The sequence below is a fragment of the Pseudogulbenkiania sp. AW2-16 genome, from assembly GCF_056824575.1.
The window spans coordinates 2,097,501-2,153,724 of the sequence record NZ_CP157668.1 but is presented as its reverse complement, the minus strand read 5'-3'; the positions used below and the strand labels follow the sequence as shown (position 1 = coordinate 2,153,724).

Here is a 56,224-nt window from a genome sequence, read left to right as displayed (position 1 = left end):
GGCAGGTAGCGCGGCAACAGGCGCAGCGCCTCGGCGTTGGAAGGGGAAAAAACCTTGTCGGCGGCCTCGGCCCAGGGCAGCCACTGGTAGCGGCTATGTTCGTCCGGGGCCAGCGTCACCGGCCGCGGCGCCGGCAGCAGCAGACCGAACACATGCTCTTCGTTCTCGGTCACGCCGGGCGGGTAGCGATGGCGCCAGTGCGGATAGATTTCGTAACGATTGGTGATGTGCCAGTCGCTCAACGCATAGGCATCGGCGTCGAGCCCGGTCTCTTCGCGCACTTCGCGTCGCGCGGTGTCGATCAACGCCTCCTGCCCTTCCCGGCTGCCCGTCACCGACTGCCAGAAACCGGCGCGGTCGGCGCGTTCGATCAGCAAGACCTGACCGTCGGTGGAATGAATCACCACCAGCACCGATACCGGCTGCTTGTTGCCCATCAGCCCTTGCTCCCGGCGTCCGGCTTGTCGAGTACCGCCATCAGCCCGGCCAATTCGACCGCCGACTTGACGCCCATCTTGTCGAACACGCGCGAGCGGTGCACTTCCACCGTCTTCATGCTGATCGCCAGTTCGTCGGCGATCTGCTTGTTGAGCTTGCCCGCCAGGATCAGCTGCATCACCTCGCGCTCGCGCTCGGTGAGCAGCGCCAGCGACTGGTTGAGCCGGCTCAGCCGCCCGAAGCGGTCGCGCTCCTGCTGGTCGCGCAGCAGCGCCTGGTCGACCATGGCCAGCAGCCGGCCGTCGTCGAACGGCTTCTCCATGAAATCGATGGCGCCGAGCTTGAGCGCCGCCACCGCGTGCGGCACGTCGCCGTGCGCGGTGAGCATGATCACCGGCGGGCAGTAGGGGTGTTCGGCCAACCTTTCGAGCAGCACGATGCCGCTGATGCCGGACAGACGCAAATCGACGATCAGCGCATTGAAAGCAGCCGGGCCGGGACCGGCCAGAAAAGCCTCGGCGCTGTCGAAACCCGTGGTCTGGAAGCCCTGCCCGTCGAATAGCCAGATCAACGAGTCGCGCACCGCCTCGTCATCGTCAATCACCGCAAGCTGCTTATCCGACATGCTCTCCCTCTCGTGGTTAGGCGGCGTCCCCGCTGGCCTGGGCCAGTATGCGCACCTCGCGCTGCGGGAACGGGATGGTGATGCCATGTTGCTTGAAAGCGCGCCAGATGGCCAGATTGATCTCCGACTTGAGCCCCAGGAAGCCATTTTCAGGATCGGCCACCCAGAACCCCAGCTCCATGTTGATGCCGCTGTCGGCGAAGGCGGTGACGAACGAGGCCGGCGCCGGGTCGTGCAGCACGCGCGGATGCACGGCGGCTTCACGCAACAGTCGCAGCACCAGTTCCAGATCGCTGTCGTAGCCGACCTGCACCGTCACGCTGGTCCAGATGCTCTTGTCCGAATAGGACTGGTTGATCACGGTGCTGGCGATCAGCGTGTCGTTCGGCACCAGCGCCTCCGAGCCGTCGGCGGTTTTCAGCACCACGTAACGCGAGGTGATCTTGGTGACGTAGCCGGTGCGGTTGTCGATCATCAGCCGGTCACCGATGCGGATCGAGCGGTCGAGCAGGATGATGAAGCCGGAAACGTAATTGCTGGCGATCTTCTGCAAGCCGAAGCCGAGACCGACGCCGAGCGCACCGCCAAACACCGACAACACGGTGAGATCGATGCCGATGATCGGCAGCGCCACCATCACCCCGGCCACCAACAGCACGGTCCGCGCCAACTTGGTGAACACGATGCGCAGGCTCAGGTCGATATCGGTGAGCTTCATCACGCGCGATTCGATGATGCGGCTCACCCACAGCGAGCCCACCAGGATGATGGCCACCCACAGCAAGCCGGTCAGGATCATGTACAGGTTGACCTCGACCTTGCCGACGTGGAAACGGATCGACTCCAGCCAGTCCACCGCCAGGGTATCGACACCGATGGCCCAGCTGACGAAGCCCAGCCAGAACAGCGTGGCGAGAAAATGCTCGGTGGTGCGCTCGAAGCGCCCCTTGGGCAGCGCCTGGCGCACCATGGCGGTGGCGAGGCGGATCAGCCCGAGCCAGAACAGCATGGCGCTGGCGATGGGCAGGAGCTGCGGCGCTTCGCCCAGAGCCAGGCGCCACAGCCCCGCGCTGACAATCACCAGCACCTGCGCCGCCAGCGGCAGCACCAGGCGGAAACTGGCGTAGGGCAGAAAACGGTCATACCGCTCGGGATGAAGGGCGAACAGGCGGCGGTACACCCTCCTCGCCACGTACAGGCCCGCCATGAATGCGGCCAACGCCAGCACGAGTTCCAGCCAGCCGGCTGGCGTTTCCAGCGTCAGCAGCAGTTTTTCCAGGGTAAGCAGTTTGTCGCCGTTGACCAGCATGCCGAGGAAGCCTTCCTTAATGGGTGACAGAGAGAGCCGGTTGCGGCGCATCGACCGACAGCACGCCGTCGGTCAGGCGCAGCACGCGCCCGGCGCGGCTCGCCAGACGGTCGTCGTGGGTGACGATCACCAGTGCTGGTGCCAAGGCTGGCGTTCAGCTCCAGCATCAGTTCGAACACCGCGTCGGCGTTGCCCCGGTCGAGGTTGCCGGTCGGCTCGTCGGCCAGCACGCAGGCCGGCCGCGTCACCAGCGCGCGGGCGATGGCGGCGCGCTGCCGCTCGCCGCCGGACAACTCGCCCGGCTTGTGTGCCAGACGCCGCGACAGGCCGACACGGCCCAGCATCTCCGCAGCCTGCTGCTCCGCCTCGGCGCGCGGCATGCGCCGGATCAAAAGCGGCATCATGACGTTTTCCAGCGCGCTAAATTCCGGCAGCAGGTGGTGGAACTGATAGACGAAACCGAGCGAACGGTTGCGCAGCTCGCCGCGCTGACGCTCGCTCAGGCGCGACAGTGATTGCCCCAGCACCTCGATCTCGCCCGAACTCGGGGTGTCGAGCCCGCCCAACAGGTGCAGCAAGGTGCTCTTGCCCGAGCCGGAGGCACCGACGATGGCCAGCCGCTCGCCCTTTTCCACCTCGAGCGTCACCTTCGACAGCACCTGGACATTCAGCCCGCCCTCGTCGTAGACCTTGGTCAGATCGTGACAACGCAATACCTTATTCATAGCGCAGGGCCTCCGCCGGCTGGGTACGCGCCGCGCGCCAGCTCGGATACAACGTGGCCACGAGGGCCAGCAGCAGCGAAATCACGGTAATGGTGGAGACATCGCTCCACTGCACGTCGGACGGCAGGTAGTCGATCATGTACACCTCGCTCGACAGGATCTTGGTGCCGATGATGCGTTCGATCAGCGGCACGATGACGTCCAGGTTGAGCGCCACCAGCACCCCACCGGCGACACCGGAGAAGGTCCCCAGCACGCCGGACACGGCGCCCTGGATCATGAAAATCTTCATGATGCTGGAAGGCGCGGCCCCCAGGGTGCGCAGGATGGCGATGTCGGCCTGCTTGTCGGTGACCACCATCACCAGCGAGGAGACCAGATTGAACGCCGCCACGGCGACGATCAGCGTCAGGATGATGGTCATCATGCGCTTCTCGATCTGCACCGCGCGGAAGTAGTTGGCGTTGGTATCGGTCCAGTCGGTGGTGAGCGCGCTGGCCGACAGCTTGTTACGCAGCTCGGCCTTCACCAGCGGCGCCGCCATCGGGTCGTCCAGCTTCAGGCGCACCCCGCTCACCATGCTGCCCATGCGGAACAGCACCTGGGCGTCCTTGAGGTGGATCATCGCCAGCGACGAGTCGTACTCGAACATGTCGACCTTGAACATGCCCACCACGGTGAACTGCTTCAGGCGCGGCAGCATGCCGGCCGGGGTGACGCTGCCCTCCGGGGTGATCACCGTGACCTTGTCCCCGGTCACGACGTTGAGCTGGCGCGCCAGCTCGACCCCCAGCAGGATGCCGAACTCGCCCGGCTTGAGCGAGGCCAGCTTGCCGGTCACCATGTGCTTGCCGACATCGACCACGCGGTCCTCGCTGGCCGGGTCGATGCCGCGGATGAGGGCCCCGCGCACGTTGCCGGCCGCCGACATCAAGCCCTGGGCATTGACGAAGGGCGCGGCGGCAATGACGTGCGGCTCCTTGGCGGCCAGCCCGGCCACCGATGGCCAGTCCGACAACTTGCCTTGGTAGGTGCTGACCTCGACGTGCGACGCGACGCCGAGAATGCGGCCGCGGATTTCCTTCTGGAAACCGTTCATCACCGACAGCACGATGATCAGCGCCGCCACACCGAGGGCGATGCCCAGCACCGACACCAGCGAAATGAAGGAAATGAAACCGTTGCGGCGTTTGGCGCGCAGGTAGCGGAAGCCGATCAGGGCTTCAAAAGGGAGGGCCATCCGGAAGAATCCTCGGGCAGGGAGCAATAGGTAAACGTCGTGGCGCGCATCGAGGCCAGTACGATTGGCGCCACGGGGCAAAGAGGCAAGGCAGCCGCGCGGGCGGTTGACGTCAACGGCGCTCAGCCCTGGTAGGGGTTGTCGAGACTCTGCATCATCGCCACCAGGAAGGCGCGCACCTGACGCTCGTCGCACCCCATCAGGATGGCATCCTCGAAGGCATCCTGCGCCATCTGCGCCAGCTCTTCGAGGTTCTCGTTCATCACCTTGATCTTCTCGACGCAGGCGACCACGTTGCCCTCCGGATCGAGCCAAACCGGTTGTTGCAGTTTCATAGGACGTTCCGTTCGACTTTCAAAAACGCAATGCCCGCCAGGGCGGGCATCGACGGTAGCGCGCGGCATGCCGCATCAATGCGACGAGGCCACTTTTTTCTTGTGGGCGCCCTTGGCGGACTTGCCGGCCACGGACGACTTGCTCCTGGTCTCTTCGGCCTTCTTGCCACGGGACGACCTGCCCGTCTTGGCGGAAGCCTTGCCCTTGTCGAAGACGGCCTGTTCCTGCTTGCAGTGACGGCCCTTGCGACAGACCACCTTGGCGCCCGAATCCTTGGCCTCGGCCGCCGCGGCTTCCTGCTTGCAGCGCCGCCCCTTGCGGCAGACCACCTTGGCACTCGGCGCCTTGGCCTCCGCCACCGCCTTCGAGACGTTCTTCACCGGAGCCGGCTCACTGTCGTCACGCACGAAATTCGAGGCCGAGCCGCGGTTCACGCGCCGGGCGCCGTTGTAGCGCGACGTCCAGTAATCCTGATTCATGTTGGAGACTTCGACCGACTTGCCGGTGCGCGGGGAGTGGATGAACTTGCCGCCCCCCATGTAGATGCCGACATGCGAGTACTGGAAGCCACGGGTATTGAAAAAGACCAGATCACCGGGCGCCAGTTCACTTTTATCGACCGCTTTTCCGGTATGCGCCATTTCCGCCGCCGTGCGCGGCAGATTCACCCGTAATGATTTTTTGAATACATACTGAATGAAACCACTGCAATCCAGGCCTGCCGAAGGATTACTGCCGCCAAAACGGTAAGCTACGCCCAGCAGGCTCATCGCCTGCAACAACAAGTCGCCGACAGCCTCTTCGCCCGGTGCGGCAAACTTGCCGATGGGGTCTTCCTGAGTCTCGGCGGCGGGGTGATTTTCCGTGGGGGCTTTGTCTGGCGCGGCATAAGCCAATACCATAAAGGTAGCCAGCACCCAAGCCAGTAGGTGCAGATGCAATTTCATAGGCCGCACTCTATCGGACGAGGCGTGGAGTGTAAAGCCAACCCAAAATGCGGGATACCCGATGCTGAAAGAAACCCTGATCGCCATGCGCGACCTGCCGCGCCTGAAGGAAATCACCGGAATCCTGTTCCGCCACGGACTCGGCCAGTTCGCCCAGCGCCTGAAGCTGCCACGGGCACTGGCCAAGGCCGGCGCCTGGCTGAATCTTCCCTTGCCGGAAGGCGACGAGGGCCTGCCACCGCCGGTGCGGGTGCGCCTGGCGTTCGAGGAACTCGGCCCGACCTTCATCAAGCTGGGACAGATTCTCTCCACCCGCGTCGACGTCTTCCCGCAGGAGTGGATCACCGAATTCGAGAAGCTGCAAAGCAACGTGCCCCCCTGCACCCCGAGCAGGTGCCACACCTGGTGAAGCAGGCGCTGGGACACCCGATCGAGGAGCTGTTCGCGGAATTCGAGATGGAGCCGATCGGCTCGGCCTCGATCGCTCAGGTGCATCGCGCCACGCTCAAGGACGGCACCGTGGTGGCCGTCAAGCTGCGCCGCCCCGGCATCCTGCCCAAGGTACAGGCCGACCTGCGCATCCTCGAACATATCGCCGGGCTGATCGAGCTGGAGTTTCCCGATGCCCGGCGCTACCAGCCGACCGAAATCGTCAACGAGTTCGCCCGGTCGCTCAACCGCGAGATGAACCTGGCGATCGAGGCGCGCAACATGGAGCGCTTCCGGCGGGATTTCGCCGACGACCCCTTCGTGCACGTGCCCGGGGTGTATTGGGACTACACCAACCCCGCGGTCAACGTTCAGGACTTTATCGACGGCCAGGCTGCCACCCGGGTCGACGCGCTGCAGGCGGCGGGGCTCGACCCCATCACGCTGGCCGACCGCGGCGCCGACGCAGTGCTGCGCATGATCCTGATCAACGGCTTCTTCCACGCCGACCCACACCCCGGCAACGTGATTTTCCAGCCCGACAACTGCATCGCCTTCATCGACTTCGGCATGGTCGGGCGCATCAGCCATGCCCGCCGCGACGAGATCGTCGACCTCCTTGCCGCCCTGTCGGGGCGCGACGAACGCGCCATGATCGACGTGCTGATCGAGTGGACCGGCACGACCCCGGTCGACGAGGACAAGTTCGCCGACGACATCAGCGAGTTCATGTTCCAGTACGAGCACGTGCCGTTGAAGGACCTCAACATCAGCCAGCTGATCGTCGACATCATGGCGCTGATCCGCGACCACGGCATCGTGCTGCCGCCGGACATGGCGATGCTGTTCAAGGCGCTGATCACGCTGGAAGGCCTGGGGCGCCAGCTCAACCCGGACTTCCAGCTGGTCGAGCACCTGACGCCGTTCGTGCGCGAGCTGATCCTCAACCGCTACACGCCGAAAACGCTGCTCAAGCGCGGCAAACAGACCCTGGTCGAAGCCATGGGCATGATCGGCGACCTGCCGCGCGACCTGATCCGGCTGGGCAAGGACATCCGCCACGGCAAGTTCCGCATCAACTTCGACTTGCAGCGGCTCGACAGCTTCGGCCGCCAGCTCGACCGCACCGCCAACCGGCTGACCATGGGCATCGTCACCGGCTGCCTGATCATCGGCTCGTCCATCGTCATGACGGTGAACGCCGGGCCCAAGCTGTTCGGGCTACCTTTCTTCGGCTTTCTGGGCTTCATGGTGGCATTCTTCAACAGCATCTGGCTGATCTGGTCGATCTGGCGCGCCGGCAAGGAATGGTGAAGCCATGAAACATGCACTCTTTGCCGCTTTATGGCTGGCTTCGGCCAACGTCATGGCCCTGGAGGTGATCGACCTGGGCTGGCGCGATGGCCGCGAGGTGGCCGACGCCATCGCCCCCCACCTCCAGCCGGGGGAAAGTGCCAGCGGCCTGGGGCGGCAACTGATCCTGGATGCCTCGCCGGCGCGGCTCGCCACCCTGCGCCGCCTGGCGCGCACCCTGGACGTGCGCCCGAGCAATCTGCTGATCGAGGTCGAACAGAACGGTGGCGCGCGCCAGAGCGACTCCACGCTGTCGCTCGGTGGCGCGGCGCGCATCGGCAACGTCGAGCTTGACCTCGGGCGCCGCCGCCGCGATCTGGCCCTCGGCGCCGACGCCACGCAAAGCCGGAGCAGCAGTCGCAGCCGCCAGACGCTGCGCCTACTCGACGGCGGCAGCGGTTTCATCGAGAGCGGCAGCAGCCGCCCCCTGCCCTGGCTGATGGTCACGCCACGCGGAGGCCTGCTGCGCGGGGCCGAGTATCAGGATGCCGTGACGGGCTTTTACGTACGGCCGAGGCGCAACGGCAGCCGCGTGGTAGTGGAGCTGGCGGCGCGCCAGGAGGCCTTCGGCGTCGGCAGCATCGAGCAGAATCGGCTGAGCACCTCGGTGGAAGGCGCCGTCGGCGAGTGGCTGAACGTCGGCAGCGTAGGTCTCGACGAGCAGGGACGGCAAGTGATGCTGATCGGCGTCAGCCAGCGCCTGCACTCGGTGGAACGCACCGTGCGCATCCGCGTCCTGGCCGACAACTAGCTCCCGCATCGCCCCTCTTCTTGCTGCGCGGCATCCTTCCCGGCAGACGCCCCGGCACGGCGCCTCCAGCAGGCTGTTTCCGGTTTGCAACAGGCCCGGCAAGGTGGCGATCGCGAGTCGTTGACTTAACAAATGATAATAATTATCATTTATTCAATTACTCATCCTCAAGGAGCACCCGATGAACGCCATGCTGGTCGGCGCCGACACCCTGGGCAACATCCCCACCGTGCTGGAGAGTTTCGGCATCTCCATCCATCGCCATCTGAGCGGACGCAACAGCTCGCATCAGCGCAAGCTCGACCGCCTGCCCGCCGGCACCGACATGCTGATCCTGTTCACCGACTTCCTCGGCCACAACGTGATGCGTCACTTCCGCGCCCTGGCCTCGGAACAGAACGTGCGCTTCATCGCCTGCCGCCGCTCGGTGTGCGCGCTCAAGCAATCACTGAGCGGCGTCGGCCTGTGCGAGCAAAGCGCCTGCGCCAACTGTCCCAATGCCGCCAAGCGCGGCAAGGGCAGGCACTGAGAACCTGTTTACGATCTGCTGTGCGTCGACGATACGGCGTTAAAACCGTCTGCGGAACGCTCATTTACCCCGTGTAAACTGCGCTTCCTCAGCCGTTTTTGCCTTGTCTCGCTCTAGCTCGCGAGATCCTAAACAGGTTCTGAGGCTCCCCAGAAATGATCAAGGCCGGACGACGTCCGGCCTTGATCCATGCTGCTGAGCGCCCGGCGGGCTACTCCCCTCGCCCGGCCTTGCGTGCCGCTTGCTGCATCAGCTGCAGCTGGTGCGAGAATTCGCTGCAGTTGCCGCACAGGAACAGATGAATGCGCAGGCGCAGGTACTCGCTCTTACTCAACGGGCGGTCGAGTGCATCGGAAATCAGCCGGCTGGCCTGTTTGCAGTTGATTCTCACGCGGCACCTCCTCCCAGCCAGCGGATTTCCAGGCATTCCCGCAGGCTCATGCGCGCCCGGTACAGCAGCACCGAACAGTTGGTCGCGGTGATGTCGAGGTTCTTACAGATGTCGGCAATCTCCATGCCGATCACCTCGCGCATCACGAACACCATCGTGGTACGTCGCGGCATCACCTGCGAGCAGCGCTCGAACACTTCCCAGAATTGCTTGGCGACCAGTTCCTGCTCCGGTCCGCTCCAAGCGCGGATGGCGTGCTGCCAGTGGCCGCTGGCGTCGAACAGGGCGTCGATGTCGCCGTCGTCGAGCGTGTCCTCGAACGGCTCCAGCGGTGCCTCGCGCGACTGGCGGCGCACGGCGTCGACCAGCTTGAAGCGCAGGATCGAAGTCAGCCAGGTGCGCGGCGACGACTTGCCGGCGAACGACGAACGCGACTCCAGCGCCGCCAGCAGCGTCTCCTGCACCACTTCGTCGGCGGCCTGGCGGTCGCGCAATTGCGCCAAGGCGTAGCGCAGCAGGTAGGGACGTTCCGCCTCGATCAGTTCGGGAGTCATCATCGTGCTGCGGCCCTTCCCAGGTGAATGGTCATGCCTTGCAATAGTCGATGGCGTCCGCCAAGCGGTCCACGGCCACGATCTCCAGTCCGTCGATCGGCTGGCGCGGGCGGTTGGCGGTGGGCACGATGGCGCGGGTGAAGCCGAGCTTGGCCGCTTCCTTGAGGCGCTCCTGGCCGCGCGACACCGGACGCACCTCGCCGGCCAGGCCGACCTCGCCGAACACCACCAGTTTTTCCGGCAGCGGACGGTTGCGCAGCGACGAGACGATAGCCAGGATCACCGCCAGGTCGGCCGCCGGTTCCGAGATCTTCACCCCACCCACGGCGTTGAGAAACACGTCCTGGTCGAAGCACGCCACCGTGGCGTGACGGTGCGCCACGGCCAAGAGCATGGAGAGCCGGTTCTGCTCCAGCCCGACGGTGAGCCGCTTGGGCTGGAAGCCGTGGGCGTCGTCCACCAGCGCCTGCACCTCGACCAGCAACGGTCGCGTGCCCTCCTGCGTCACCAGCACGCAGGACCCGGCGACGTCGTCGCGGTACGACGACAGGAAGATCGCCGACGGGTTGGACACGCCCTTGAGTCCCTTGTCGGTCATCGCGAACACGCCCAGCTCGTTGACCGCGCCAAAGCGGTTCTTGATGGCGCGGATCATGCGGTGGCTGGAGTGCGACTCGCCCTCGAAATACAGCACGGTATCGACCATGTGCTCCAGTACGCGCGGGCCGGCCAGCGAGCCTTCCTTGGTGACGTGGCCGACCAGGAGGATGGTGGTGCCGGTCTGCTTGGCCATGCGCGTCAACTGGGCGGCGCACTCGCGCACCTGCGATACCGAGCCGGGCGCCGAGGTGACCTGCTCGGTGTACAGCGTCTGGATCGAGTCGATCACCGCGACCTCGGGCGCCTCCTGCTTCAGCGTGGCGAGAATGGCCTCGAGGCGGATCTCGGCCAGGAAGCGCACGCGCGCCGGGTCGACCGCCAGGCGCGAGGCGCGCAGCGCGATCTGCTGCGGCGATTCCTCACCAGACACGTACAGCACCTTGCGGCGCGCACCGACCTCCGACAACGCCTGCAACAGCAGCGTGGACTTGCCGATGCCGGGGTCGCCGCCGATCAGGATCACCGCGCCGCGCACCAGGCCGCCGCCCAGCACGCGGTCGAGCTCGCCGATGCCGGACGGCTCGCGCGGCACTTCCACCGCTTCGACCTCGGACAGCACCTGCACCGGGCTGGTGGTATCGGCCCAGGCCTGGAAACGCGGGTTGGCCGAAGCCGGCGCCTGCACCGTTTCCACCAGGGTGTTCCAGCTCTGGCAGTGCGGGCACTGTCCCTGCCACTTGGGCGACTGCCCGCCGCATTCGGTACAACTGTAAACGGTCTTGATTTTGGCCATGCGAATGTCGCCGGCGCTCAGCCGGCGGGAGAGGCGGCGGCGCTGCCGCCCTTTTTGTTGAGTTGCTTGATGATGTCGAGCAGTTGCTTTTCCTCGTCCGACGGGTCTTTTGCCGAGCCAGCCTGGGCCGGAGCCTTGGCCGGCAGTCCCCCGCGGCGGATGGCGGCCAGCACCGCCGCCACCTGCGGATCGTTGCGCATCGCCCGGTCGGCCTCTTCCGGTGTGAGCTGGGCCTGCGGCTTGTCGCCCGCCGAGGCCGCACTGGCCTCCGGCTTGTGCGCCGCCGCGGGCGTGGCCGGTGCGACTGGGTCTGAAGGAGGTGCGATGGTCTCGAGCTTCTGCTTGACCATGTACTCGTGCATTTCCCGCCAGCCAGCGTAGATCTGCGCCTTGTCGGCGTCGGGATTACGCTGGTAGCACTCCTCCAGCGAACGCCCGCTCTGGCGGCAGGCAGCACCGACCGCCTTGTTGGCGTCCTTGGACAGACCGGAGACGTTGCTGACCCAGTTGCAGCCAGCCAAGGTCAGCAGCAGGGGAATGACGAGCAGGGAACGCATGAGGCCCCTTTCTTCAGGAGACGAGTTGCGGGCGCAGGTCCAGTTCGATCACCCGACCGCTCTGCCCCTTGCTGGCCTCGCTCACCCAGAACAGGAAGTGCGGCAGCAGGTCGGCGATCGGGGCACGCTCGGTCTTGGCCTCGCCCGGGTGGGTACGGGTGCGCTGCGGCGCGTTGACCGGGCCGGGAATCAGCAGGTTGACGCGCAGGTTGGGGTAGACGTCCCACTCGTTGGCGGCCACGGCGGTGAGGTAATGCAGGCCCGCCTTCGAGGCGCCGAAGCCGCCCCAGTACGCGCCCGGCTTGGCTCCATGGCTTTCGCCCACGAACAGCACCGCGGCGTCCGGCGACTCGGTCAAAAGCGGCAGGCAGGCACGCGTCAGCGCGAACGGCGCCACAGTGTTGGTGCGGTACTGGTTCATCCACTCGTCCACCGTCTGATTGGACAGCGGCGAGAGCGCGTAGAAATGCGAGGCGCAATGCACGATGCCGTCCAGCCGGCCGCAGGTCTGCTTGATCTGGAAGGCCAGGTTGTTGAACTGCTCGTCGGTGGCCGTCAGCAGGTCGAGCGGAATCGCGACCGGCTCGGGAGCCCCGGCCGCCACGATCTCGTCGTACACTCCCTCCAAGCGCTTCACGCTACGCGCCAGCACCACTACCGTGGCACCGTGGCGGGCGTAATGCAGCGCCACCTCGCGACCGATCCCCTGAGTGGCACCGGTCACCAGGATCACCCGGCCGGCAAGGCTTGCGTTGTTCTGTTCAGTCGTCATCATCGGTTTTTCTGTTTCATCCAATCCTGCTTCAACATCTGCGCGGCGGAAACCCCGCTCTGCACGGCGGCCTCCAGCGTGGCCGGGTACGGCGAATCGACCCAGTCGCCGGCCAGATAGCCGCATTGTACGCTGATGCGCGTCCCCGGGCGCAGCACGCCCGCTACGGCGGCGAAGGTGGCGCGTTTCTCCACCAGCACGCGCGACCACAGCGGCGGCGCCAGATCCGGTTGCAGACGGCGCAGATCGGCAAGCACCCGAGCGACCAGTTCGTCGTGCGGCAAGGCGGTGACGGCGTCATCCGGGGCGCTGATCACCGCCGCCACCAGTCCATGCTCGCCACTCAGCGCCTCGCGGTCGAACAGCCAGTCGGCGGTGCCACCGGCGATCCCGGTCATCAGGCGCGGCAGCCCCACACGTTGGCCGAAGCGCAGGTATACCGTGCATATCGGCTGGTAACGCAAAAGCTGAAGCCGCTGCGGCAACGCCGTATCGTCCAGCAAGGCGGCGGCATGCTGCGGCCCGACCGCCACGATGGCGGCATCGAAGCGCTCGTCATCGATCTCGGCGCCGCCATCGGCGAAGGAGAGCCGGCGCACCCGGCAGCCGCTGCGCAGCTGCACCCCCTGCCCTTCCAGCCACGCCCACGCCGGCTGCGGAAACAACGCCGACAAGTTGTGCCGCGGCAGCAGCAGGTCACTGTCGGCGCGCGTGGCGCCCAGGCTGTCTCGCAGCACGTTGGCCAGTATCTGCATCGAGGCCTCGGCCAGCGGGGTGTTCAGCGCCGACAACACCAGCGGCTGCCAGAAACCCGCCAGCAGCGCCGCCCCCTGCCCTTGCGCGGCCAGCCACTCGGCCACCGGCATGTCCTGGGCCAGACGCCACTGCTGCCGCTTGAGCCTGTCGAGCGCCCGGCTCAGCCGCCACTTGTCACGCCAGCCGATGCCACGGGCCGTCAGCAGCCCCCACGCCACGTGCAACGGCGCCGGCAGCGGCGGGCATTGCAGGCTCAAGCCGCCGTGGCGGTACCAGTTCATCGGCTGGCGCAGCAGCACGGCGTCGGGATCGACGCCGACCCGGGCCATCAGCCGCAGGCACTCGCGGTAGGCGCCGATCAGGATGTGCTGGCCGTTGTCGAGCGCCAGGTCGGCATCGCGCACCCGCCGCGCCCGGCCGCCGGGCTCGCGCCCGGCCTCGAACAGCGTCAGGTCGGCAAAGCCGGCCAGCTCGACCGCGGCCGCCAGCCCGGCCCAGCCGGCGCCAATCACGGCAACACGGGGGCGGCTCACGGCTGGTAGCCGAACACCCAGGTTTTCCACGCCAGCCACAGCTTGCGGATCGGGGTCAGCGACAGGCGCTGGTTGAGCACCTTCTGCGGGCCGTCGAGTTTGATCTCGGCCAGGGTGGCGCGGTAGATCGCCGCCATCAACAGGCCGGGACGCTGCGCCTTGACGTCGCTCTTCGGCAACTGCTCCCAGGCCTGGCGGTAATACTGCTCGGCGCGCTCGATCTGGAAATCCATCAATTGGCGGAACGCTTCGGTTTCGCGGTAGTGCTGGATGTCGGAGGCCGGCACGTTGAAGCGGCGCAGCTCCTCGACCGGCAAGTAGATACGTCCGCGCCGGGCATCCTCGCCGACGTCGCGGATGATGTTGGTGAGCTGGAACGCCACCCCGAGCTCGTGTGCGTACTTCAACGTGTGCTGGTCGGTGTAGCCGAAAATCTGCGCCGACAACTGCCCGACCACCCCGGCGGCACGATGGCAGTACAGCAGCAGATCGGCAAAGCGGTCGTAGCGGGCAAAGTCGAGATCCATCTCCATGCCGTCGATGATCTCTTCCAGCAGCTTCTGCGGCAGGGCGTAGGCCGCCACATGCGGCTGCAGCGCCTGCGTCACCGGATGCTGGGGCTGGCCGGCGTAGAGTCGGACGAGTTCCGCCCTCCACCAGGCCAGTTTGGTCCGCGCCACGTTTTCGTCATGGCATTCGTCGACCACGTCATCCACCTCGCGGCAGAAGGCATAGAGCGCCGTGATGGCGCGCCGCTGCCCCTCCGGCAAGAAACGGAAACTGTAATAGAAGCTGGAACCGCTGGAAGCGGCCTTGTCTTGGCAATATTGGTCGGGCGTCACGCGCCTCTCCTGAAAAAGTGTCTAGTTGGCCCGCAGGGCGCGCCACAGCATATACGCCCAGTCGCGTTTGGTCAGCACCGGTCGTTGCCGGAACACGTCGCCGCCCGAGGCATGCAGCTTCTGCAAGATGCGCTCGCCGCCCATGACGATGAGGCGTAACTCCAATCCGAATCGGCCCTTGAGCTTCTTACCCAGCGGCGCCCCGGCCTGCAACATCTTGCGGGCCCGTTCAATCTGTTTGAGCATCAGCGGCGTCCACAACCCGCCGCTGTCGCCGGCGGCAATCTGCGCCTCGGCCACCCGGAAGCGGCGCAAATCCTCTTGAGGCAGGTAGACCCGGTCCTTGCGCCAGTCGATCGCCACGTCTTGCAGGAAGTTGATCAGCTGCAAGGCGGTGCAGATACCGTCAGCCATCGCCAGGCTGCGCGGGTCGGTTTCCCCGTACAGCACCAGCATCAGCCGCCCTACCGGGTTGGCCGATCGCCGGCAGTAATCCACCAGTTCGGCAAAATTCTCGTAGCGTCCTTTGACCACGTCTTGACTGAATGCCGACAACAAGTCGTAGAACGGCTGCAGCGGCAGGGCATGCGCACGGATGGCCTCGGCCAATGCCTGCATCAGGGGCATCTGCGGCGTGCCACCTGCACCGATCACATCGAGTTCGGCCCGCAGCGCGGCCAGTTCGTCCAGCCGCGCTTGCGGCGGACGCACACCTTCGTCGGCCACATCGTCGGCATAGCGCGCGAAACGATAGACGGCATGCACCGCCCGGCGCATGCGCCGTGGCAGCAGGATCGACCCGACCGGAAAATTTTCGTAGTGATCAACCGACATGGCGGCCTTGCGACGAGTGCGAAACGGCGAATTATACCCGACGGGGCGAGGCAGGATTTTTTTCGTCCCCGCCTCTTTACAGCTCCGCCGCACCTTCTTATAATCCGCCGCACTTGAACGCACGTGTCGGGGCTATAGCTCAGCTGGGAGAGCGCTTGCATGGCATGCAAGAGGTCAGCGGTTCGATCCCGCTTAGCTCCACCAAACTCGCGTTCCGGTCTAGGTCCCCATCGTCTAGAGGCCTAGGACATCGCCCTTTCACGGCGGTAACCGGGGTTCGAATCCCCGTGGGGACGCCAAATCGATCGATCGGCCAGCCTGCCACAGGCAAAACCCGGCCCGACACCCGAATTGCCAAAAGCGCCTGAGTCGGCTCACGATTCCAAGCGCTTTTTGTTTTTGCATCCTGCGTCTCTTTTCTGCCCCCTGCGCAGAGGCTTGCCAGAATCATTAGGCAACACCCCACCCCAAGCGATACTTTCACCTTCCTTTCCCCGCATCGCGGCGATGGTTGTTTCAGACTTGTCCAGCGCGGCAGTGCGACGACGCCAAGCCAAGCGGCTCGGTTCGAGTGCCGCAACCCACCTAATGGTTGCGACCGGAAAGCCGCCATGCAGGCATGGAACCCCGCGCTACGGTCTATGCTGAAGCACAGACGCAGGAGAGAACATCATGCGCTTCAGCGATCGAGAACAAGCCGCGACACGGTTGGCTTTGCGATTGGCCAGCTACCGCGGCCAGCACCCGCTAGTCCTTGCCATCCCCAGGGGAGCAGTCCCGATGGCCGAACTCATCGCGGACCAGCTGGAAGGGGAGCTGGACGTCGTCCTGGTGCGCAAACTGGGGGCGCCCTTCCAGCCGGAACTGGCGATCGGCGCGATCGACGAGTCCGGCTGGGCCTACATTTCCGACGTCGCCCGGCTCGCCGGCGCCTCCACCGAGTACATCGAACAGGAGAAACGAACGCAGCTCGAGCTGCTGCATCAGCGCCGCCAACGCTACAGCGGCTTGGCCGCTTCTGCCGACCCGGCCGGGCGCGTGGTGATCGTCGTCGACGACGGTCTGGCCACCGGCGCCACCATGATCGCCGCCCTGCGGGCGATCCGCACCAAGCAACCGGCGAAGCTGGTCTGCGCCGTACCGGTGGCTCCGCCAGACACCCTGGAGCAGGTTTCCAGCTACGCTGACGACATGGTGTGCCTGGAGACGCCTCTCAACTTCAGCGCGGTCGGACAGTTTTACGAACACTTCCCCCAAGTCAGCGACGAGGAAGTGGTCGAGATTCTGGAAAAGCAGCGCCGCTGAAGCACCCGCGCAGTGTTGCCCAGCCTTGTGTCTCCGTGCACTGGCATCTGGAGAACGCGGGCGGCAAAAATTTTGCATTTTTTGCTTGACCCAAAAAAAGGCTATCGGTATAGTTCGCATCTCTCGCGATGCTTCAAGCAGAACGAGGCAGGTTGTTCAGTGGGGGTATAGCTCAGCTGGGAGAGCGCTTGCATGGCATGCAAGAGGTCAGCGGTTCGATCCCGCTTATCTCCACCACGATTTCCTGTCCCCATCGTCTAGAGGCCTAGGACACTGCCCTTTCACGGCGGCGACCGGGGTTCGAATCCCCGTGGGGACGCCATTTTGGGGGTATAGCTCAGCTGGGAGAGCGCTTGCATGGCATGCAAGAGGTCAGCGGTTCGATCCCGCTTATCTCCACCAAGTCAAAAAACCGACGTCATCGACGTCGGTCTTTTGCTTTTCACCTTCCGCTTCTGCCCGCTCAGGCCGCCAACCGCTCGCTCATCTGCAAGCTGTGTTCGATGTCTCCGATGCCGGCCGCCTGTTCCAGTACGTGCCAGCCCTGCACCAGCGCATGAATGAAGCGCACGCCGGCTACCACGTAGGCCACGTCCTGGCGCTCTTCCTCCTCCAGCCGGTTGCCTTGCTTGCGCGCCATGGCACGGCGTTCCCTGACCGGATCTGAGGCGCCTTCATCCGGTACCGGCGCCGGGGCGGCATCGGCAACCGCCTGCCGGCCACGGCTGTAAAGCCGGTAAGGCAGCGGCCATTCGTCCACCGCCGGCGCCATCCTCCCGGTCAGCTCCATCACCACCTGCCCCAGTTCCACCGTCAGCTGGTAGAGCGCCTGCACCAACGGCAGGCGATCGCGCACGGCGGACAGCAAAGCCTCCTCGCGCAGCAGCTCCACCCGGCGACGCAGAAACTTGAGCTTGCCGCGCGCCAGCGCGCGCGCCTCCTCGTCCTGCCCCTGGCGCGCCCGCTGCGCCAGCTCGTCCAGGTACTGTGCCCACTGCCGGTACTCCGCGACGGTCTGGCTGAACACTTCGGCGGGCAGCGCGGCGATGCCCGGCCCTTCAGGACGCGGCGGCAGGTAGACATCCTGCTCCCGCGCACCGTACGGCACATCGAAATGCACGCTCATTTTCGGGGTGACCCTCATGTCGCGCCCTCCCTTCCACATTATCGGTAGGACAGTCCCCACCCCGGCTTGTTCGCCGTCAGCCTCTCCCCCTTTCCCTTATGAACCATAGCCCACCGTGACGTCCCGGCCAAAAAAACAGGGCCGCGCCAAGATGGCGCGGCCCTGTTTTATTCGGCGGGGTCGCTCAGAGTCCGTGGAACAGATGCCCCAGCTTGGCGGCCTTGGTATCCAGATAACCGTCGTTGTGGGGGTTGCGGCCCACCATCAGCGGCACGCGCTCGACGATCTCGATGCCGGCATCGCGCAGCGTCTGCAGCTTGCGCGGGTTGTTGGTCATCAAGCGCACCCGGCCGATGCCCAGTTCGTCGAGCATGTCGCGGGCGATGCCGAAGTCGCGCATGTCGGCCGGGAAGCCCAGCTGTTCGTTGGCCTCGACGGTGTCTGCGCCACCATCCTGCAGGCGGTAGGCACGGATCTTGTTGATCAGGCCGATGCCGCGACCTTCCTGGCGCAGGTACAAGAGCGCGCCGCGGCCTTCGCGGGCGATGGCCTCGAGCGCCGCTTGCAGCTGGAAACCACAGTCGCAGCGCAGCGAGAACAGGCCGTCGCCGGTCAGACACTCGGAGTGCAGGCGCGCCAGCACCGGCTCACCGTCGGCGATGTCGCCCATGGTCAGTGCGACATGTTCACGGGTACCCGCCACTTCCTCGAAGCCGTGCATGGTGAACTCGCCCCACGGCGTGGGCAGACGACAACTCGCCACGTGGGCGACAGCCGCCAGCCGTGGCGGTGCGCTTGCTTCAATCGACATCATCACTCCACATCAAAAACCGGCCGCTTCGGCCAACGGCCCGCACGGCAGGTAAAACCTGCACGCCGAAACGGGCAGGTGGATCTTCTCCGGGATGATCGGATGCTACTCCGCCCATACGACAAGAGAAAGTAAAAGGTTTTAATCGATCCGATCAATTTTCTTCAACGAGCGGCAGCCCGGCCAGCGGGCTGACCAGCACCAGCGCCAGCGCCGCGAGCCAAACCTGGCGCTCGGCGGTGAAGAAGCCGGCTTCGGCGGACTCGGCGTCGATGATGCCGAGCACCACGCCCTCCTCGTCCAGCACCGGCAGGCAGACCTCGCTTTTCACCTTGGGATCGCACTCGTAATAGCTGCCGCCCATGTCGCGCCAGACCGTGACGTCGTCGATCACCACGCCCCAGCCGGTCAGGCCGACCCGGCTGTTGTTGCTGCCGGCGGCAAAGCCTTCGGTCAGCGGGAATTCGGCCCGGCTGGGGGCGCCACGGTAGGCCAGCTTGACGAGGCGCGCCTGTTCCTTGCTGCCGATCGCGCGGTAGATGCCGAGCCAGTCGGCGCCGACACGGCTGTTGGTCGAATCGACCAGCGCATGCAGGTCGTTGAGCGCCCCGCGTGCTTCGGCGCTTTCACCACCGAACAGCGGCGACAGGTCGTAGGGCTCGGCGGCGAGTTCATCGACCAGCGAGCAGGCACCATCGTCGCTCAGCCGCGGCACCGGGTAGCGGAACAGGTCGGTGCGCGGCGCGGGCTTGTCGACGCTGAGCACGGCGCCCAGCGTCAAGGCGGCGATCTGGAGTTCCACCTTGTCGAGCGGCAGCGATTGTTCCTTGAGATAGGCGGCCAGACGGCGGGCAGGGATCATGGGTATTCCTTGAACGGCGCCGGCATCGTGGCCGGCGCCCAAAACGGCAAAAGCGGTAAACAGGAGCAACGGCCCCGGGCGTGGCCCGGGGCGGCAACGGCTCAGTGGCGGGATTCGCGCACGGCGGCCATCACGTCATACTCGAACAGGGCATTGACGTCCTCTTCATCGAAGACATAGTGCTGGTTGCAGAAGTCGCAGGCGATTTCGACGCTGCCTTGCTCCAGCACCACATCGGCTACTTCCTGGCCCCCCAGCATCTTGAGCATGCCGCCGACGCGCTCGCGGCTGCAGGTGCAGGCAAACGACACCGGCTCGGCGTCGAACACGCGCACGGCTTCCTGATGGTAGAGGCGGAACAGGATGTCGTCGGCGGACAGGGACAGCAGTTCGTCGTGCTGCAGGGTTTCGGCCAAGGTCACCGCGTGCGGCCAGCCTTCGGCATCGCCGTGCCCCTCCGGCAAGCGCTGCAGCAGCAGGCCGGCGGCGGTGGACTCGTTGGCGGCCAGGATCAGGCGGGTGTCGAGCTGCTCGGAGCGACGCATGTAGTTCTCCAGCATCAGGCCGATGCTGTCGCCCTCCAGCGCCACGATGCCCTGCCAGGTCTGCGCCTTGTCGACGCGCGGCTCCAGCGTCATGACGAACTTGCCGCCCTCGCCCAGCAGCTCGGCGAGCGACAGGCGCTCGTCGAGCGCTTCGTCGAACTTGGCGGTGGCGCGCACGGTACGGTCGTTGTTGCACTCGACCACAGCCAGGCGCAGCGGGCCGGCACCGTGAATCTGCAAGATCAGCGTGCCGTCGAACTTGAGGTTGGCGGCCAACAGCACCGCGGCCGCCATCATTTCGCCCAGCATGGCGCGCACCGGCAGCGGGTAGCGGCGCCGCGCCAGGACCTGTTGCCAGGCGCCGTCGAGCCGCACCAGCGCGCCGCGCACCGGGGCGCCGTCGAACAGGAAGCGTTGCAGGGTGTCGTGTTGGGTCATACTGTTCAGTCCTTGGCCACCGCGGTGGCCGTATCAATCGTGTAAAGAGTCATCGGCAGCGAGGAGCTGACGTCGAACTCGCAGCCGGCCTGGATGCCGATGCGGGCGATTTCCTCGGCGCTCAGATCCTGCTCGTAGGCCACGTACATGGCGCCCATGGCAAACTTGCGCCCCGAGCCGATGGCCCAGAAGCGCGAGAATTCGTACACCTCGCGCATCGGGTAGACGCCGAAAATGCCGTGCACGTTGGCCACCACCACCATCATCTGGCTCGACTCGTACGGGTCGTCCTCTTCCTCTTCCGGGCGCAGGTAGAACTGCTCCTTGAGTTTAGGATGCAACTTGCGGAAGGTGTCGAACAGCCCCTGGCGCGAGCTGAAGTCCTTGTTGTGGACCCCCTTGAGCACGCTCTGCAACACCAAGTCGTGCGCCGCCGAACCGGCGATCGCCAGGTAGCTGTCGCCCTGGCGGAAGATTTTGTTGTGATGCGGGTCGTAGCCGGCGAGCAGCTTCTGGTCGTCGCCGAAGGTGGTCTGACTGTCGGCCGCGATGGCGATCTGCGAGCCTTTTTTTACCACCACGATCGTCGTCATGTTCGCGTCTTTTCCGGAAAACAAGGCAGATGGGGATTTTCTCACAAAACGCAAGGCTGCCGCTCTGCCGTGATGGCGCTCGCCAGCCGAAAAACACGCGGGAACGGCGAGGCCAGGGTGGCATCGGCCGCGTCTGGCGCGGCGCGGAGTAACATGAAACAATGAATCCTGTTCGGCCGGACCGCCCCGCGCGGGTCGGGTCACGCGCCGTCCTCAACGCTCAACCGGATCGACCGCCATGTGCCAGCTCTTGGGCATGAACTGCAATACCCCCACCGACATCATCTTTTCCTTCGAAGGCTTCCACCGTCGCGGCGGCCTGACCGACCATCACGCCGACGGCTGGGGCATCGCCTTCTTCGAGGGCAAGGGCTGCCGCCTGTTCCTGGACGACAAGCCCTCGGTCGAATCGCCGGTGGCGGCGCTGGTGCGCCAGTACCCGATCAAGTCGGAAAACGTCATCGCCCACATCCGCAAGGCCACCCAGGGGGTGGTCAACCTGGCCAATACTCATCCCTTCATGCGCGAGATGTGGGGCCAGTACTGGATTTTCGCCCACAACGGCAACCTCGAGAACTTTGCGCCGCCGCCTGGCCGCTATTACAACGCGGTAGGCAGCACCGACTCGGAACACGCCTTCTGCTACATCCTGGAAGCCCTACGCCAGAAATGGTCGCAGCCGCCGGGCGTGGAGGAGTTGTTTGCGGAAGTCAGCAGGTTGGCCGAAGAGCTCCACGCCAAGGGGGTGTTCAACTTCATGCTGAGCAACGGCGAGCTGCTGTTCGCCCATTGCTCGACCAAGCTGCACTACATCGTGCGCCAGGCGCCGTTTCCCACCGCCCACCTGGTGGACGACGACGTGACGGTCGACTTCTCCACCGTCACCACCCCGCGCGACCGCGTGGCGGTCATTGCCACCGTGCCGCTGACCGACAACGAGCACTGGACCGCGCTGGTACCGGGCCAGCTGACGCTGTTCCGCGACGGCGCGCCGTTGCTGACGGCGACCGCCCCGCCGGCTGCCACGCGCTGAGGCGACGGCGGCGCCACGCCGCCAACACCGCAGGGCGGCAAGGCGTTATGCTATCGCTATAGCCCTACCCGAAGCATGGACAAACCGGGTGGCACGTTGGCCGAAGCCCGTGCCCGGATCGCGGAGCCCGCATGAGCCGTTTCGACTTCACCCATCCGCCGTTCGACTGCCTCAGCGCGGCCGAACGGGATACGCTGGAAGCCAGCGCCGACATCGTGTGCTACGGCGACGACGAACAGATCATGGCACCGGGCGTGCCGGTCGACACCCTGTTCGTGGTGATCAAGGGCCTGGTGCGCGAGATGGCCGGGGACGAGGTCATCGCGGTCTACCGCGAGCGCGACGCCTTCGACGCCCGCGCCCTGGTGGCGGGGCACACCGCGCACCGATTCGTGGTACACGAGGAAGCGCTGGTCTACGCCCTGCCGCGCGCCACGCTGCTGGCGCTGACCGAACAGAACGCGCGCTTCGGCGCGTTTTTCTACGCCAGCGTGTCGCAGAAGTTCGGTGCGCTGGCCGAACGCAGCGGCAACCGCGAATGGCAGACGCTGCTCACCGCGCGGGTACGCGACGTCTACGCCAAGAAGCCGCTGTTCCTCGACGGCGAAGACAGCGTGCTGGACGCCGCGCGGCTGATGAAGCAGCACAAGGCCAAGTCGATCCTGGTGCGTCATGGCCGCCGCGTCGGGATTTTCACCACCAGCGACTTTCGCGACCTGATCATCGACGGCACGCCGCCCGATACCTCGCTCGGCACGCTGTGCCGCTTCGACCTGATCTGCAGCGAGCTCGACGACTACCTGTTCAACGCCCTGCTCACCATGACGCAGCAGAACATCCAGCGCGTGGTGGTGACCGAGTCCGGCAACCCGGTCGGCATCCTGGAGCAGGTCGACCTGCTGTCCTATTTCTCCAACCACTCGCACCTGATCGCCCAGCGCCTGGAGCAGGCCGACTCGCTCGACGAGCTGGCCGACATCGCGGCGCAGATCACGCGGCTGGTGGAGATTCTGACCGGGCACGGCGTCAAGGCCGTCCAGTTGGGACGGCTGGTGCAGACGCTGAACGCCCGGCTGTTCGAACGCAGCTGGCAGCTGCTCGCGCCCGCCGAGCTGATTGCCAACAGCTGCCTCCTGGTGATGGGCTCGGAGGGGCGCGGCGAACAGATTCTCAAGACCGACCAGGACAACGCGCTGATCCTGCGCGACGGCTACACCAGCCCGGCGCTGGACAGCACCTGTCAGGCGTTCTCCGCAGCGCTGGCCCGCTTCGGCTACCCGCCCTGCCCGGGACGCATCATGGTCAACAACCCGGATTGGCGCCTGTCCGAGAGCGCCATGCGCGACCGCCTCTACCACTGGGTTTACCTGCCGGATCGCGACGCCCAGCTCAACCTGGCCATTTTCGTCGACGCCGAGGCCGTGGCCGGCGACGCGGCGCTGCTGGAGCGCTGCCAGGATTACCTGCAACAGCTGCTGCGCGACGACGACAGTTTCTACCACCGCTTCGCGCGCGCCATCGAGCAGTTCGACACCCCGCTCGGCTTGTTCGCGCAATTGCTGACCCGGCAGCAGGACGGCCAGGCCATGCTCGACCTGAAAAAGGGCGGTATCTTCCCGGTCGTGCACGGCGTGCGCGCGCTGGCACTGCAGTACGGCCTGAAGGAACACAACACCTTCGAGCGGCTGGCACGGCTCTCGGAAAGCGGCCGCCTCGACAAGGAGCTGGCCGGCGACGTGGCCGAGGCGCTGTCCTTCCTGTTGCAGCTGCGCCTGGGCCAGGGACTCGCAGCGTTGGCCGAAGGCCGGCCGAGCGGCAACCTGATCAGCCCGGCCCGCCTGTCGACGATGGAGCGCGACCTGCTGAAGGACGCGCTGGGCGTGGTCAAGCGCTTCAAGACCATGCTGCGCCACCACTTCCGGCTGGGCAGCCTGTGATGCTGGCGCGTTGGCAGCGCCGGCTCGCGGCCCGGCAGCTCAAGGACCCGGCCTACCGCCGACTGTTCGAGGAAACGTCGGACGACGTGATCAGCCTCGCCTGCAACACGACCAGCCTCGACGTCGCCGAGGCCGAGCTGCTCACGATCGGCGCGGTACGGCTGAGCGGCAATCGCATCGTGACGAGCGAGGCGCTCGACCTGCTGGTGAAACCCGGCCGACCGCTGACGCGGGAGCGCGTCGGCCTGCACGGCCTGCGCCCGCGCGATCTGTCCGGCGGGCTGGACGCGGAGGAGGCGGTGCGCTGCCTGCTCGACTTCATCGGCGGGCGGCCGGTGATGGGGTATTACCTCGAATTCGACATCGCCGTGCTCGACAAATACCTGCGCCCGCTGCTGGGCGTCGGCCTGCCCAACCGCCAGATCGAGATTTCCGGACGTTACTACGACTACAAGCTCAGACAGCAGCCGAACGGCCACATCGACCTGCACCTGGCCGCCCTGATCGACGACCTGGGCGTTCCCGCGCTGCCGCGCCACGACGCGCTCAACAAGGCCATCACCGCGGCCATGCTCTACCTCGCGCTCAAGCGTCGCGGCTTCGGTTGAGTCGGGGGACGCCCGCACCGCATGACCCCCATGCGGCGACGCGCTCGGCCCGGTAAATCGCCCCCCTGGTGTGGCGCCCCCACGGGCACCACACCGGCCCTGCCATTTGGCCAGCTTAAGATTGCCATCAGCTATCACCGTAAAATAGCTAGCCGGCACCATGCCGGCGACTGCGAACATGACCTCCTGTTTGTCTCGCCCTGCCACCCAAGCCCTCCCCCCTAGACCTTGGAATGATTTGGATGGAAAAGACAGACAACTGGCTGGCGCAGCGCTTGAGTGGCGCCACCTTCACCGCCCTGCTGCTGGGCGTCGTGCTGTGGCTCGGCTTCTCGATCGGACTCCGTCCGCTGACCTTGCCGGATGAGGGGCGCTACGTCGGCGTCGCCTGGGAAATGCTGCGTGCCCACAACCTGTCGGTGCCGCTGCTGGACGGACTGCCCTACTTTCACAAACCCCCGCTGTTCTACTGGCTGACCGCCTTCAGCCTGAAGCTGTTCGGGCTGCATGAATGGAGCGCACGGCTCGCGTCGGTCTCCGCCGCGGCCCTGGTGGTCCTCGCCCTGTGGCTCTTCGTGCGCCGCCACCGCGGCTCCAGCGTGGCCACGGCCACCGCGATCGTGCTGACGACCCAGCCTTTCTTCTTTGCCGGTGCCCAGTTCGCCAACCTCGACATGCTGGTGGCCAGCCTGATCGGGCTCACCATCCTTGCCGCCGCCGAAGCCGTGCTGCGCGCCGAACAGGGCCAGCCCTACCGGACCATGCTCGCCGCCGCCTACGCCACGGCGGCGCTGGGCGTGCTCGCCAAGGGCCTGATCGGCATGGTTCTTCCCGGCGCGGTGCTGCTGGGCTGGCTGCTGGCGCGCGGCCGCTTTGCCTCGGTACGCCACCTACTCTGGTTACCCGCGCTGCTGCTGTTCCTCGCCCTCGGCCTACCCTGGTTCTGGTCGATGCAGCAGAAGTTCAGCGGGTTTTTCGACTACTTTATCGTTTACCACCATTTCAAACGCTTTGCCGAAAGCGGCTTCAACAACCCGAAGCCGCTCTGGTTCTACGTGCCGGTGGTGCTGCTGCTGTGCGCGCCGTGGTCGCCGTGGTGCTGGCGCGCCCTCAAGCGGAGCTACTGGAGCGACCCGGTGCAGGGTGACTTGCGCCGCCTGATGGGGGTGTGGTTGCTGGTGATCCTGGTATTTTTCTCGCTGCCCAGCTCCAAGCTGGTCGGCTATATCTTTCCGCTGCTGCCGCCGTTTGCCTTCCTGATCGCCGAGCCGTTTACCGAGTGGATGCAGCAAGGCGATGGCAAGAAGGCCCGCCGTTCCTTCGTCGTCAGCACCGTGATCGCCATGATTGTGTGCGTCGGGGCCGTGGTCGCCGTGTCCCGCCACGAGGGCGGTTCGGCCAAGCCGCTGGCGGGCCGGATAGCCGCCGCCTTCCAACCGGCAGACGAGGTCGTGATGCTGGACAAATTCCAGTTCGACCTGGCGTTCTATCTGCCGATGCACCGTCCCGCCGTGGTCGTCAGCAATTGGACCGATCCGGAGCTTCCCCGGCACGACAACTGGCGCAAGGAACTGTTCGATGCCGGCCGATTCGCTCCGCTGGCCCAGCAGCAGGTGCTGCTGACCCCGGCACAATGGCGCGCCAGCCTGTGCCGGCCACGCCCCCACGCGGTCTGGGTGTGGGGCTCGCCCGCCGCCGCCGCGGCATTCCCGTTCCTGGCGGGCCAGCCGGCGTTCGCGCGCGACGGCGACATCACGGTGTGGTCTTTGCCGGCAGGCTTCGTCCCGCCCGCCCCGACCTGCCAGGGATGATGCCTCCAAGGGCTACGCCGGTAGCAAGGAGAGGTGCGTGTGGCCAGGCATCCACGCACGGCAGCGCCCCACGCTCGGGGGCACCGGCGTAAAAAAAGACCGGGGATCGTCCGATCTCCCGGTCAAGCTCTCGTTTCTGTAATGCTGGTATCGGCGTGCTCAGTAAGCCTGCTCGCCGTGGCGGGTCTCCACATACTTTCCGGCGCACAGCGACAGCATCAGCAAGGCGACCCGTTCGTGCACGATGACCGTGTGCTGGTTGCCGGAAAACTGCATGAAGCGCCGCAGGTCGTCGCGGACTTTGCGCGAGCCGGTCATGTCGATGATGATGTCGACGCGGTTGCCCTGCTCGGCGATCTCGATGAAATTGCGAGTAACCGGCACCCCGTGCTGGCGCGCCAGATCGATGCCGGGCAGCTCCAGATTGAGGTCGGCCACGCCCACCACTTCGACAAAGGGCGCGCTCAGCAACTGCTGCAACAACGGCGTACCGGTTTCACCGGCGCCGATCACTCCTAGCGTGATTTTCTTCACTTGCCCCTCCGTGGTCATGCCCAAATCATGCATGGCCGCTACTGTAGCAACAATCCGCTTCCCTCTTTCTTGAGCCACATCAATCCCTGCCCACTCTGCGCTCGGGACGCCCCGCTTAGGTCAGCGCACGGTGTAGTGGCGGCCTTCCAGGCAAGCCCCCATGGCCCGCCGGTATTGATCACGCAGCGCGAACGCGTCGCGCGCAGCGACACCGCCCTCGGGCAAGGTCGGGTCGTAGCCGGTCTGGCCACGCGCCCAGCGGTGGCATTCGTAGCGGTCGCGCGCCTGCTGCTGTTCGTCCTGGCCGCGATTCGGATAGATGAACAGATCGGTGCTATCGCGTGCGGACGACGAGCCGGACGAGCCCTGCCCGAGCGGCGGGTCCACCACGACGTAGCCATCGCTGCGCTGCACGTAGTACACGTCGTTGGCGAGGTAGTAGGTGACGCCACCGATCAGCAGCGTGGTGTAGAGCAGCGGCAGCACCGGCACCTACACGCCGCGCGGCGGCGACACGACCACGTAGCCGCGCCCGCGCGGGCGGTACCAGAAACCGTCGTAATAGTGATAGCGGACCCCGCCGTCTACGACGGCATGCCCACCGCCCGGCAGCGAACCGACGAAAGCTCCCCGCGCCGGAAATGCCGGACGGGCCACCGTCACCACCGCGCCTTCCCACTGCGGAGGAGCGGCCAGCGCGGGCGGGACGGCCAGCAGCAGGCCAAGCAGAAGGGCGGCCGGGACGGGGGTGAGATGGACGAATTTCATGATGGCGACTCCGCGATCAGTCGGGCGTTGTCCTAGCGCACGGTATAGCCACGCGCTTCCAGGCAGGCCGAGATGGCACGCCGATAGGCATCGGCCTGTTGCTCCAGCATGGCCTGCTGGCGTTGCTCCTGGGCGGTGTAGGCCTGTTCCATGCGCTGCGCCTGTTCCGCCCGTGCGGTGTCGGACATCGCGCCGGCCACGGCGCCGATCGTTGCCCCCACCAGCGCGCCCTCGGCGCCCCGATGCGGCCCGGCCACCGCGGCGCCCACCAAGGCGCCGGTCACCGCCAGCGCCGCGGTATCGTGGCCGGGAGCCCCGGCCGGCACCACCCGTACCGAAGGGGAACCCACCGCCTGCGGCAGGCTCGGATCGAAGCCGCTCTGCCGCACGGCCCACTGGTGGCATTCGTAGCGGTCGCGATCCTGCTGCCCTTCGCTCTGGCCGGCACGCGGATAGAACACCACCTCCCTTGGCGGCGGCGCGACCGCCTCGGGTGCGCTACGGGGCATGCTGTCGGGGCGCGCAGGCGCCACCACGCAGCCGGTCAGGCTCAACGCCAACAGCGTCGCCACGGCGCCGACCCGATGCGGAACAACATTCGACATGGTGAACTCCTTTTCCCCTGCGGCCACGCCGGGACCGACAGGACACGGCACGGCCGCTGCCGCGCCGGGCGCAAACCACGCTCAGCGGCCGCAGTCCTCCGGACGCGGTCCAGCGGCGGCACGCAACTCGTCCTTGCTCAGGAAACCGTCCTTGTTGGTGTCGGCGCGTTCGAACGCCGCCTTGACCTCGTCCAGGCTCAGCTTGCCGTCGCCGTTGCTATCCAGCTTGGCGAAGAAGGGCGCATGCTCGTGATCGCGCCCCGGGCCCTGCCGGAAATGCTCGCGCATCGCCTGGCGCAGTTCGTCGCGGCTGAGCTGGCCATCGTGGTTGAGATCCAGCTTGGCAAAGTCTTCGGCCAACCTCGGCATGCCGGCCCGGGCCTCTTCCAGGCTCAGCTGGCCGTCGCCGTTCTTGTCGGCTTGGGCGAAACACTGCTGGAAATGGCGGCGGCCGTGGTGCCGCTGCGCGAAGCGGTCGTGCATGAAGCGATGCAGCTCGTCCCGGCTCAGCTGGCCGTCGTGATTGGTATCGGCCTTGTCGAAATCGGCCGCCAGACGGGGCCACGCCGCTTGCACCTCGTCTCGGCTGAGTTGGCCGTCGCCGTTCTTGTCGGCTTGCGCGAAGCGCGCCGCCGGCCCGTCCATCGGCCCCTCCTTGGGGGCAGCGCCATTGGCCGCGGCCAATGCCGAAACGCTCACCACGGCCAGGATCAGTGTCAGTACGACTTTCCGTTTCATTGCAATCTCCCTGTGAATATAGATGGCCTCGCCACCATCCGATGAAGAAAGCGTAAGCCGCAAATGTCAGGGAACTAGAGAGAAAGCGTGGAGAAACGGTGAAGCAAGTGTTAGGGCGTGTTCACAATTCCAGCTTGTAGCCGACGCCGTACACCGAGCGGATCAGCTCCTGCTGCGGCGCCGCCTGTTCCAGCTTGCGGCGCAGGTTCTTGATGTGGCTGTCGACGGTGCGGTCGGTCACCACGCGATGATCGGCGTAGAGGTGATCCAGCAACTGGTCGCGCGAGAACACCCGCCCCGGCATGGAGGCCAGCGTGCGCAGCAGGCGGAATTCGGCCGGGGTCAGCTCCAGCCGTCGCCCCTGCCACGAGGCCTGGTAGCCCTCCTCGTCGATCGTCAGCCCGGCATCGGCCGGCAGCGCGCCATGGCGCTGGCTGCGGCGCAGGATGGCCTTGACCCGCGCCACCACTTCGCGCGGGCTGTACGGCTTGCAGATGTAGTCGTCGGCCCCCAGCTCCAGGCCGAGCAGACGGTCGATCTCCTCGACCCGGGCGGTGACCATGACGATCGGCACGTCGCTGAAGGCGCGTAGCTCGCGGCAGATGTCGAGGCCGTCGCGGCCGGGCAGCATCAGGTCGAGCAGGATCAGGTCCGGCAGTCGGCGCCGCACCTCGGGCACCACGGCCAGGCCATCCGCCAGACAGGCGGTCTCGAAACCGGCTGCCGCGAGGTAATCCGCCAGCAGGCGCGACAGTTTGGGTTCGTCCTCGACCACGAGGACGTAGGCTGGCTTGGGAGACGGGTTCATGCTCTCAACGCATCCGTAAGGGGAAAGTCAGGGAAATCCACAGCCCGCCCAACGGCGACGGGCGGGCCTCGATCGTGCCGCCATGCGCCTCGACGATGCTGCGGCACAGAGCCAGGCCGAGGCCGGCGCCGCCGCTGGCGCGGTTGCGCGAGCCCTCCACCCGGTACAGCCGCTCGAACAGCCGTGGCAAGGCCTCGGCCGGCACCGCCGGTTCCGAATCCTGGAAATCGATGCGCAGGCACTCGCCGTCGCGGCTGACGCTCACCCGCAGCCGCCCGCCGGGATCGGTATAGCGCACGACGTTTTCCAGCAGGTTGTTGAACAGCTGCAGCAGGCGCTGCGGGTCGGCCTCGATGGTCCAGCCGCCCCCTGGCGGGAGGCGTGTTTCGAGGCGGATGGAGCGGCCCTGCAGGCGCTCGCCGAAGGCGTTCAGCGCCTGCTGCAGGACGTCCACCGGATCGAACACCTCCATGTGGTAGCTCAGCGCCCCGACATCCGCCAGCGACAGCTCGTACAGGTCGTCCACCAGCTTGCTCAAGGTGGAGACCTCGGCCTGCAGCGACTTGAGCGCCTCCGGCGTCGGCGTGCGCACGCCGTCCTCCATCGCCTCCAGCTCCCCGCGCAGCACCGCCAGCGGGGTACGCAGCTCATGCGAGATGTCCGCCATGAAGTGGCGGCGCATCTGCTCGTTGTTTTCCAGCACCCGCGCTAGGCGGTTGAAGTCGCCCGCCAGTTGGCCGAGCTCGTCGCGCGAACTGGCCACGACCCGCGTGCTGTAGTCGCCGGTCGCCAACTGGTGCAACGCCGCCGCCAGGCGCTTCACCGGCACCAGCATGACGCGCGCCAGCAGCATCGCCACCACGGCGGCCAGCACCACCCCCAGCAGCGCGAACAACCAGCCGGCCTTGAGCTGCCCTTCCTGGAAGCGCAGGTCGGCGGCGTTGGTCAGGCGGCTGACCGGCACGCTCACCAGCCAGCCGATGGTGCGGCCGTCCAGCTGCAGGGCGGTGCGGGTGGCATCGGGAGGCCAGCTGGGTGCCCCGATCACCACGCGCCCGCCGCTATCCAGCAGCGTCAGCGGCGGCAGCGGCAGGCGAAAGCCGGGGTGCGGCAGCGGTTCGTGCCGGCCGCGAGGCCCCTCGGGATGAACCTCGGTGCGCACCAGCCGGCGCCACAGCCGCTCGTTGCCGACCAGAAAGGTCCAGCTGCCTTCTTCACGATAGGCGTCGACCAGGCTGGTCTTCAGCGTTTCCAGGCGCTGGGCGTCGCGCTGGCTGACGTAATCGAGAAACCCCTGCTTGAAGCTCAGGCGGCTGGCGGCACCGATGGCGATCGCGACCACCACGCAACAAAACAGGATGGCAAAAAACAGTTTGGAGGTGATGCCGAGCTTCATGAGTCGTGTGGGCGGGGCGAGACGCCCCAGGGTCGGGATGGAAGCATTGTGGAAACAGCCGGCCGGCGCGGCAAGAGCCGCGCGCCCCGCAGCGGCAAGTTTCACACTTTTTTCACCGTTGACCGGCTCCGGCGAGGAACGCCTCCAGCTGTGCGACCGTCGGCATGCCGGCCCGCGCCCCCGGCTGCGTCACCGCCAGCGCCCCTGCCGCGACGGCGCGCTCCAGCGCCGCCGCCATGCCCAAGGGTAGAAACACCGCCAGCGCGGCGTTGAAGGTATCGCCGGCCCCGGTGCTGTCGATGACCGGCACGGCGCGCCCGGGCTGGTGGTGAAGCACACCCGCCGCATCGATATAATCGGCCCCCTCCCCGCCTCGCGTCAGCACCACCTTGCCTGCCAGCCGCGCCGGCAGGCGCTCGAGCCCGGCGGCCTCCGCACCGAGCAGCTGCGCCAATTCGTGCTGATTGGGCGTAAGGTAGGCAACCTTCGCCAGCAGTTCGGCCGACAGGGCCTGCGCCGGCGCCGGGTTGAGTATCAGCAGCACGCCATGCCACTCGGCAAGGCAGGCAACTTCTTCCACGGCGTCCAGAGGAATTTCCAGTTGCGTCAGCAGCACGTCGGCCGAAGCGATCTCGGCTTCGGCCTGGCGCACATCGTCCGGACTCAGCACATGGTTGGCCCCAGGCACGACGACGATGGCGTTCTCCCCGCCGCTGACGGTGATGGTGGCAACGCCGCTGGCAGCACCGGGCGTCACCGCCACGTGACGCGTGTCCACCCCCTCCTGCTGCAGCCCGGCCACCAGTTCACGGCCGAAACCGTCGTCGCCGACACGCCCGATGAAGCTGACCTCGGCGCCGAGGCGGCGCGCCGCGACCGCCTGGTTGGCCCCCTTGCCGCCATGGCAGGTGAAGAAACGCTCGCCGAGGAGCGTTTCGCCCGGCGCCGGAAAACGAGGACACAGCACGACCAGGTCCATATTGACGCTGCCGATCACCACGATCTTTGGCATGGTTCTCCCCAAGGAGCCCCCGGCCACACCGCCGGGGGCTCACGTTTGACGATAGCGCAGAGGAGAAGGCGCCGGGACACAGCCTGTGCCCGGCTCACCATGAGCGGGCCACGGTACGAAGATCGCCGCCGCCCCCATGAGCGGCGGGGAGAGAGGACTCAGTGCAGGCTTTCACGGGACAGGAAGCGCAGGTAGCCCACCCCTTCCAGCCAGAAACCACCGTCGGCCAGCGGGGTCGCCTCTTCCAATTCAGCCACGGTCAGGATCAGCTCCTGACCGTCCAGCTTCGCCGCCAGCGCGATATCCTCGTCGTCGGCGAACTCTTCTGAGGCGTATTGGTAGTCGGGCTTGATGAACTGGTTGTTCACCTGGATGTACTCTGATTCATTCAGCAAGCGCAGGATGTTCATGACGACCTCCTCGTGATGCGAAGAATGTAGAACCAAGCTCGACAGTTACATTTGAATGAGGCGACTCGCGCCGGGCCGCACTGTCGACGGCCGGGCATCACCTGTCACCGGCATGAGGATGGGCTCTTTGCGCGACGCCGGCAGCCCCGCAGCAGCAGATACGCCCTACAGCCAGCCACGCTCGGCAAACGACTCGGCATGGCTTCCCGTGATCACGAAATGGTCCAGCAAGCGGACATCCACCAGTTGCAGCGCGGCCTTGAGGGTATCGGTCAGCGCCCGGTCTGCCGACGACGGCTCGGCAACGCCGGAAGGGTGGTTGTGCGCCACGATAACGCCGGCCGCGTTGTGCGCCAGCGCCCGCCGCACCACCTCGCGCGGATAGACCCGGGTCTCGCTCAAGGTGCCGCTAAATACTTCTTCGACCGCCAGAACGCGGTTTTGTGCCGTCAGGAAGATCACCACGAACACTTCGACGTCGCGCAGGCCGATGCTCAGCCGCAGAAAGTCGCGCACCGCCTGCGGGCTCGACAGCGCATCGGCCAGCTTCATCTCTTCGGCCAGCGCCCGTCGCACCAGTTCCTTGGTCGCCATCAACTGGGTGTACTTGGCCACGCCGAGGCCGGGCTGGCGCTCGAACTCGGCCAGGTTGGCCGACAAGAGCCGCGACAGCGAACCGAATTCGGTCATCAACCGGCGTGCCATGTCGACGGCCGACAGCCCCTTGATACCGGTGCGCAGAAAAATGGCCAGCAATTCGGCGTCGGAAAGACGCCCCGCCCCCTGTGCCAGCAGCTTTTCCCGGGGCCGCTCCGCGGCAGGCCAGTCGCAGATCGACATGATCGGCTCCTCATTGTGCTATAGCTTGTTTTCGCCATTAAACCCAACTTCATGCCAAAATCATAGCCGGCGCGGCGGCGACAGCGGAGCCGCCACCGAGGCCGGCAATTTCCGGTAAACTTTTACCTTTTCAGCTTGCACAAAGGCTTTCCATGTCTGCCAAACGGATACTGCTGGGCGTCACCGGCGGCATCGCCGCCTACAAGGCGGCCGAGCTGACCCGTCTCCTGGTCAAGGCCGGACACCGCGTCGACGTGGTGATGACCGACGCCGCCACCCGCTTTGTCACGCCGACCACTTTCCAGGCCCTGTCCGGCCATGCGGTCTACACCAGCCAGTGGGACCCACGCCCGGACAACGCCATGGCGCACATCGAGCTGTCGCGCCGCGCCGATGTGTTCCTGATCGCCCCGGCCAGCGCCGATTGCCTGTTCAAGCTGGCGCACGGCGCCTGCAACGACCTGATCTCCACGCTGGCCGCGGCGCGCACCTGCCCGCTGATCGTCGCCCCGGCGATGAACAAGCAGATGTGGGACAACCCGCCCAACCAGCGCAACGTCGCCCAGCTCGTCGCCGACGGCGTGACGGTGTTCGGCCCGGCCGCGGGCGAGCAGGCCTGCGGCGAAGTCGGCCTCGGACGCATGCTGGAACCGGAGGAAATCGCCGAACGCGTGGCAGGCTTCTTCGTTGAGAAACGCCTCGCCGGCAAGCAGGTGCTGCTCACCGCCGGCCCGACCTTCGAGCCAATCGACGCGGTGCGCGGCATCACCAATGTCAGCTCCGGCAAGATGGGCTATGCGCTGGCTCGCGCCTGCCGCGATGCCGGCGCCGAGGTGACGCTGGTCTCCGGCCCGACCGGCCTGCCCTGCCCGGTCGGCGTACGCCGCCTCGATGTGGTCAGCGCCGCCGAGATGCACCAGGCGGTGTTGCAGGAAGTCGGCCACAGCGACGTCTTCATCGCCGTGGCGGCGGTAGCCGACTACCGCGTCAAGAACCGGTCGGAGCACAAGCTGAAGAAGGGCGATGCCGTACCGGTCATCGAACTGGAAGAAAACCCGGATATCCTCGCCACCGTGGCCGGCCTGCCGGCGGCACCGTTCTGCGTCGGCTTCGCCGCGGAAAGCCAGAACCTGCTGGAATTCGCCGAAACCAAGCGCCGGCGCAAGAAGGTGCCGCTGCTGGTCGCCAACCCGGCACAACTGGCCATGGGCGCCGACCACAACGAAGTGGTGCTGCTCGACGACACCGGCGCCCACCCGCTGCCGGATCTGCCCAAAGAGCAGGTGGCCCACGCCATCGTCGCCCATCTGGCGACACTGCTACCCCAGCGCTAAACCGCCCGATCCACTCAGAGGTTGGCCGAAGCCCGGCTTCGGCCAACCTTTCACGATTATTCAAGGACTCCGCATGAAACCCGTCATCGACGTCAAGATTCTCGACCCGCGCCTGCACGACAACCTGCCTAATTACGCCACCGCCGGCTCGGCCGGGCTCGACCTGCGCGCCGCCATCGACAGCCCGATGGAAATCAAGCCGGGCGAGACCCAGCTCATCCCCACCGGCATGGCCATCCACCTTGCCGACCCCGGCCTCGCCGCGATGATCCTGCCGCGCTCCGGCCTGGGTCACAAGCACGGCATCGTGCTGGGCAACCTGGTCGGCCTGATCGACTCCGACTACCAGGGCCAGCTGTTCGTCTCGGTTTGGAACCGCGGGCACAGCAACTTTGCACTCGAACCGCTGGAGCGCATCGCGCAGATGGTGATCGTGCCGGTGGTGCAGGTCGGCTTCAACATCGTCGACGACTTCGACGCCTCGCACCGCGGCGAGAACGGGTTCGGCAGCAGCGGCCGGCATTGAGAGCTTGTCAATAAATCGGCTATGCCCCCCCATGCCGGCCCTGTGATACGCGCCATATAATATGTACGGCTGCGCTTCTCGAACCAGCCAGGAGAGGCTCGCGACGATTTCTGTCACAAGCTCCAGGTCCTGCCTGGACGCAAAAAAGCCCGGTCGAACCGGGCTTTTGTACATCCTACGGCAAGTGCCTCAGGCCTTGGCGGTGCGGATGCGCTCCGAGCGGCCGCGCAGCCATTCCAGCGTCAGCAGCAAGGTGGTGGAGAACAGGATCAACACCGCCGCCGCCGCCGCGATCGCCGGGCTGATGTTCTCCTTGATGCCGCTGAACATCTGGCGCGGCAGCGTCACCTGCTCCGGACCGGCCAGGAACAGCGTCACCACCACCTCGTCGAACGAAGTGGTGAAGGCGAACAGCGCCCCCGACACCACGCCCGGCGCGATCAGCGGCAGCACCACCTTGCGGAAGGTGAGCAGCGGATTCGCCCCCAGGCTGGCACTGGCCTTGATCAGGCTGGTATTGAAACCGCTCAGCGTCGCCGACACCGTGATCACCACAAACGGCACCCCCAGCGCGGCGTGCACCAGGATCAGGCCGAGGTAATTGTTGGTCAGGCCCAGCGGCGAGAAGAACAGGTAGGCACCCACGCCGACAATCACCACCGGCACCACCATCGGCGAAATCAGCACCGTCATCAGCAGCGACTTGCCGGGGAAGTTCGAGCTGGTCAGGCCGACCGCCGCCAGCGTCCCCAGCACCGTCGCCAGCAGCGTGGCGGCCGGTGCCACGATGAAGCTGTTCTTCAGCGAGTGCATCCATTCGCCGTTGCCGAAGAACTCGCCGTACCAGCGCCACGAGAACGACTTGATCGGGTAGACCAGGAAGCTGTCGGCAGAGAACGACAGCGGAATGATCGCCAACAGCGGCGACATCAGGAACACCAGCACCAGCACGCATAGCAGGCGGAACGTCCAGTACCAGAGCTTTTCGACGGGAGAGGCGTAATTAGGCAGCATGATTTACCCCAGGCTCAGACGGTCGGTCCCCACCAGCTTGCTGTACACCGCGTACAGCGCCAGAGTGGCGACCAGCAGCAGGCTACCCAGTGCGGCGGCCATGCCCCAGTTGATGGTGACGTTGGTATAGAAGGCGACGTAATAGCTCACCATCTGGTCTTCCGGGCTGCCCAGCAAGGCCGGCGTGATGTAATAGCCCAGGCACATGATGAACACCAGCAAGGCTCCGGCCGCCACCCCCGGCAGCGTCTGCGGGAAGTAGATCTTCCAGAACGCCGCAAACGGATGGTCGCCCAGCGAAATGGCCGCCTTGACGTACGAGGGCGGAATGCTCTTCATCACGCTGTAGCTGGGCAGGATCACGAACGGCAGCAGGATGTGCACCATCGCGATGTAGACCCCGGTGCGGTTGAACGCCAGCTGCAGCGGGTGGTCGATGATGCCCAGCGCCATCAGACCGCTGTTGATCAACCCCTCGGACTGCAACAGCACGATCCACGCCGCCACCCGTACCAGCACCGAGGTCCAGAACGGTAGCAGCACCAGGATCATCAACAGGTTGCTCTGACGCTTGGGCAGGTTGGCGAGCCAGTACGCCACCGGGTAGCCCAGCAGCATGCAGAACACCGTCACCCACAGGCTCATCCACATGGTGCGGCCGAAGATGCTGAGGTAAGCGCGCTCGTTGACCGGCGTCAGCTCCGGCACCCCGCTCTTGTTCTCGCGCAGGTCGAGCGAGCGATACAGGTAATACGGGCTCCACGATTTGGCGTTGCGGGCAATGGCGTGCCAGTGGTCGGGATCGCCCCAGCGTTCGTCGATCTGGATGAAGTGGTCACGCACCGACTCGCCCGGCGCCACGTGCAGCGGCATCTTGCGCGCGGTACGCATCAACAGCGAGCGGTAGCCGCTGATTTCCATATTGAGGCGCTTGCTCGCATCCGCCAGCGTGCCGTCTGTCTTGGCGCGGGCCAGGTCCTCGGCCAGCGCGGAGTACACCGCGTCCGACGGCAGGCCGCGCTGATCCCAGGCGCGGATCAGTTGGCTGGTATGGGGAAGCGCGGTGACGACTTCCGGGTTATCGACGCTGCGGAACAGCAGCGATGTGATCGGGACCAGAAAGGTCAGCAGCAGGAACAACCCCAGCGGGGCGACCAGGGCGATCGCCTTGAATTGCTTCAGGCGTTGCTCGCGCGCCAGTTTCTTCTTGAGCGGCTCGCCGTCGGCGGCCGTCAACGGCGCATTCATGATAAGACTTTCCGACATGTCATCAACCTGAGAGAGGGCCCCGCCGCCCTGTCGCGGCGGGAACCGCAGTTACATACCGGCCCGGCTCACGCCAGGCCGGCCTCAAGGTCAGCGTGCAGCCCAGGCGTTGAAACGCTCTTCCAGGTCTTCGCCATGCTCAACCCAGAACGGTACGTCCAGCGCCAGCGCCCCTTTCAGGTTGGCCGGAGCGGTCGGCAGGTTGGCCACCAGCTTGGCGTCCATCTGCTTGACCGTCTTCAGGTTGGTCGGACCGTAGGCGATGTGCGCCGAATAGTTCTTCTGGTTTTCCGGCTTGCTGGCGAAGTTGATGAACTTCATCGCCTCCTTCACCTTGGCGCCCTTCGGAATCGCCCAGGAATCGACGTCGTAGATGCTGCCGTTCCACACCACTTTCAGGTTCTTGCCTTCCTTCTGCGCGGCGTCGATGCGGCCGTTATAGGCCGAGCTCATCACCACGTCGCCAGAGGCCAGGAATTGCGGCGGCTGGGCGCCGGCTTCCCACCACTGGATGTTCGGCTTCAGCTGGTCGAGCTTCTTGAAGGCGCGGTCCACGCCGGCCTTGGTGCCCAGCACCTTGTAGACATCGGAGGCCGGCACGCCGTCGGCCAGCAGGGCGAATTCCAGCGTGTACTTGGCGCCCTTGCGCAGGCCGCGCTTGCCCGGGAATTTCTTCACATCCCAGAAATCCTTCCAGGAGGTCGGCGCCGCCTTCAGCTTGTCGGCGTTGTAGGCCAGGGCGGTCGACCACACGAAGATGCCCACGCCGCACTCGGAAACCGCCGGCTTGACGAAGTCGGCCTTGTTGCCCACCTGGGCCCAGTTGATCTTCTCGAAGATGCCCTCTTCGCAGCCGCGCAGCAGCTCCGGCGATTCCACTTCGAGCACGTCCCAGGTCGGACGGCCCACTTCCACCATGGCCTTCACCTTGGCCATTTCACCGTTGTAGTCCCCCGCGGTGATCTTGGTGCCGGTCGCCTTCTCGTACGGCTGGTAGTAAGCGGCGGCCTGGGCCTCCTTGTTCGCCCCGCCGAAAGAAATGACGGTCAGGCTTTCGGCAGCCAGAGCCGACAGCGAAACCCCGCCCAGCACAGCGGTAACGATGATTTTCTTGGTAACGTTTTTCATCCAGCTTCTCCTCTGAAACCCAGTTCAGTTTAGTGATAGGCAAAACCCGTGTTCCCCGGGCTCATTGCGACGTACCTGTGGCGTCGATCTGTCTTGTGTGTGTGTGAAAAACTACGGATTGAGGGGGTCCAGCGCCCGGATATCTTCCGGATTCCAGCCCAGCGCGATGGAGTCGCCAACCGACCAGGAGCCGTCAAGCTCGCTCACCGGCACCTTGACGATGAAGGATGGGTTGCCCGCCACGTCCATGCGCAAGCGCACGTGATCGCCGAAGTAGATGAACTCCTGCAGCTTGCCCTGGAAGCGGTTGGCGCACTGCTCCGAGGCGCCGTTCAGACGCACGCGCTCGGGACGGATCGACATGGTGGTCCGTACCCCGGCACGGTCGGCGCATACCGCCTTAGCCGTCAGACCGATGCCGTCGCCCAGCTTCACCTGGCAGAGACCGTCCTGCAGGCTCTGCACCTCGCCCTCCAGCGTATTGTTCTCGCCGATGAAACTGGCGACGAAGGAATTCACCGGGGCTTCGTACAGGTTATAGGCACTGTCGATCTGCTGGATGATGCCGTCCTTGAACACGGCGACGCGGTCGCTCATGGTCAGGGCCTCGCCCTGATCGTGGGTGACGTACACCACGGTCACGCCCAGCGAGTCATGAATGTGCTTGATCTCCATCTGCATGTGCTCGCGCAGCTGCTTGTCGAGCGCACCCAGGGGCTCGTCCATCAGCACCAGCTGCGGGTTGAACACCAGCGCGCGCGCCAGGGCCACGCGTTGCTGCTGGCCGCCGGAGAGCTGTGCCGGGTAGCGATGCGCCAGCTTTTCCAGCTTGACCATCGACAGCGCGTGCATCACCTTGGCATCGATATCGGACTTGGAGAAATTGCGGATCTTCAACGGATAGGCGAGGTTTTCGCCAACCGTCATGTGGGGGAACAGGGCATAGTTCTGGAACACCATGCCGATATTGCGTTTGTGCGGCGGAACGTGGTTGAGCAAGGCGCCATTGAGGCGGATCTCGCCATGCGTCGGGGTCTCGAACCCGGCCAGCATCATCAGGCAAGTGGTCTTACCGGAACCGGAAGGCCCAAGCAGGGTCAGGAACTCCCCTTTGCGGATATCCAGATCCAGATGCTTGACGATCAGGCTCTCGCCATCGTAGCTCTTCTGAACACCGCGAAAGCTGACCAGCACCTCATTGTCGGGAACGACTTCAGGCACCATGGTTTCTCCTCTGAAACTAAATGTCCGACCAGCGGAACGTGATTCCATTTCTCATACAGGCAGCCCATGTTATAGGCCATTCGGCTTCTGTTTTCTCCCCGCCTGCCATGCAGACCGGTCTTGAGCTTGTGCTTGAAACCTGTAGCGCAACGATAGCCCACAACGGCTCGGCCAATCAACAATGTTTAATTTCAAGTAAAACCACAAGAGTGAAAGCGTTAAATAAATACAACAATCGTTGAACAAACCCAACTATTTTATAGTTTTAGTTGTAAATAAATGGGAAATATCGATCAATAAATTTAATAACGTGCGAAACGTCTATTTTTTTAAGCACATTGGACGGTGAGGATATTAAACGGCAGCCATAAAAAAACCGGCCTTGCGGCCGGTCTGAAGGGAGAATGGAAACGGGTCAAGCCAACAGGTGGTTGTTCAGCTCGCGCATGCCGGCCGACAACATCGCCAGGTCCAGTGCCTGGAAGGCCTGCAATTCGGCAAACATCTGGTGGCAGGTCTCGACATCGTGGTGACGCTTTTCCAGCCAGGCGCTGGCCAGGTCTTCCGACTCCTTACACTCCTGGATTGCCAGCTTGGCCACCTTGCGGTGCAGGCGATACAGGTCATCGCGCAACGCCGAACGCGCCAGCGACTGCCAACGATTGTCGCGCGGCAGACGGGTGATCGCCTCGCGCATCCAGTCCAGCTGCAGCACCTTGCCCAGGCGATAGTAATTGCTGGCCAGCACACCCTGGGTCAGCTCCTCGCCCTCACCGATTTCGATGATGTCCATCAGCGGCACGGCAAACTCCAGACGCGCCAGCACGCGCGCCAGGCTAACCGGCAGGTTCGGGATATCCAGACGAGCTTCCATCGCCGCCACGGTCGGGTAGTCGGTGGCGCTGATCAGCTCCGGCAGCGCCGCAAGCAAAGCCTGCACCTTGGCGCCGTACTGATCAATCACGGCGTTGACCGAGCTGAACGGACGCTTGTTGCGCAGCACCCAGCGCGTCACGCGCTCGATCAGGGTACGCACGATCACCATCAGTTCCATCTGCTGGTCGGCCGGAATCTGGTTGTCCAGCGCCTCGACTTGGCCCCACAGCTGTTCGGCGTTGAACACACGGCTGGCGATCCACCAGGCACGGGCGATGTCGGCGGCGGAGAACGGCGACTCTTCCTGCAGGCGGAACACGAAGGTCGTGCCCATGCGGTTGATGATCTGGTTGGCCATCTGGTTGGAGATGATCTCGCGCTTCAGATGGTGTTTCTCCATCTGGCCGCGGAACCGTTCCTGCAGCGGTTTCGGGAAGTAGTTCACCAGCACCGGCAGGAAATCGACGTCGTCCGGCACGTCGGTCGCCAGGATCGCCTGGTCCAGCGAAATCTTGCTGTAGGCCAGCAGCACCGCCACTTCCGGCGCGGTCAGACCCTGACGCGCCAGACGGCGGTCGTTGATCTGGGCTTCGGACGGCAGGTACTCGATCTCGCGGTTCAGTTCGCCGGTCTTCTCCATGTGGGCGATCATGCGGGCATGGGTCGACAGGATCGAGGCCGCTTCCTGCTGCTTGATCGCCAGCACCTGGGTCTGCAGGTAGTTGTTGCGCAGCACCAGATGCCCCACTTCCTCGGTCATCTCGGCCAGCAGTTCATTGCGCTGCTTGAGCGTCATGTCCCCAGCCTGCATCACCGCGCCCAACAGGATCTTGATGTTGACCTCGTGGTCGGAGCAGTCCACCCCCGCCGAGTTGTCGATGGCGTCGGTGCAGATGCGGCCACCGGAGAGCGCAAATTCGACGCGGCCCAGCTGGGTGCACGTCAGGTTGCCGCCCTCGGCCACCACTCTCACGCGCAGCTCGCGGCCGTCGACGCGCACCGGGTCGCAGGCGCGGTCACGCGCATCGGCGTGGCTCTGGGTCGACGCCTTGACATAGGTACCGATACCGCCGTTGTACAGCATGTCGGCGCGTGCCTTGAGGATCTCGTGGATCAACTCGTTCGGCGCCATGCTGTCCTTGTCGGTTTCCAGCCAGGCTTTGACTTCCGGCGACAGCGGGATGGACTTGGCCGAACGCTCGAAGATGCCGCCACCCTGCGAGATCAGCTCGCGGTTGTAGTCGGTCCAACTCGACCGCGGCAGGTTGAACAGGCGCGCACGTTCCGCGAAGCTGACCGCCGCATTCGGGGTCGGGTCGAGGAAGATGTGCATGTGGTTGAACGCGGCGATCAGCTGGATGTGCTCGGACAGCAGCATGCCGTTGCCGAACACGTCGCCGGCCATGTCGCCGATACCGATCACGGTGAAATCCTGCTCCTGGGTGTTGACGCCCAGATGGCGGAAGTGGCGCTTCACCGATTCCCAGGCTCCACGTGCGGTAATGCCCATACCCTTGTGGTCATAGCCGGCCGAGCCGCCCGAGGCGAAGGCATCGCCGAGCCAGAAGCCATACTGTTCCGAAATGCCGTTGGCAATGTCGGAGAAGGTCGCGGTGCCCTTGTCGGCGGCCACCACCAGATACGGATCGTCCGGATCCAGACGGCGCACCTCCTTCGGCGGCACGATCTGGCCGGTGACCAGATTGTCGGTGACGTCGAGCAGCGCCGAGATGAAGGTCTTGTAGCAGGCGATGCCTTCAGCCATGAAGGCTTCGCGGTCGCTCGCCGGTGGCAGCTGCTTGCAGACGAAACCGCCCTTGGAGCCCATCGGCACGATCACCGAGTTCTTCACCATCTGCGCCTTGACCAGGCCCAGCACTTCGGTGCGGAAGTCTTCCATGCGGTCGGACCAGCGCAGGCCGCCGCGCGCTACCTTCGAGCCGCGCAGATGCACGCCTTCGACACGCGGGCTGTACACCCAAATCTCGAACATCGGGCGCGGCTGCGGCAGGAACGGGATGGCGTTCGACTCCAGCTTGAACGAGATATAGGACTTGAACTGGCCGTCTTCGGCCTTCTGCCAGAAGTTGGTACGGCGCACCGCCAGGATCACCGACAGGAAGCCGTTGAGGATGCGGTCCTCGTCGAGGTTGGCCACCTTGTCGAGCAGGTTCTTGAGTTCGGCCTGCAGCGTTTCGGCTTGGGCGTCATCGGCGTTGACCGGGTCCAGGCGAGTCTGGAACAGGCTCACCAGGTTACGGGTGATGGCCGGGTAGTTGGCCACGCACTGCTCGATATAGGCCTGGCTGAAGGTCAGGCCGCCCTGACGCAGGTACTTGGCCAGGGCGCGCACCAGCGAGATTTCGCGCCAGTCGAGGCCGGCCACCAGCGCCAGGCGGTTGAAGCCGTCGTTTTCGCAACGCTTGGCGAAGACTTGCGACAGCAGTTCCTGGAAGTCGTGCTGCACGTCATCCGTCGCCATCTGCTCGTAGGCGCCACCGACGTCGAGACCGAAATCGCTGATCCACACCTCGGCACCGTCGGACCTCTGCACGCGGTAGGGGTGCTCGTCGCGGACGCGCACGCCCATGTTCTCGAGGATCGGCAGGCTGGCGGACAGGCCGAGCGGCTCGCCGGCGCTGAACAGTTTCAGGTTGAAGGCATTGGTGCCGCGATGCAGCGGTCGATACAGCTTCATGCCGAGACGCTTTTCGCCACCCAGCGATTGCATCAGCTGGATGTCGAGCACGGCGTTGCGGGCGGCGAACTCTTCACGGTAAGCCACCGGGAAGGCGCCCTTGTAGCGGTGGAACAGGCTATTGCCCTGCTCTTCACCGTGCGCTTCGACCAGCAACTGGTGCAGTTCTTCTTGCCAGCCGCGCACCACGCGGGCAATTTCCGCCTCGATGTCCGACTCGTGGAATGCCGGCAGGCCGGCGGCATGGGTGCGGATGGTGTAATGCACCAGCGCCAGTGTGCCGTCGCCGATCTGCACGCTGAACTCGGCCGCGGTGCCGTTGAAGGCGTTCAGCAGCACCTTCTCGATCTTCAGGCGCACTTCGGTATTGAAGCTGTCGCGCGGCACGTACACCAGTGCAGCTGACGTAGCGATGGTAGCGGTCGGTGCGCACGAACAGGCGCACGCGCGGGCGCTCCTGGAGGTTGACGATGCCTTCGATGATCGGGGCCAGCGTCTCGGCGGGAATCTCGAACAGCTCGTCGCGCGGGTAGTTTTCCAGCACGAAGCCCAGGGTCTTGGCCTTGTAGCTGTTGTCGACGTAGTCGCAGTAGTTGACCACGTACTCGGCCTTGCGGCGCACGATCGGGATGTTCTTCAGCGAGACCTGGTAGGCGTGGGCGGTGTACAGGCCGAGGAAGCGGCGCTCGCCGATCACTTCGCCCTTGCTGTTGAAGCGCTTGATGCCGACGAAGTCGATGTAGGCCGGGCGGTGGATGATCGAACGGGTCTGCGACTTGTTCAGAATGATCAGTTGCGGCAGGTGGGCCAGCTCACGCAGTTCCTGCGGCAGCTGTTCGAAGCTGGCGGAATACTCCTTGTCGCCCTGCTCCTTCAGGATGCCAAGACCGCTTTCCTTGATGATCTTCAGGCTGTCCTTGCCATCGCGCTTGACGAGGTCGTAATCGCAGTAGCCCATCAGCAGGAAATGGTTGTCGCCCATCCAGTGCAGGAAGTCGATGGCCTCGCGGGCTTCGTCGCCACGAGCGCCCTTCACCTTGGCCAGATCGTCAGCGATCTCAGAGAGCGCCGCGCGCATCTTGGGCTCGTCGTTGACCACCAGGCGGATATCGGAAATGACGCGGTTCAGATCGCTTTCGAGTCGCTTGAGCGTGGCGGCGTCGGACACGCGGTCGATCTCGACGTGAATCCACGATTCCAGCGGCAGGTCGCGGCCCTGGGTGCGCTTGAGTTCCACCAGCTGCCCCTTGGCATCGCGTGCCACCGCCACCACCGGGTGGATCAGGAGGTGCAGGTTGAGGTTGTAGCGCGACAGCAGCATCGCCAGCGAGTCGATCAGGAACGGCATGTCGTCGCCGACCACTTCGATCACGGTATGCGTGCTCTGCCAGCCGTCACGCTCGAAATCCGGGTTGTAGATGCGCGCCTTGTGGGCGCCGGGTTTGCGCTGCTGCGCGAAATCGTAATGGGCAATCGCCGCGCCGAACAAATCCAGCGACGAATACCGGCGCAGGTCGTCATACTCTGCTTCTTCGAAATAGACCGGAAAGAAAGGAGCCAGTTTTTGTTGCTCATCACTGGACAGCTTGCTGTCAGCCTCCGCCTGAATGTCGTCAATCAGGCTGGCGTGTTCTGTCATGTTGCTGAGGGACATTGGTTTTCTCTGTGTTGTTTGCGCAGGGGTAAGGGCTCTGCTGAGCAGGGATTGTAGAGAGGTCGATCAGCACAAGATTTCTATAAAGCGACACGCTCTTACATCTTCCTTGGTTGCACAGCAGCATTCGTGTATGGACGGGGGTGAGAGATTGCTTTTTCCACCACTCATAGGCTTATAGCAATGCGACAGCCAATTATAAAAAGACTTTTGTGGAATTTTCTTGCGGGTGCGGTTTTGAAAATACATAACCAGCTGTTTTTGTTGATATTTTTCAGCAGTCCAAAAACCCGGTAGAATGCGCGGCTTCATTTTCTCCACCCCGCCCCGCCAAGGCGAGTGGATTGTTCGACCACAAATGTTCGTGCCACCATGGGCTCATACAAGGGCCGGGGCATCACCGGCCGACGAGAAAACCGGCGGGTAGCCGGCCATACCCCGGCCTGGTTCACCACTTCGGCACGACATTATGCGGGACCGTGTCAGAAAACCGTTCTGGCACCCGGTTCACGTTCTGAGAAATAGAGAGGCATTCGATGAAAAAGGTTTTGATGGCTGTGGCGCTGGCCGCCCCGCTGTTCGCGTCCGCTGCCCAGGCAGAGACCATCCGTTTTGGCGTTGACCTGAACTACCCCCCATTCTCCAAGCAGGGCGCGGACGGCAAACCGCAAGGCTTCGATATCGACATGGCCCATGCGCTGTGCTCGGCGCTGAAGGCTACCTGCGAGATCGTGCCGCAGGACTGGGACGGCCTGATTCCGGCGCTGAACACCAACAAGTTCGACGCCATCCTGTCTTCGATGCAGATCACCGACGAGCGCAAGAAGGCCGTCGACTTCACCAACAAGTACTACAACATCCCGAGCCGCATCATCGCCAAGGTTGGCACCAAAGTCGACCAGAACAGCTTCAAGGGCAAGAAGATCGGTGCACTGCGCGCCTCGACCCAGGAGAAGTTCGCCAAGGACTACTGGGGCAAGACGGGCGCCAAGATCGTCGCCTACACCAAATCTCCGGAGTCGTTCCTCGACCTGACCAGCGGCCGACTTGACGCCGTGTTCGTCGACGGCGCGGTGGGCGACCAGGAGTTCCTGAAAACCCCGCGCGGCAAGGGCTTCGCCTTTGTCGGCCCGGAATATGCCGATACCAAGTATTTCGGCCTGGGCGCCGGCATCGCCGTGAAGAAGGGTAACAACGCGCTGCGTGAACGTCTGAACGCGGCCATCGAGCAGATCCGCAAGGATGGTTCCTACAAGAAGGTGCAGGACAAGTACTTCGCCTTCGACGTGTACGGCCACTGAGCTTCGGCCAACCCCGAACGGCCCGTGCCGAGGCATGGGCCCGATTCGAGCCACCTACCCTTTCCGCTGGAGACTCCATGAAACAGCCCTTGCTGACGCTGGGCGCGCTGCTGTGCGCGCTGACCGCCGCTAGCCACGCCGAAACGCTGCGTTTCGCCACCGATGCCAGCTACCCGCCGTTCTCCCAACAAGGTCCGGACGGCAAGATGGCCGGCTTCGATCCGGACATCGCCCGCGCCCTGTGCGCGGCGATGAAAGTGACCTGTGACGTCGTGCCGCAGGACTTCGACGGCATCATCCCGGCGCTCAACGCCAAGAAGTTCGACGTCATCATCGCCTCGATGAACATCACCGACGAGCGTAAGAAGGCGGTCAACTTCTCCGATAAGTACTACAACATGCCGAGCCGCCTGGTAGCCAAGGCAGGCACCGCGGTCAACGATGCCTGGTTCAAGGGCAAGAAAATCGGCGTGCTGCGCTCCTCGATCCAGGAAAAATACGCCCGCGACCACTGGGTCAAGCTGGGCGCCAAGCTGGTGCCGTACGGCAAGGCGCCGGAATCCTTCCTCGACTTGAAGGCCGGCCGTGTCGACGCCAGCTTCGTCGATGCCGCCGTGGGCGACACCGATTTCCTGAAGACGCCGAACGGCAAGGGCTTCGCCTTCGCCGGCCCGGCCTACAACGAAGCCAAATACTTCGGCGAGGGTGCCGGCATCGCCGTGCGCAAGACCGACGCCGCCCTGCTCGAGCGCATCAACAAGGCGTTGAAGCAGATCCGCGCCGACGGCAGCTACGACAAGATCCAGAAGAAGTACTTCTCCTTCGACATCTACGGCAACTGATAGGAATGGCTGCGCCGGCACGCCATGCCGGCGCGGTCATTCCAGGAGAACAGCATGTTTTTGCAGGGTTATCTTCCCAGCATTCTGGAAGGCGCGGCACTGACGCTGGAAGTCGCGGCGGCTTCGCTGGTGGTGTCGGTGGTCCTCGGACTGATCGGCGCCATGTTCAAGATGGCGCATTCCCGCGCCCTGGTCTGGTCGGCCGAACTTTATTCCACCGTGGTGCGCGGCGTGCCCGACCTGGTCTGGATGTTCCTGTTGTTTTTCGGCGGCCAGATGCTGATCAACGATGTCGCCGAACGCTTCGGCCTGGGTGCCCCGGAAATCAACCCGATGATCGCCGGTGTGCTCACCATCGGCTTCATCTTCGGCGCCTACATGACCGAAACCTTCCGCGGCGCCATCATGTCGGTGCCCAAGGGGCAGATGGAAGCCGGCGCAGCCTATGGCATGTCGCCGCTGCGGGTGTTCTTTCGCATCACCGCGCCGCAGATGGTGCGCTTCGCCCTGCCGAGCTTCTCCAACAACTGGCTGGTGCTGGTCAAATCCACCGCGCTGGTCTCGGTGATCGGCCTCAACGACATGATGTACAAGGCGGACACCGCCAAATCCATCACCCAGGAACCCTTTACCGTCTACATGGTGGTCGCGGCGATCTACCTGCTGATCACCACGGTGTCGATTGTGGCCCTGAACGCGATGAACAAACGCTATTCGACGGGTGTACGGGAGAGTGAGCTGTGATTGACGCCAACCTGATGATCGAGAATTTTCCGTCCTTTCTGGGTGGCGGCAGCGGAGAAGCCGTGCTGTCTACCAGCGACGGCCTGATCCTGACGCTGGAACTGCTGTTCTACTCGCTGCTGGGCGGCCTGGCCCTGTCGATTCCGCTGGGATTGATGCGTGTCTCCAGGAACCGACTGGTGTCCGGCGCGGTCTGGCTGTACACCTACGTGTTCCGCGGCACGCCGATGCTGGTGCAGCTGTTCATCATCTACTACGGGCTGTCGCAGTTCGAGGCGGTGCGCGAGAGCTGGGCCTGGACCTACCTGCAGGAAGCCTATTTCTGCGCGCTGCTGGCCTTCACGCTGAACACGGCGGCCTACACCACCGAGATCATCGCCGGCCAGATCCGCAATACCCACTGGGGCGAGATCGAAGCGGCCAAGGCCATGGGCATGAGCAAGTGGCTGATGATGCGCCGCATCGTCATCCCGGCCGCACTGCGCCGCGCGCTGCCGGCCTACAGCAACGAAGTGGTGATGATGCTGCAAGGCACCTCGATCGCCGGCCTGGTCACGCTAGCCGACGTCACCGGCGTCGCCCGCCGCATCTACAGCGACACCTACATGCCGTTCGAACCGTTCCTGATGGCGGGCCTGATCTACCTGGCCTTCACCTTCCTGTTCGTCTGGCTGTTCAAGTTGGCCGAAAAACGCTGGCTGGCCTACCTGGCACCGCGCAAGCACTGAGCCGGACAGCCAGCGACAAGCAGGATGAATCCGATTATCGCGTGAGGCGAGACGTTACCCGCCCACGTAGTGCCACCGGCCATGACCCCACCATGGCCGGTGCGCAACCCACGACGCATTCAAGACAGGGATTTGCTGAGCGATGAAACCGATCGAACACCCCAACGCCACCTCCACCGGCCTCGACAGCCAAGTCAAGCTGCACGTTGCCGACATCCACAAAAGCTACGGCAGCCACGAAGTGCTCAAGGGCGTGTCGCTGACCGCCCACGCCGGCGACGTCATCAGCATCATCGGCTCGTCCGGCTCGGGCAAGAGCACCTTCCTGCGCTGCATCAACCTGCTGGAACAGCCCAACAGCGGCAAGATCTTCGCTGCCGGCGAAGAACTGCAGCTGGTTCCGGACAGCCGCCACGGCGCCCTCAAGGCGGGCGACGCCAAGCAGTTGGCGCGACTGCGCACCAAGCTCGCCATGGTGTTCCAGCATTTCAACCTGTGGGCGCACATGACGGTGCTGGAGAACATCATCGAGGCTCCGGTGCACGTGCTCGGCGTGCCCAAGGACGAAGCCATCGCCCGCGCGCGCAAGTATCTGGAAAAAGTCGGCCTGAAAAACGTCGAAGACAAGTACCCGTCGCACATGTCCGGCGGTCAACAGCAGCGCGTCGCCATCGCCCGCGCCCTGGCGATGGAACCGGAAGTCATGCTGTTCGACGAGCCGACCTCGGCGCTCGACCCGGAACTGGTCGGCGAAGTGCTGCGCGTGATGCAGGACCTGGCGCGCGAAGGCCGCACCATGGTGGTCGTGACGCACGAGATGGGCTTCGCCCGCGAGGTCTCCAACCACGTCATCTTCCTGCACCAGGGCCGCATCGAGGAGCAGGGTAATCCGAAGGAAGTGCTGATCAAGCCGAAGAGCGAGCGGCTGGCACAATTCCTCTCGGGCAGCCTGAAATAATCATACAATTACGGCATTAATCATTCGTCTGCCAAGTCCCCGACTTGGCAGAGTCTTTTCCTCGCAAGTTCGCTTTCCGGTCAACTATGGCTATGCAGACGCAAGTCGCCAAACCGCTTCGCTACGGCATCCTGCTGTTGCCCCACGCCGCTATGGCCGATCTGGCCCTGATTACCGAAGTGCTGTCCCGCGCCAACCAGTTGGCCGAAAAAAAGCTCTACGAATTCCTGTTGCTCTCCCCCAGCGGCGACGCCATGACCCTGACCAACGGCATCAAGGCCCCGGTCGACCTGCCGCTCAGCTACGCGCCCAAACTGGACGGGCTGTTCGTCATTGCCGATGAAATCGCCGGGGACGTCGACGTCGACGAACTGAGCAAAACGATCCATGCCCAGGCCACGGAAAAGCTGCAACTCATCGGGATCGGCTGCGGCAGTTACTGGCTGGCCCGCGCCGGCCTGTTGAGCGGCTACCGCAGCACCATCCACTGGCAGGAAATCAACCGCTTCACCGAGGAATTTCCGGAAGTCATCGTCTCGTCCAATCTGTACGAGATCGACCGCAACCGCATGAGCTGTGCAGGAGGAGCCTCGACGCTGGACTTCATGATGGTGCTGGTGGGGCAGCAGCAAGGGCACGACTTCGCTGCCCAGCTCTCCGAACTGTTCAGCATGGAGCGCATCCGCCCCGGTAACGAACGGCAGCGCATTCCGCTCGCCACCCGTATCGGCGCCAGCCAGCCCAAGCTGACCGAAGCCGTCAGCCTGATGGAAGCGAATATCGAAGAACCGCTGACGACCGACGACATCGCCTATTATGTCGGCATCTCGCGGCGGCAACTGGAACGCCTGTTCAAGCAGCACCTCTCCGCGGTGCCGTCGAAATACTACCTCGAGCTGCGTCTGAAGCGCGCGCGGCAATTACTGCAGCAAACCTCCAAATCCATCGTTCAGATCGGGCTGGCTTGCGGCTTCTCCAGCGGCCCCCACTTCTCCAGCAGCTACCGCAATCACTTCGGCATCACCCCGCGCGAAGAACGCTCCTCGCGCAACACCGGCAAGAACGCTAGCGAGTAGCCGCCACCGGCGACACCGCCGCCTCTGACAACGATAGCGGCGGGGCAAAGGGCAACCGCAGCCGGAAACACGCCCCGCTGCCGGGAATGTTTTCCGCCTCGATCGAACCACCGTACTGCTCGACGATGGTCTGGCAAATCGACAGCCCCAGTCCCATCCCTCCTTCACGGGTCGAGTAGAAGGGATGGAACAGCACCGCCTGCACGTCGGGCGAAATACCCCGCCCGCTGTCGCGCACCTCCAGAATGGCATTGGAAAGCGCCACGTGGCTATGGATCACCAGTTGTCGCGCCCCTTCCCGCTCCCCCTTCATCGCCTCGATGGCGTTGGAGAGCAGGTTCATCAACACCTGCTCGATCTGGATGCTGTCCGCCATCACCGTCACCGGATTGGCCGACAGCATCTGCACCACCTGCACACCATTGCTGCGCAGGTCATGCTCGGCGAGGAACAGGCTGTTTCCCACCAGCAGATTCAGATCGACCTGGCGTACATCCATGCTGCGCTTGCTGACGAAGGCGCGCAGCCGCTTGATGATTTCGCCGGAGCGCTCGGCCTGGCGGATGGCGGCCTTCAAGGCATCGGTCACCTGCGCCGGAGCCTCCTCGACATCCTCCAGCATCGCCAACGATGCCGCACAATAGTTGCTGATGGCCGCCAGCGGCTGGTTCAGTTCATGAGCGATCCCCGAGGCCATCTCCCCCATCGTGTGCAAGCGCGCAACGTGCGACAGCTTCTCGAGATGGTCCCGCACCCGGCTCTCGCTCGCCTCCAGCACCGCCTGCGCCCGGCGCCGGATCGGCCCCATGTCGCGGATCGCACAAACGGCGCCGTTCATTTCCCCGGTGCGGGAAAACAGCGGGGCCACCGCCCCTTCGACCAGGCGGGTCTCACCGTAAAATGTCGACAACAACAATTCGTCGGGAAACTCCACCACCTGCTGGTAGAGAAAACTTTGGCCAATCGGGTCGACCTGGGAAACGTCGGCCAGCCCCTGCTGCAGCCGCAATACCTCCCGGTAATCCCGCCCCAGCAGCTGCTCCGGCAGCAAGCCCAGCAGCTCCTGCGCCATCGGATTGACCCACTCCACCTTGCGATCGTGACTCAGCGTAATCACACCATCACGGATGGCATTCAATGCCACCTCCACCCGCTCACGCTGGCTGAACAGCGCCTCATCGGCAGCTGAACGGGCGCGGTGCAAGTGCAGACGCTGTTGATACACCTGCCACAGCGCCAACAACAACAGGGTCACCAGCAACTCCTGGAACACCAGTACACTGAGCCGCAACTCGGCCCAGGTCACGTTGCGCGACAGGCTCAAGACGAACGGCTGCGCATCGCTGGGCAAGTCCATCTTGGATTGGAAACGCTGGAACAACGGCCATTGCGACACTTTGCTCGGGCGGAGTGAGCGCTCATAGAGCAAGAGCGACCCATGCACTCCCGGCAACTCACGCTGGTACAACGCAATATTCAGCGACTGCGACTCCAGGCGCAGCGGAGCCAGCAATTGCTCGAAGTGGACCTGCACCGCCACGACCCCCTCAACCAGGGGAGAATCGGGACGCAACGGAATCACCCCTGGCCCACCATTGCGGTAGACACCCTTCATCAGCAGATATGCCCGCTCGTCCCCAGCCAGTTCGAACGGCATCGAGACCACAATTTCTCCTGTCGCGATGGCCTGCCTCAGTTCGCGAGCCAGCCGAGGCTCATGCAGGATGTCGTAGCCGTAGAGCCGTCGCGACGCCTGAGTAACCGGCTCCACCATCGTGGCCGGGTAGTAGACATCGCGAAGAGGTGCCGCCCTCCACGAACGACGCCGATTAAGGTCGAAATCGGTAATAGAAGCAGGCTCGCCAATCTCGCGTGACATTTGGTCGAGATACCGATCACGCTCCGTCGGCACGACTTTTTGATAGAAAAGAATGGTATAGAGCTTGGGGTAATTCGCCAGTATTTCTCGGGAAAAAGCGCTCAAGGCGGCGATATCGGATGTGTCACGCGACGCCACCATGGCATGAGCTGCCTGGAGCACGGCCTCGTTCTGATCCAGCTTACGCGCAATCTGCACGTAAGCCGCACGACCATCCTTCTCAAACCCCTCCTCCAGGCGGCTTCTCTCCATCTGAAGCCAGAGCAAGGCCGTCAGGAAACAAAGGAGGAGCCAAGCCAGAAGTGGCAAGGCCGATTTTCTGAGCTTGCCGGAGAGACCAAGAGACGATTTCAAGCGTGACCATTCCATTCAGTCTGACGAATTCAGCAAGCCTGCGGCATACGGGTTCTCCCCAGGACACAGGCTGATCGAATTGTCGGGAAGATTAAGAATGTACAACTAAAAGCGGCATCTGTGCCATCCTCAGCCACAAACACCCGTAATGCATCAGCCAGAGGAGCCATTGCGGCATGGCGACGCCATAAAAACACAAAGCCCAGCTCGGATGAGCTGGGCTTTTGTAAGGGGAGTCTGGCGGTGTCCTACTTTCACACGGCAATGCCGCACTATCATCGGCGCTAAGGCGTTTCACGGTCCTGTTCGGGATGGGAAGGGGTGGGACCACCTCGCTAAGGCCGCCAGACATAAACTGTCAACAAACTGGAAGAAGCCTGGAAGCCTCTCAGCTTCCATTTCGAATTGGGTAATCGATTGTACGTCGCACACTCTATTCACCGCGTGGCCCAAGCCACTCAAATGATAGGATCAAGCCTCACGAGCAATTAGTATCGGTTAGCTTCACGCCTCACAGCGCTTCCACACCCGACCTATCAACGTCCTGGTCTCGAACGACTCTTCAGGAGGGTCAAGCCCTCAGGGAAGTCTCATCTTCAGGCGAGTTTCCCGCTTAGATGCTTTCAGCGGTTATCTCTTCCGAACTTAGCTACCCGGCAATGCCACTGGCGTGACAACCGGTACACCAGAGGTTCGTCCACTCCGGTCCTCTCGTACTAGGAGCAGCCCCCGTCAAACTTCCAACGCCCACTGCAGATAGGGACCAAACTGTCTCACGACGTTTTGAACCCAGCTCACGTACCACTTTAAATGGCGAACAGCCATACCCTTGGGACCGGCTACAGCCCCAGGATGTGATGAGCCGACATCGAGGTGCCAAACTCCGCCGTCGATGTGAACTCTTGGGCGGAATCAGCCTGTTATCCCCGGAGTACCTTTTATCCGTTGAGCGATGGCCCTTCCATTCAGAACCACCGGATCACTATGTCCTGCTTTCGCACCTGCTCGACTTGTCGGTCTCGCAGTTAAGCCACCTTATGCCATTGCACTATCAGCACGATTTCCGACCGTACCTAGGTGACCTTCGAACTCCTCCGTTACACTTTGGGAGGAGACCGCCCCAGTCAAACTGCCTACCATGCACTGTCCCCGATCCGGATCACGGACCAAGGTTAGAACCTCAAACACACCAGGGTGGTATTTCAAGGACGGCTCCACCAGAACTAGCGTCCTGGTTTCATAGCCTCCCACCTATCCTACACAAGTCTGTTCAAAGTCCAATGCAAAGCTACAGTAAAGGTTCACGGGGTCTTTCCGTCTAGCAGCGGGGAGATTGCATCTTCACAAACATTTCAACTTCGCTGAGTCTCAGGAGGAGACAGTGTGGCCATCGTTACGCCATTCGTGCGGGTCGGAACTTACCCGACAAGGAATTTCGCTACCTTAGGACCGTTATAGTTACGGCCGCCGTTTACCGGGGCTTCGATCAAGAGCTTGCACCCCATCACTTAACCTTCCGGCACCGGGCAGGCGTCACACCGTATACGTCCACTTTCGTGTTGGCACAGTGCTGTGTTTTTGATAAACAGTCGCAGCCACCGATTCTCTGCGACCTCTCGAGGCTTCGAACGCGAGGTCCTACACCTTAAGAGGCATACCTTCTCCCGAAGTTACGGTATCAATTTGCCGAGTTCCTTCTCCTGAGTTCTCTCAAGCGCCTTAGAATTTTCATCCTGCCCACCTGTGTCGGTTTGCGGTACGGTTCTCGTATAGCTGAAGCTTAGTGGCTTTTCCTGGAAGCGTGGTATCAGTCACTTCGGTTCCGTAGAACCTCGTTATCACGTCTCGGTGTTAACAAAGGAGCGGATTTGCCTACTCCTTCCACCTACCGGCTTGAACCAGGGCATCCAACACCTGGCTGACCTAACCTTCTCCGTCCCCACATCGCACTATACGAAAGTACGGGAATATTGACCCGTTTCCCATCGACTACGCTTTTCAGCCTCGCCTTAGGGGCCGACTCACCCTACGCCGATGAACGTTGCGTAGGAAACCTTGGGCTTTCGGCGAGCGGGCTTTTCACCCGCTTTATCGCTACTCATGTCAGCATTCGCACTTCTGATATCTCCAGCATGCCTTACGACACACCTTCACAGACCTACAGAACGCTCCCCTACCATCTGCACTTGCGTGCAAATCCGCGGCTTCGGTTATCAGTTTGAGCCCCGTTACATCTTCCGCGCAGGACGACTCGACCAGTGAGCTATTACGCTTTCTTTAAATGATGGCTGCTTCTAAGCCAACATCCTGGCTGTCTAGGCCTTCCCACTTCGTTTACCACTTAACTGATCATTTGGGACCTTAGCCGGCGGTCTGGGTTGTTTCCCTCTTGACGATGGACGTTAGCACCCACCGTCTGTCTCCCATGCTCGCACTTTCCGGTATTCAGAGTTTGCCATGGTTTGGTAAATCGCAATGACCCCCTAGCCATAACAGTGCTTTACCCCCGGAAGTGATACATGAGGCACTACCTAAATAGTTTTCGGGGAGAACCAGCTATCTCCGAGTTTGTTTAGCCTTTCACCCCTATCCACAGCTCATCCCCTAGTTTTGCAACACTAGTGGGTTCGGACCTCCAGTGCGTGTTACCGCACCTTCATCCTGGCCATGGATAGATCACTCGGTTTCGGGTCTACGCCCAGCAACTAAAGCGCCCTATTCGGACTCGGTTTCCCTACGCCTCCCCTATTCGGTTAAGCTCGCTACTGAACGTAAGTCGCTGACCCATTATACAAAAGGTACGCAGTCACCCCTTGCGAGGCTCCCACTGTTTGTATGCATCCGGTTTCAGGTTCTATTTCACTCCCCTCCCGGGGTTCTTTTCGCCTTTCCCTCACGGTACTGGTTCACTATCGGTCGATCACGAGTATTTAGCCTTGGAGGATGGTCCCCCCATCTTCAGACAGGATTTCGCGTGTCCCGCCCTACTTCTCGTACGCCTAGTCCTTGGAATGCGTTTTCGTGTACGGGGCTATCACCCACTATGGCGGCCATTTCCAGGGCCTTCCACTAACACAATCCATAACACGTACAGGCTGTTCCGCGTTCGCTCGCCACTACTGACGGAA

51 protein-coding genes, 5 tRNA genes, 2 rRNA genes and 3 pseudogenes (2 of these 61 only partly in view) are annotated in these 56,224 nt (G+C 64.0%); 21 read left to right on the top strand and 40 right to left on the bottom strand.

Annotated elements, in window-relative coordinates:
- The 7 genes and pseudogenes from nudB to ABKF58_RS10565 all read right to left on the bottom strand — a co-directional run.
- Window positions 1-437 carry the 5' portion of a dihydroneopterin triphosphate diphosphatase gene (nudB, locus tag ABKF58_RS10595; protein ID WP_482580639.1) on the bottom strand. 7 nt of this gene lie to the left of the window's left edge, so the window shows 437 of its 444 coding nt (coding positions 1-437); its start codon is at window positions 435-437; its stop codon lies beyond the left edge, outside the window.
- On the bottom strand, window positions 437-1,063 hold the full coding sequence (locus ABKF58_RS10590) for a response regulator transcription factor (RefSeq protein ID WP_008955779.1): 627 nt from the start codon (window positions 1,061-1,063) through the stop codon (window positions 437-439). The genes nudB and ABKF58_RS10590 overlap by 1 nt, the downstream gene beginning before the upstream one ends.
- Window positions 1,064-1,079: 16 nt before the next feature.
- A complete protein-coding gene (locus tag ABKF58_RS10585; RefSeq protein ID WP_482580638.1) occupies window positions 1,080-2,372 on the bottom strand; it encodes a mechanosensitive ion channel family protein in 1,293 nt (430 codons plus the stop codon).
- A 16-nt stretch (window positions 2,373-2,388) separates the two neighbouring features.
- Window positions 2,389-3,097 (bottom strand): annotated as a pseudogene (lolD, locus tag ABKF58_RS10580) (lipoprotein-releasing ABC transporter ATP-binding protein LolD).
- Window positions 3,090-4,337, bottom strand: a complete 1,248-nt coding sequence (locus tag ABKF58_RS10575) for a lipoprotein-releasing ABC transporter permease subunit (protein ID WP_014088024.1) — start codon at window positions 4,335-4,337, stop codon at window positions 3,090-3,092. Before ABKF58_RS10575 ends, lolD begins: the two are co-directional and overlap by 8 nt.
- A gap of 122 nt (window positions 4,338-4,459) precedes the next feature.
- Window positions 4,460-4,672: a hypothetical protein gene (locus tag ABKF58_RS10570; protein ID WP_008955775.1), complete on the bottom strand. Its 213-nt coding sequence runs from the start codon at window positions 4,670-4,672 to the stop codon at window positions 4,460-4,462.
- A gap of 75 nt (window positions 4,673-4,747) precedes the next feature.
- The gene (locus ABKF58_RS10565) at window positions 4,748-5,620 is read right to left on the bottom strand and encodes a C40 family peptidase (protein WP_482580637.1); all 873 of its coding nucleotides are present in this window, start codon (window positions 5,618-5,620) and stop codon (window positions 4,748-4,750) included.
- 61 nt (window positions 5,621-5,681) lie between these two features.
- Between ABKF58_RS10565 and ABKF58_RS10560 the strand changes: the two are divergent.
- The 3 genes and pseudogenes from ABKF58_RS10560 to ABKF58_RS10550 all read left to right on the top strand — a co-directional run bounded on the left by ABKF58_RS10560 (window position 5,682) and on the right by ABKF58_RS10550 (window position 8,682).
- A pseudogene (locus ABKF58_RS10560) lies at window positions 5,682-7,363 on the top strand (ABC1 kinase family protein).
- A 4-nt stretch (window positions 7,364-7,367) separates the two neighbouring features.
- On the top strand, window positions 7,368-8,153 hold the full coding sequence (locus ABKF58_RS10555; RefSeq protein WP_482580636.1) for a hypothetical protein: 786 nt from the start codon (window positions 7,368-7,370) through the stop codon (window positions 8,151-8,153).
- A gap of 181 nt (window positions 8,154-8,334) precedes the next feature.
- Complete coding sequence (locus tag ABKF58_RS10550; RefSeq protein WP_482580635.1) at window positions 8,335-8,682, top strand: DUF2325 domain-containing protein; 348 nt, start codon at window positions 8,335-8,337, stop codon at window positions 8,680-8,682.
- A gap of 211 nt (window positions 8,683-8,893) precedes the next feature.
- Here the strand turns inward: ABKF58_RS10550 and ABKF58_RS10545 are convergent, their stop codons facing one another.
- The 8 genes from ABKF58_RS10545 to hpnC are packed head-to-tail and all read right to left on the bottom strand — an operon-like array spanning window position 8,894 to window position 15,314.
- Window positions 8,894-9,073 (bottom strand): zf-HC2 domain-containing protein, encoded by a 180-nt coding sequence (locus ABKF58_RS10545; RefSeq protein ID WP_482580634.1) that lies wholly within the window; start codon window positions 9,071-9,073, stop codon window positions 8,894-8,896.
- The gene (locus tag ABKF58_RS10540; protein ID WP_482580633.1) at window positions 9,070-9,630 is read right to left on the bottom strand and encodes a sigma-70 family RNA polymerase sigma factor; all 561 of its coding nucleotides are present in this window, start codon (window positions 9,628-9,630) and stop codon (window positions 9,070-9,072) included. The genes ABKF58_RS10545 and ABKF58_RS10540 overlap by 4 nt, the downstream gene beginning before the upstream one ends.
- A gap of 28 nt (window positions 9,631-9,658) precedes the next feature.
- The gene (gene radA / locus ABKF58_RS10535; protein WP_482580632.1) at window positions 9,659-11,020 is read right to left on the bottom strand and encodes a DNA repair protein RadA; all 1,362 of its coding nucleotides are present in this window, start codon (window positions 11,018-11,020) and stop codon (window positions 9,659-9,661) included.
- Window positions 11,021-11,037: 17 nt separating this feature from the next.
- On the bottom strand, window positions 11,038-11,577 hold the full coding sequence (locus ABKF58_RS10530; protein WP_482580631.1) for a hypothetical protein: 540 nt from the start codon (window positions 11,575-11,577) through the stop codon (window positions 11,038-11,040).
- A 13-nt stretch (window positions 11,578-11,590) separates the two neighbouring features.
- Window positions 11,591-12,352, bottom strand: a complete 762-nt coding sequence (locus ABKF58_RS10525) for an SDR family oxidoreductase (RefSeq protein WP_482580630.1) — start codon at window positions 12,350-12,352, stop codon at window positions 11,591-11,593.
- On the bottom strand, window positions 12,349-13,638 hold the full coding sequence (gene hpnE / locus ABKF58_RS10520; RefSeq protein ID WP_482580629.1) for a hydroxysqualene dehydroxylase HpnE: 1,290 nt from the start codon (window positions 13,636-13,638) through the stop codon (window positions 12,349-12,351). Before hpnE ends, ABKF58_RS10525 begins: the two co-directional genes overlap by 4 nt.
- Complete coding sequence (gene hpnD / locus ABKF58_RS10515) at window positions 13,635-14,480, bottom strand: presqualene diphosphate synthase HpnD (protein ID WP_482580628.1); 846 nt, start codon at window positions 14,478-14,480, stop codon at window positions 13,635-13,637. Before hpnD ends, hpnE begins: the two co-directional genes overlap by 4 nt.
- A gap of 21 nt (window positions 14,481-14,501) precedes the next feature.
- Entirely contained in the window at window positions 14,502-15,314 is an 813-nt protein-coding gene (gene hpnC / locus ABKF58_RS10510; protein ID WP_482584361.1) for a squalene synthase HpnC, read from the bottom strand.
- 128 nt (window positions 15,315-15,442) lie between these two features.
- On the opposite strand from hpnC, the gene ABKF58_RS10505 reads away from it, so the two are divergent.
- The 6 genes from ABKF58_RS10505 (at window position 15,443) to ABKF58_RS10480 (ending at window position 17,021) form a co-directional block, all read left to right on the top strand.
- Window positions 15,443-15,518, top strand: a tRNA-Ala gene (locus ABKF58_RS10505).
- A gap of 19 nt (window positions 15,519-15,537) precedes the next feature.
- A tRNA-Glu gene (locus ABKF58_RS10500) sits at window positions 15,538-15,613 on the top strand.
- A 373-nt stretch (window positions 15,614-15,986) separates the two neighbouring features.
- The gene (locus tag ABKF58_RS10495) at window positions 15,987-16,619 is read left to right on the top strand and encodes a phosphoribosyltransferase (protein WP_482580627.1); all 633 of its coding nucleotides are present in this window, start codon (window positions 15,987-15,989) and stop codon (window positions 16,617-16,619) included.
- A 161-nt stretch (window positions 16,620-16,780) separates the two neighbouring features.
- Window positions 16,781-16,856 (top strand) — tRNA-Ala (locus tag ABKF58_RS10490).
- A 9-nt stretch (window positions 16,857-16,865) separates the two neighbouring features.
- Window positions 16,866-16,941, top strand: a tRNA-Glu gene (locus tag ABKF58_RS10485).
- Window positions 16,942-16,945: 4 nt separating this feature from the next.
- A tRNA-Ala gene (locus tag ABKF58_RS10480) sits at window positions 16,946-17,021 on the top strand.
- Window positions 17,022-17,082: 61 nt separating this feature from the next.
- Here ABKF58_RS10480 and ABKF58_RS10475 read toward each other — a convergent pair.
- The 5 genes from ABKF58_RS10475 to ABKF58_RS10455 all read right to left on the bottom strand — a co-directional run bounded on the left by ABKF58_RS10475 (window position 17,083) and on the right by ABKF58_RS10455 (window position 20,994).
- Window positions 17,083-17,763 (bottom strand): hypothetical protein, encoded by a 681-nt coding sequence (locus ABKF58_RS10475; RefSeq protein ID WP_482580626.1) that lies wholly within the window; start codon window positions 17,761-17,763, stop codon window positions 17,083-17,085.
- A gap of 166 nt (window positions 17,764-17,929) precedes the next feature.
- On the bottom strand, window positions 17,930-18,556 hold the full coding sequence (ribA, locus tag ABKF58_RS10470; RefSeq protein ID WP_051002169.1) for a GTP cyclohydrolase II: 627 nt from the start codon (window positions 18,554-18,556) through the stop codon (window positions 17,930-17,932).
- Between the two features lie 154 nt (window positions 18,557-18,710).
- Window positions 18,711-19,418: a GAF domain-containing protein gene (locus tag ABKF58_RS10465; protein ID WP_482580625.1), complete on the bottom strand. Its 708-nt coding sequence runs from the start codon at window positions 19,416-19,418 to the stop codon at window positions 18,711-18,713.
- Between the two features lie 101 nt (window positions 19,419-19,519).
- A complete protein-coding gene (gene hslO / locus ABKF58_RS10460) occupies window positions 19,520-20,401 on the bottom strand; it encodes an Hsp33 family molecular chaperone HslO (RefSeq protein ID WP_482580624.1) in 882 nt (293 codons plus the stop codon).
- Between the two features lie 5 nt (window positions 20,402-20,406).
- Window positions 20,407-20,994: an MFS transporter gene (locus tag ABKF58_RS10455; protein WP_482580623.1), complete on the bottom strand. Its 588-nt coding sequence runs from the start codon at window positions 20,992-20,994 to the stop codon at window positions 20,407-20,409.
- 238 nt (window positions 20,995-21,232) lie between these two features.
- Between ABKF58_RS10455 and ABKF58_RS10450 the strand changes: the two genes are divergently transcribed.
- From ABKF58_RS10450 to ABKF58_RS10435, 4 genes are all read left to right on the top strand, one after another.
- The gene (locus ABKF58_RS10450) at window positions 21,233-22,027 is read left to right on the top strand and encodes a class II glutamine amidotransferase (protein ID WP_482580622.1); all 795 of its coding nucleotides are present in this window, start codon (window positions 21,233-21,235) and stop codon (window positions 22,025-22,027) included.
- Window positions 22,028-22,158: 131 nt separating this feature from the next.
- Window positions 22,159-23,964, top strand: a complete 1,806-nt coding sequence (locus ABKF58_RS10445) for a putative nucleotidyltransferase substrate binding domain-containing protein (RefSeq protein WP_482580621.1) — start codon at window positions 22,159-22,161, stop codon at window positions 23,962-23,964.
- A complete protein-coding gene (locus ABKF58_RS10440; RefSeq protein WP_482580620.1) occupies window positions 23,964-24,572 on the top strand; it encodes a 3'-5' exonuclease in 609 nt (202 codons plus the stop codon). Before ABKF58_RS10445 ends, ABKF58_RS10440 begins: the two co-directional genes overlap by 1 nt.
- Window positions 24,573-24,814: 242 nt before the next feature.
- Window positions 24,815-26,383 carry an ArnT family glycosyltransferase gene (locus ABKF58_RS10435; protein ID WP_482580619.1) on the top strand — a complete coding sequence of 523 codons (1,569 nt, stop codon included), beginning with the start codon at window positions 24,815-24,817 and terminating at the stop codon, window positions 26,381-26,383.
- A gap of 159 nt (window positions 26,384-26,542) precedes the next feature.
- On the opposite strand, the gene ABKF58_RS10430 is transcribed toward ABKF58_RS10435, so the two are convergent.
- From ABKF58_RS10430 to radC, 10 genes are all read right to left on the bottom strand, one after another.
- Window positions 26,543-26,917, bottom strand: coding sequence for an oxidoreductase (locus ABKF58_RS10430; protein WP_294866583.1), 375 nt, complete (start codon window positions 26,915-26,917; stop codon window positions 26,543-26,545).
- 120 nt (window positions 26,918-27,037) lie between these two features.
- A complete protein-coding gene (locus tag ABKF58_RS10425) occupies window positions 27,038-27,409 on the bottom strand; it encodes a hypothetical protein (RefSeq protein WP_482580618.1) in 372 nt (123 codons plus the stop codon).
- Window positions 27,410-27,685: a DUF6515 family protein gene (locus ABKF58_RS10420; protein WP_482580617.1), complete on the bottom strand. Its 276-nt coding sequence runs from the start codon at window positions 27,683-27,685 to the stop codon at window positions 27,410-27,412.
- Window positions 27,686-27,717: 32 nt separating this feature from the next.
- Window positions 27,718-28,290: a glycine zipper family protein gene (locus tag ABKF58_RS10415; RefSeq protein WP_482580616.1), complete on the bottom strand. Its 573-nt coding sequence runs from the start codon at window positions 28,288-28,290 to the stop codon at window positions 27,718-27,720.
- 81 nt (window positions 28,291-28,371) lie between these two features.
- Complete coding sequence (locus ABKF58_RS10410; protein ID WP_482580615.1) at window positions 28,372-29,028, bottom strand: EF-hand domain-containing protein; 657 nt, start codon at window positions 29,026-29,028, stop codon at window positions 28,372-28,374.
- A gap of 121 nt (window positions 29,029-29,149) precedes the next feature.
- Window positions 29,150-29,836: a response regulator gene (locus tag ABKF58_RS10405; RefSeq protein WP_014088047.1), complete on the bottom strand. Its 687-nt coding sequence runs from the start codon at window positions 29,834-29,836 to the stop codon at window positions 29,150-29,152.
- A gap of 4 nt (window positions 29,837-29,840) precedes the next feature.
- On the bottom strand, window positions 29,841-31,337 hold the full coding sequence (gene baeS, locus ABKF58_RS10400; protein ID WP_482580614.1) for a sensor histidine kinase efflux regulator BaeS: 1,497 nt from the start codon (window positions 31,335-31,337) through the stop codon (window positions 29,841-29,843).
- 7 nt (window positions 31,338-31,344) lie between these two features.
- A complete protein-coding gene (locus tag ABKF58_RS10395; protein ID WP_482580613.1) occupies window positions 31,345-32,244 on the bottom strand; it encodes a ribokinase in 900 nt (299 codons plus the stop codon).
- 158 nt (window positions 32,245-32,402) lie between these two features.
- The gene (locus ABKF58_RS10390) at window positions 32,403-32,654 is read right to left on the bottom strand and encodes a hypothetical protein (RefSeq protein ID WP_008955743.1); all 252 of its coding nucleotides are present in this window, start codon (window positions 32,652-32,654) and stop codon (window positions 32,403-32,405) included.
- Between the two features lie 165 nt (window positions 32,655-32,819).
- On the bottom strand, window positions 32,820-33,494 hold the full coding sequence (gene radC / locus ABKF58_RS10385) for a RadC family protein (RefSeq protein WP_014088050.1): 675 nt from the start codon (window positions 33,492-33,494) through the stop codon (window positions 32,820-32,822).
- 152 nt (window positions 33,495-33,646) lie between these two features.
- Here radC and coaBC point away from each other — a divergent pair, with 152 nt between their 5' ends.
- Window positions 33,647-34,828 (top strand): bifunctional phosphopantothenoylcysteine decarboxylase/phosphopantothenate--cysteine ligase CoaBC, encoded by a 1,182-nt coding sequence (coaBC, locus tag ABKF58_RS10380; RefSeq protein WP_482580612.1) that lies wholly within the window; start codon window positions 33,647-33,649, stop codon window positions 34,826-34,828.
- Between the two features lie 73 nt (window positions 34,829-34,901).
- A complete protein-coding gene (gene dut / locus ABKF58_RS10375; RefSeq protein ID WP_008955740.1) occupies window positions 34,902-35,354 on the top strand; it encodes a dUTP diphosphatase in 453 nt (150 codons plus the stop codon).
- Between the two features lie 189 nt (window positions 35,355-35,543).
- Here dut and ABKF58_RS10370 read toward each other — a convergent pair whose 3' ends face one another.
- From ABKF58_RS10370 to ABKF58_RS10340, 7 genes and pseudogenes are all read right to left on the bottom strand, one after another.
- Entirely contained in the window at window positions 35,544-36,368 is an 825-nt protein-coding gene (locus ABKF58_RS10370) for an ABC transporter permease (RefSeq protein WP_014088052.1), read from the bottom strand.
- Between the two features lie 3 nt (window positions 36,369-36,371).
- Window positions 36,372-37,634: an ABC transporter permease gene (locus ABKF58_RS10365; RefSeq protein WP_482580611.1), complete on the bottom strand. Its 1,263-nt coding sequence runs from the start codon at window positions 37,632-37,634 to the stop codon at window positions 36,372-36,374.
- Between the two features lie 90 nt (window positions 37,635-37,724).
- On the bottom strand, window positions 37,725-38,762 hold the full coding sequence (locus ABKF58_RS10360; RefSeq protein ID WP_482580610.1) for an ABC transporter substrate-binding protein: 1,038 nt from the start codon (window positions 38,760-38,762) through the stop codon (window positions 37,725-37,727).
- A 111-nt stretch (window positions 38,763-38,873) separates the two neighbouring features.
- Window positions 38,874-39,986 (bottom strand): ABC transporter ATP-binding protein, encoded by a 1,113-nt coding sequence (locus ABKF58_RS10355; protein ID WP_014088055.1) that lies wholly within the window; start codon window positions 39,984-39,986, stop codon window positions 38,874-38,876.
- Between the two features lie 415 nt (window positions 39,987-40,401).
- Complete coding sequence (locus tag ABKF58_RS10350) at window positions 40,402-43,953, bottom strand: NAD-glutamate dehydrogenase (protein ID WP_482580609.1); 3,552 nt, start codon at window positions 43,951-43,953, stop codon at window positions 40,402-40,404.
- A gap of 118 nt (window positions 43,954-44,071) precedes the next feature.
- A pseudogene (locus ABKF58_RS10345) lies at window positions 44,072-45,199 on the bottom strand (NAD-glutamate dehydrogenase); the annotation flags it as partial.
- Between the two features lie 81 nt (window positions 45,200-45,280).
- Window positions 45,281-45,526 (bottom strand): hypothetical protein, encoded by a 246-nt coding sequence (locus ABKF58_RS10340; RefSeq protein WP_482580608.1) that lies wholly within the window; start codon window positions 45,524-45,526, stop codon window positions 45,281-45,283.
- Between the two features lie 224 nt (window positions 45,527-45,750).
- Between ABKF58_RS10340 and ABKF58_RS10335 the strand changes: the two genes are divergently transcribed.
- The 6 genes from ABKF58_RS10335 (at window position 45,751) to ABKF58_RS10310 (ending at window position 50,863) form a co-directional block, all read left to right on the top strand.
- On the top strand, window positions 45,751-46,515 hold the full coding sequence (locus ABKF58_RS10335) for an ABC transporter substrate-binding protein (RefSeq protein WP_041703021.1): 765 nt from the start codon (window positions 45,751-45,753) through the stop codon (window positions 46,513-46,515).
- A 77-nt stretch (window positions 46,516-46,592) separates the two neighbouring features.
- Window positions 46,593-47,357, top strand: a complete 765-nt coding sequence (locus ABKF58_RS10330) for an ABC transporter substrate-binding protein (RefSeq protein WP_482580607.1) — start codon at window positions 46,593-46,595, stop codon at window positions 47,355-47,357.
- Between the two features lie 54 nt (window positions 47,358-47,411).
- Window positions 47,412-48,101 (top strand): ABC transporter permease, encoded by a 690-nt coding sequence (locus tag ABKF58_RS10325; RefSeq protein ID WP_008955732.1) that lies wholly within the window; start codon window positions 47,412-47,414, stop codon window positions 48,099-48,101.
- Complete coding sequence (locus ABKF58_RS10320; protein ID WP_008955731.1) at window positions 48,098-48,829, top strand: ABC transporter permease; 732 nt, start codon at window positions 48,098-48,100, stop codon at window positions 48,827-48,829. The genes ABKF58_RS10325 and ABKF58_RS10320 overlap by 4 nt, the downstream gene beginning before the upstream one ends.
- Window positions 48,830-48,971: 142 nt before the next feature.
- A complete protein-coding gene (locus ABKF58_RS10315) occupies window positions 48,972-49,787 on the top strand; it encodes an ABC transporter ATP-binding protein (RefSeq protein WP_014088060.1) in 816 nt (271 codons plus the stop codon).
- A 92-nt stretch (window positions 49,788-49,879) separates the two neighbouring features.
- Window positions 49,880-50,863, top strand: coding sequence for a GlxA family transcriptional regulator (locus ABKF58_RS10310; RefSeq protein WP_482580606.1), 984 nt, complete (start codon window positions 49,880-49,882; stop codon window positions 50,861-50,863).
- Here the strand turns inward: ABKF58_RS10310 and ABKF58_RS10305 are convergent.
- The 3 genes from ABKF58_RS10305 to ABKF58_RS10295 all read right to left on the bottom strand — a co-directional run.
- Window positions 50,853-53,096 (bottom strand): ATP-binding protein, encoded by a 2,244-nt coding sequence (locus tag ABKF58_RS10305; protein WP_482580605.1) that lies wholly within the window; start codon window positions 53,094-53,096, stop codon window positions 50,853-50,855. The genes ABKF58_RS10310 and ABKF58_RS10305 overlap by 11 nt on opposite strands.
- Before the next feature lie 235 nt (window positions 53,097-53,331).
- Window positions 53,332-53,445: ribosomal RNA gene (gene rrf / locus ABKF58_RS10300) — 5S ribosomal RNA — on the bottom strand.
- Between the two features lie 118 nt (window positions 53,446-53,563).
- Window positions 53,564-56,224 (bottom strand): 23S ribosomal RNA (locus ABKF58_RS10295) (it continues 230 nt past the right edge of the window).

What these genes read in the sequence shown, in the direction of transcription:
- ABKF58_RS10335 (WP_041703021.1), top strand. Translation starts at nt 45,751, where the DNA reads ATGAAAAAGGTTTTGATGGCTGTGGCGCTGGCCGCCCCGCTGTTCGCG.
- ABKF58_RS10450 (WP_482580622.1), top strand. Translation starts at nt 21,233, where the DNA reads ATGTGCCAGCTCTTGGGCATGAACTGCAATACCCCCACCGACATCATC.
- ABKF58_RS10585 (WP_482580638.1), bottom strand. Translation starts at nt 2,372, where the DNA reads ATGCTGGTCAACGGCGACAAACTGCTTACCCTGGAAAAACTGCTGCTG.
- ABKF58_RS10540 (WP_482580633.1), bottom strand. Translation starts at nt 9,630, where the DNA reads ATGATGACTCCCGAACTGATCGAGGCGGAACGTCCCTACCTGCTGCGC.
- ABKF58_RS10410 (WP_482580615.1), bottom strand. Translation starts at nt 29,028, where the DNA reads ATGAAACGGAAAGTCGTACTGACACTGATCCTGGCCGTGGTGAGCGTT.
- ABKF58_RS10360 (WP_482580610.1), bottom strand. Translation starts at nt 38,762, where the DNA reads ATGAAAAACGTTACCAAGAAAATCATCGTTACCGCTGTGCTGGGCGGG.
- radA (WP_482580632.1), bottom strand. Translation starts at nt 11,020, where the DNA reads ATGGCCAAAATCAAGACCGTTTACAGTTGTACCGAATGCGGCGGGCAG.
- ABKF58_RS10310 (WP_482580606.1), top strand. Translation starts at nt 49,880, where the DNA reads ATGCAGACGCAAGTCGCCAAACCGCTTCGCTACGGCATCCTGCTGTTG.
- ABKF58_RS10590 (WP_008955779.1), bottom strand. Translation starts at nt 1,063, where the DNA reads ATGTCGGATAAGCAGCTTGCGGTGATTGACGATGACGAGGCGGTGCGC.
- ABKF58_RS10570 (WP_008955775.1), bottom strand. Translation starts at nt 4,672, where the DNA reads ATGAAACTGCAACAACCGGTTTGGCTCGATCCGGAGGGCAACGTGGTC.
- ABKF58_RS10415 (WP_482580616.1), bottom strand. Translation starts at nt 28,290, where the DNA reads ATGTCGAATGTTGTTCCGCATCGGGTCGGCGCCGTGGCGACGCTGTTG.
- ribA (WP_051002169.1), bottom strand. Translation starts at nt 18,556, where the DNA reads ATGTCGATTGAAGCAAGCGCACCGCCACGGCTGGCGGCTGTCGCCCAC.
- ABKF58_RS10395 (WP_482580613.1), bottom strand. Translation starts at nt 32,244, where the DNA reads ATGCCAAAGATCGTGGTGATCGGCAGCGTCAATATGGACCTGGTCGTG.
- ABKF58_RS10445 (WP_482580621.1), top strand. Translation starts at nt 22,159, where the DNA reads ATGAGCCGTTTCGACTTCACCCATCCGCCGTTCGACTGCCTCAGCGCG.
- ABKF58_RS10475 (WP_482580626.1), bottom strand. Translation starts at nt 17,763, where the DNA reads ATGAGGGTCACCCCGAAAATGAGCGTGCATTTCGATGTGCCGTACGGT.
- ABKF58_RS10525 (WP_482580630.1), bottom strand. Translation starts at nt 12,352, where the DNA reads ATGATGACGACTGAACAGAACAACGCAAGCCTTGCCGGCCGGGTGATC.
- ABKF58_RS10340 (WP_482580608.1), bottom strand. Translation starts at nt 45,526, where the DNA reads ATGAAGCCGCGCATTCTACCGGGTTTTTGGACTGCTGAAAAATATCAA.
- ABKF58_RS10575 (WP_014088024.1), bottom strand. Translation starts at nt 4,337, where the DNA reads ATGGCCCTCCCTTTTGAAGCCCTGATCGGCTTCCGCTACCTGCGCGCC.
- ABKF58_RS10420 (WP_482580617.1), bottom strand. Translation starts at nt 27,685, where the DNA reads ATGAAATTCGTCCATCTCACCCCCGTCCCGGCCGCCCTTCTGCTTGGC.
- ABKF58_RS10465 (WP_482580625.1), bottom strand. Translation starts at nt 19,418, where the DNA reads ATGATCCCTGCCCGCCGTCTGGCCGCCTATCTCAAGGAACAATCGCTG.
- ABKF58_RS10370 (WP_014088052.1), bottom strand. Translation starts at nt 36,368, where the DNA reads ATGCTGCCTAATTACGCCTCTCCCGTCGAAAAGCTCTGGTACTGGACG.
- ABKF58_RS10550 (WP_482580635.1), top strand. Translation starts at nt 8,335, where the DNA reads ATGAACGCCATGCTGGTCGGCGCCGACACCCTGGGCAACATCCCCACC.
- radC (WP_014088050.1), bottom strand. Translation starts at nt 33,494, where the DNA reads ATGTCGATCTGCGACTGGCCTGCCGCGGAGCGGCCCCGGGAAAAGCTG.
- ABKF58_RS10405 (WP_014088047.1), bottom strand. Translation starts at nt 29,836, where the DNA reads ATGAACCCGTCTCCCAAGCCAGCCTACGTCCTCGTGGTCGAGGACGAA.
- ABKF58_RS10555 (WP_482580636.1), top strand. Translation starts at nt 7,368, where the DNA reads ATGAAACATGCACTCTTTGCCGCTTTATGGCTGGCTTCGGCCAACGTC.
- coaBC (WP_482580612.1), top strand. Translation starts at nt 33,647, where the DNA reads ATGTCTGCCAAACGGATACTGCTGGGCGTCACCGGCGGCATCGCCGCC.
- ABKF58_RS10355 (WP_014088055.1), bottom strand. Translation starts at nt 39,986, where the DNA reads ATGGTGCCTGAAGTCGTTCCCGACAATGAGGTGCTGGTCAGCTTTCGC.
- ABKF58_RS10495 (WP_482580627.1), top strand. Translation starts at nt 15,987, where the DNA reads ATGCGCTTCAGCGATCGAGAACAAGCCGCGACACGGTTGGCTTTGCGA.
- ABKF58_RS10455 (WP_482580623.1), bottom strand. Translation starts at nt 20,994, where the DNA reads ATGACGACGATCGTGGTGGTAAAAAAAGGCTCGCAGATCGCCATCGCG.
- ABKF58_RS10325 (WP_008955732.1), top strand. Translation starts at nt 47,412, where the DNA reads ATGTTTTTGCAGGGTTATCTTCCCAGCATTCTGGAAGGCGCGGCACTG.
- ABKF58_RS10440 (WP_482580620.1), top strand. Translation starts at nt 23,964, where the DNA reads ATGCTGGCGCGTTGGCAGCGCCGGCTCGCGGCCCGGCAGCTCAAGGAC.
- ABKF58_RS10315 (WP_014088060.1), top strand. Translation starts at nt 48,972, where the DNA reads ATGAAACCGATCGAACACCCCAACGCCACCTCCACCGGCCTCGACAGC.
- ABKF58_RS10330 (WP_482580607.1), top strand. Translation starts at nt 46,593, where the DNA reads ATGAAACAGCCCTTGCTGACGCTGGGCGCGCTGCTGTGCGCGCTGACC.
- hpnC (WP_482584361.1), bottom strand. Translation starts at nt 15,314, where the DNA reads ATGTCGGTTGATCACTACGAAAATTTTCCGGTCGGGTCGATCCTGCTG.
- hslO (WP_482580624.1), bottom strand. Translation starts at nt 20,401, where the DNA reads ATGACCCAACACGACACCCTGCAACGCTTCCTGTTCGACGGCGCCCCG.
- dut (WP_008955740.1), top strand. Translation starts at nt 34,902, where the DNA reads ATGAAACCCGTCATCGACGTCAAGATTCTCGACCCGCGCCTGCACGAC.
- ABKF58_RS10530 (WP_482580631.1), bottom strand. Translation starts at nt 11,577, where the DNA reads ATGCGTTCCCTGCTCGTCATTCCCCTGCTGCTGACCTTGGCTGGCTGC.
- ABKF58_RS10565 (WP_482580637.1), bottom strand. Translation starts at nt 5,620, where the DNA reads ATGAAATTGCATCTGCACCTACTGGCTTGGGTGCTGGCTACCTTTATG.
- ABKF58_RS10365 (WP_482580611.1), bottom strand. Translation starts at nt 37,634, where the DNA reads ATGTCGGAAAGTCTTATCATGAATGCGCCGTTGACGGCCGCCGACGGC.
- ABKF58_RS10390 (WP_008955743.1), bottom strand. Translation starts at nt 32,654, where the DNA reads ATGAACATCCTGCGCTTGCTGAATGAATCAGAGTACATCCAGGTGAAC.
- ABKF58_RS10435 (WP_482580619.1), top strand. Translation starts at nt 24,815, where the DNA reads ATGGAAAAGACAGACAACTGGCTGGCGCAGCGCTTGAGTGGCGCCACC.